The organism is Frateuria sp., assembly GCF_035943815.1.
In the GTDB taxonomy this organism is placed as follows: Bacteria; Pseudomonadota; Gammaproteobacteria; order Xanthomonadales; family Rhodanobacteraceae; genus Frateuria_A.
In genome coordinates, this window is the sequence record NZ_DASZBU010000014.1 from 1 (window position 1) to 55966 (window position 55966).

At 70.0% G+C, this 55966-nt stretch carries 52 protein-coding genes and 1 pseudogene (1 of these 53 cut by a window edge); 33 read left to right on the forward strand and 20 right to left on the reverse strand.

Features of this window, described 5'->3' with window-relative positions:
- Window positions 1-140, forward strand: a pseudogene (locus VGU65_RS09355) (IS481 family transposase); the annotation flags it as partial.
- Here VGU65_RS09355 and VGU65_RS09360 read toward each other — a convergent pair.
- The 4 genes from VGU65_RS09360 to VGU65_RS09375 all read right to left on the reverse strand — a co-directional run bounded on the left by VGU65_RS09360 (window position 137) and on the right by VGU65_RS09375 (window position 3661).
- Window positions 137-892 (reverse strand): glycosyltransferase family 2 protein, encoded by a 756-nt coding sequence (locus tag VGU65_RS09360; RefSeq protein ID WP_327475038.1) that lies wholly within the window; start codon window positions 890-892, stop codon window positions 137-139. The pseudogene VGU65_RS09355 and the gene VGU65_RS09360 overlap by 4 nt on opposite strands.
- A complete protein-coding gene (locus VGU65_RS09365; protein WP_327475040.1) occupies window positions 885-2156 on the reverse strand; it encodes an O-antigen ligase family protein in 1272 nt (423 codons plus the stop codon). The genes VGU65_RS09360 and VGU65_RS09365 overlap by 8 nt, the downstream gene beginning before the upstream one ends.
- A gap of 86 nt (window positions 2157-2242) precedes the next feature.
- Complete coding sequence (locus tag VGU65_RS09370; RefSeq protein ID WP_327475042.1) at window positions 2243-3367, reverse strand: glycosyltransferase; 1125 nt, start codon at window positions 3365-3367, stop codon at window positions 2243-2245.
- A gap of 87 nt (window positions 3368-3454) precedes the next feature.
- Window positions 3455-3661, reverse strand: a complete 207-nt coding sequence (locus VGU65_RS09375) for a zinc-finger domain-containing protein (protein ID WP_327475044.1) — start codon at window positions 3659-3661, stop codon at window positions 3455-3457.
- A 256-nt stretch (window positions 3662-3917) separates the two neighbouring features.
- On the opposite strand from VGU65_RS09375, the gene VGU65_RS09380 reads away from it, so the two are divergent.
- Window positions 3918-5183, forward strand: a complete 1266-nt coding sequence (locus VGU65_RS09380; protein WP_327475045.1) for a Yip1 family protein — start codon at window positions 3918-3920, stop codon at window positions 5181-5183.
- 71 nt (window positions 5184-5254) lie between these two features.
- Here VGU65_RS09380 and VGU65_RS09385 read toward each other — a convergent pair whose 3' ends face one another.
- Together VGU65_RS09385 and VGU65_RS09390 are read right to left on the reverse strand one after the other, a co-directional pair.
- Complete coding sequence (locus VGU65_RS09385) at window positions 5255-5833, reverse strand: YceI family protein (protein WP_327475047.1); 579 nt, start codon at window positions 5831-5833, stop codon at window positions 5255-5257.
- A 26-nt stretch (window positions 5834-5859) separates the two neighbouring features.
- Window positions 5860-6465: a malonic semialdehyde reductase gene (locus VGU65_RS09390; RefSeq protein WP_327475048.1), complete on the reverse strand. Its 606-nt coding sequence runs from the start codon at window positions 6463-6465 to the stop codon at window positions 5860-5862.
- 140 nt (window positions 6466-6605) lie between these two features.
- On the opposite strand from VGU65_RS09390, the gene VGU65_RS09395 reads away from it, so the two are divergent.
- Window positions 6606-7583: a mitochondrial fission ELM1 family protein gene (locus VGU65_RS09395; protein WP_327475050.1), complete on the forward strand. Its 978-nt coding sequence runs from the start codon at window positions 6606-6608 to the stop codon at window positions 7581-7583.
- Window positions 7584-7693: 110 nt separating this feature from the next.
- Complete coding sequence (locus tag VGU65_RS09400; RefSeq protein ID WP_327475052.1) at window positions 7694-7999, forward strand: GNAT family N-acetyltransferase; 306 nt, start codon at window positions 7694-7696, stop codon at window positions 7997-7999.
- Window position 8000: 1 nt separating this feature from the next.
- Here the strand turns inward: VGU65_RS09400 and glnE are convergent, their stop codons facing one another.
- Window positions 8001-10841 (reverse strand): bifunctional [glutamate--ammonia ligase]-adenylyl-L-tyrosine phosphorylase/[glutamate--ammonia-ligase] adenylyltransferase, encoded by a 2841-nt coding sequence (gene glnE / locus VGU65_RS09405; protein WP_327475054.1) that lies wholly within the window; start codon window positions 10839-10841, stop codon window positions 8001-8003.
- A 126-nt stretch (window positions 10842-10967) separates the two neighbouring features.
- Between glnE and VGU65_RS09410 the strand changes: the two genes are divergently transcribed.
- Both VGU65_RS09410 and VGU65_RS09420 read left to right on the forward strand, forming a co-directional pair.
- The gene (locus tag VGU65_RS09410; protein WP_327475056.1) at window positions 10968-12863 is read left to right on the forward strand and encodes an LTA synthase family protein; all 1896 of its coding nucleotides are present in this window, start codon (window positions 10968-10970) and stop codon (window positions 12861-12863) included.
- 612 nt (window positions 12864-13475) lie between these two features.
- Window positions 13476-13820, forward strand: coding sequence for a hypothetical protein (locus VGU65_RS09420; protein WP_327475058.1), 345 nt, complete (start codon window positions 13476-13478; stop codon window positions 13818-13820).
- Between the two features lie 60 nt (window positions 13821-13880).
- Here VGU65_RS09420 and VGU65_RS09425 read toward each other — a convergent pair whose 3' ends face one another.
- The 3 genes from VGU65_RS09425 to groES form a co-directional block, all read right to left on the reverse strand.
- A complete protein-coding gene (locus tag VGU65_RS09425; RefSeq protein ID WP_327475060.1) occupies window positions 13881-15725 on the reverse strand; it encodes an ABC transporter ATP-binding protein in 1845 nt (614 codons plus the stop codon).
- A gap of 350 nt (window positions 15726-16075) precedes the next feature.
- Window positions 16076-17719 (reverse strand): chaperonin GroEL, encoded by a 1644-nt coding sequence (gene groL / locus VGU65_RS09430; protein WP_327475062.1) that lies wholly within the window; start codon window positions 17717-17719, stop codon window positions 16076-16078.
- 121 nt (window positions 17720-17840) lie between these two features.
- The gene (groES, locus tag VGU65_RS09435; protein WP_049623107.1) at window positions 17841-18134 is read right to left on the reverse strand and encodes a co-chaperone GroES; all 294 of its coding nucleotides are present in this window, start codon (window positions 18132-18134) and stop codon (window positions 17841-17843) included.
- Window positions 18135-18364: 230 nt separating this feature from the next.
- Between groES and cutA the strand changes: the two genes are divergently transcribed.
- The 11 genes from cutA to purH all read left to right on the forward strand — a co-directional run bounded on the left by cutA (window position 18365) and on the right by purH (window position 29224).
- Window positions 18365-18703, forward strand: a complete 339-nt coding sequence (gene cutA / locus VGU65_RS09440) for a divalent-cation tolerance protein CutA (RefSeq protein ID WP_327475071.1) — start codon at window positions 18365-18367, stop codon at window positions 18701-18703.
- 58 nt (window positions 18704-18761) lie between these two features.
- A complete protein-coding gene (locus VGU65_RS09445) occupies window positions 18762-19658 on the forward strand; it encodes a DMT family transporter (RefSeq protein WP_327475073.1) in 897 nt (298 codons plus the stop codon).
- Between the two features lie 73 nt (window positions 19659-19731).
- A complete protein-coding gene (locus VGU65_RS09450) occupies window positions 19732-21918 on the forward strand; it encodes a protein-disulfide reductase DsbD family protein (RefSeq protein ID WP_327475075.1) in 2187 nt (728 codons plus the stop codon).
- 1 nt (window position 21919) lies between these two features.
- Window positions 21920-22447, forward strand: a complete 528-nt coding sequence (locus VGU65_RS09455; protein ID WP_327475077.1) for a TlpA family protein disulfide reductase — start codon at window positions 21920-21922, stop codon at window positions 22445-22447.
- A 270-nt stretch (window positions 22448-22717) separates the two neighbouring features.
- Window positions 22718-23155, forward strand: a complete 438-nt coding sequence (gene aroQ, locus VGU65_RS09460; protein WP_327475079.1) for a type II 3-dehydroquinate dehydratase — start codon at window positions 22718-22720, stop codon at window positions 23153-23155.
- Between the two features lie 51 nt (window positions 23156-23206).
- Complete coding sequence (gene accB, locus VGU65_RS09465; RefSeq protein WP_327475081.1) at window positions 23207-23677, forward strand: acetyl-CoA carboxylase biotin carboxyl carrier protein; 471 nt, start codon at window positions 23207-23209, stop codon at window positions 23675-23677.
- An 18-nt stretch (window positions 23678-23695) separates the two neighbouring features.
- Window positions 23696-25063 carry an acetyl-CoA carboxylase biotin carboxylase subunit gene (gene accC, locus VGU65_RS09470; RefSeq protein ID WP_327475083.1) on the forward strand — a complete coding sequence of 456 codons (1368 nt, stop codon included), beginning with the start codon at window positions 23696-23698 and terminating at the stop codon, window positions 25061-25063.
- Between the two features lie 75 nt (window positions 25064-25138).
- Entirely contained in the window at window positions 25139-26041 is a 903-nt protein-coding gene (gene prmA / locus VGU65_RS09475; RefSeq protein WP_327475085.1) for a 50S ribosomal protein L11 methyltransferase, read from the forward strand.
- A 210-nt stretch (window positions 26042-26251) separates the two neighbouring features.
- The gene (locus tag VGU65_RS09480) at window positions 26252-27040 is read left to right on the forward strand and encodes a zinc-ribbon and DUF3426 domain-containing protein (protein ID WP_327475087.1); all 789 of its coding nucleotides are present in this window, start codon (window positions 26252-26254) and stop codon (window positions 27038-27040) included.
- Between the two features lie 159 nt (window positions 27041-27199).
- Window positions 27200-27490 carry a helix-turn-helix domain-containing protein gene (locus VGU65_RS09485; RefSeq protein WP_327475089.1) on the forward strand — a complete coding sequence of 97 codons (291 nt, stop codon included), beginning with the start codon at window positions 27200-27202 and terminating at the stop codon, window positions 27488-27490.
- 126 nt (window positions 27491-27616) lie between these two features.
- Entirely contained in the window at window positions 27617-29224 is a 1608-nt protein-coding gene (purH, locus tag VGU65_RS09490; protein ID WP_327475091.1) for a bifunctional phosphoribosylaminoimidazolecarboxamide formyltransferase/IMP cyclohydrolase, read from the forward strand.
- Between the two features lie 87 nt (window positions 29225-29311).
- Here purH and VGU65_RS09495 read toward each other — a convergent pair whose 3' ends face one another.
- Window positions 29312-29557: a hypothetical protein gene (locus VGU65_RS09495; protein WP_327475093.1), complete on the reverse strand. Its 246-nt coding sequence runs from the start codon at window positions 29555-29557 to the stop codon at window positions 29312-29314.
- A gap of 116 nt (window positions 29558-29673) precedes the next feature.
- Between VGU65_RS09495 and VGU65_RS09500 the strand changes: the two genes are divergently transcribed.
- A complete protein-coding gene (locus tag VGU65_RS09500; protein ID WP_327475095.1) occupies window positions 29674-30384 on the forward strand; it encodes a glutathione S-transferase in 711 nt (236 codons plus the stop codon).
- Window positions 30385-30396: 12 nt separating this feature from the next.
- Here VGU65_RS09500 and VGU65_RS09505 read toward each other — a convergent pair whose 3' ends face one another.
- On the reverse strand, window positions 30397-30828 hold the full coding sequence (locus tag VGU65_RS09505; RefSeq protein ID WP_327475097.1) for an EamA family transporter: 432 nt from the start codon (window positions 30826-30828) through the stop codon (window positions 30397-30399).
- 9 nt (window positions 30829-30837) lie between these two features.
- Window positions 30838-31308 (reverse strand): DUF2782 domain-containing protein, encoded by a 471-nt coding sequence (locus VGU65_RS09510; protein WP_327475099.1) that lies wholly within the window; start codon window positions 31306-31308, stop codon window positions 30838-30840.
- Window positions 31309-31400: 92 nt separating this feature from the next.
- Between VGU65_RS09510 and polA the strand changes: the two genes are divergently transcribed.
- From polA to VGU65_RS09530, 4 genes are all read left to right on the forward strand, one after another.
- Window positions 31401-34127: a DNA polymerase I gene (gene polA, locus VGU65_RS09515; RefSeq protein ID WP_327475101.1), complete on the forward strand. Its 2727-nt coding sequence runs from the start codon at window positions 31401-31403 to the stop codon at window positions 34125-34127.
- A gap of 452 nt (window positions 34128-34579) precedes the next feature.
- On the forward strand, window positions 34580-34798 hold the full coding sequence (locus VGU65_RS09520) for a hypothetical protein (RefSeq protein ID WP_327475103.1): 219 nt from the start codon (window positions 34580-34582) through the stop codon (window positions 34796-34798).
- 57 nt (window positions 34799-34855) lie between these two features.
- A complete protein-coding gene (locus VGU65_RS09525) occupies window positions 34856-37153 on the forward strand; it encodes a UvrD-helicase domain-containing protein (RefSeq protein ID WP_327475105.1) in 2298 nt (765 codons plus the stop codon).
- Between the two features lie 32 nt (window positions 37154-37185).
- Window positions 37186-37716, forward strand: a complete 531-nt coding sequence (locus VGU65_RS09530) for a GNAT family N-acetyltransferase (RefSeq protein ID WP_327475107.1) — start codon at window positions 37186-37188, stop codon at window positions 37714-37716.
- Between the two features lie 244 nt (window positions 37717-37960).
- On the opposite strand, the gene VGU65_RS09535 is transcribed toward VGU65_RS09530, so the two are convergent.
- From VGU65_RS09535 to VGU65_RS09560, 6 genes are all read right to left on the reverse strand, one after another.
- The gene (locus VGU65_RS09535; protein ID WP_327475109.1) at window positions 37961-39391 is read right to left on the reverse strand and encodes a hypothetical protein; all 1431 of its coding nucleotides are present in this window, start codon (window positions 39389-39391) and stop codon (window positions 37961-37963) included.
- 123 nt (window positions 39392-39514) lie between these two features.
- Complete coding sequence (locus VGU65_RS09540) at window positions 39515-42184, reverse strand: serine/threonine-protein kinase (protein WP_327475111.1); 2670 nt, start codon at window positions 42182-42184, stop codon at window positions 39515-39517.
- Between the two features lie 77 nt (window positions 42185-42261).
- A complete protein-coding gene (locus VGU65_RS09545) occupies window positions 42262-42831 on the reverse strand; it encodes an ECF-type sigma factor (protein WP_327475113.1) in 570 nt (189 codons plus the stop codon).
- A 115-nt stretch (window positions 42832-42946) separates the two neighbouring features.
- Entirely contained in the window at window positions 42947-44203 is a 1257-nt protein-coding gene (locus VGU65_RS09550) for a heme biosynthesis HemY N-terminal domain-containing protein (RefSeq protein WP_327475115.1), read from the reverse strand.
- The gene (locus VGU65_RS09555) at window positions 44200-45306 is read right to left on the reverse strand and encodes a uroporphyrinogen-III C-methyltransferase (RefSeq protein ID WP_327475117.1); all 1107 of its coding nucleotides are present in this window, start codon (window positions 45304-45306) and stop codon (window positions 44200-44202) included. Before VGU65_RS09555 ends, VGU65_RS09550 begins: the two co-directional genes overlap by 4 nt.
- Before the next feature lie 109 nt (window positions 45307-45415).
- A complete protein-coding gene (locus VGU65_RS09560; RefSeq protein WP_327475119.1) occupies window positions 45416-46171 on the reverse strand; it encodes a uroporphyrinogen-III synthase in 756 nt (251 codons plus the stop codon).
- 76 nt (window positions 46172-46247) lie between these two features.
- Here VGU65_RS09560 and VGU65_RS09565 point away from each other — a divergent pair, with 76 nt between their 5' ends.
- From VGU65_RS09565 to VGU65_RS09575, 3 genes are all read left to right on the forward strand, one after another.
- Window positions 46248-46712, forward strand: coding sequence for a YiiD C-terminal domain-containing protein (locus VGU65_RS09565; RefSeq protein WP_327475121.1), 465 nt, complete (start codon window positions 46248-46250; stop codon window positions 46710-46712).
- 36 nt (window positions 46713-46748) lie between these two features.
- Window positions 46749-47162: a hypothetical protein gene (locus VGU65_RS09570; protein WP_327475123.1), complete on the forward strand. Its 414-nt coding sequence runs from the start codon at window positions 46749-46751 to the stop codon at window positions 47160-47162.
- Between the two features lie 121 nt (window positions 47163-47283).
- The gene (locus tag VGU65_RS09575) at window positions 47284-47727 is read left to right on the forward strand and encodes a rhodanese-like domain-containing protein (protein ID WP_327475125.1); all 444 of its coding nucleotides are present in this window, start codon (window positions 47284-47286) and stop codon (window positions 47725-47727) included.
- Window positions 47728-47740: 13 nt separating this feature from the next.
- Here the strand turns inward: VGU65_RS09575 and VGU65_RS09580 are convergent, their stop codons facing one another.
- On the reverse strand, window positions 47741-48796 hold the full coding sequence (locus VGU65_RS09580) for a 2Fe-2S iron-sulfur cluster-binding protein (protein ID WP_327475127.1): 1056 nt from the start codon (window positions 48794-48796) through the stop codon (window positions 47741-47743).
- A gap of 65 nt (window positions 48797-48861) precedes the next feature.
- On the opposite strand from VGU65_RS09580, the gene VGU65_RS09585 reads away from it, so the two are divergent.
- From VGU65_RS09585 to VGU65_RS09620, 8 genes are all read left to right on the forward strand, one after another.
- Window positions 48862-49299, forward strand: a complete 438-nt coding sequence (locus VGU65_RS09585; RefSeq protein ID WP_327475129.1) for a hotdog fold thioesterase — start codon at window positions 48862-48864, stop codon at window positions 49297-49299.
- Between the two features lie 4 nt (window positions 49300-49303).
- Window positions 49304-50248 (forward strand): serine/threonine protein kinase, encoded by a 945-nt coding sequence (locus VGU65_RS09590; RefSeq protein ID WP_327475130.1) that lies wholly within the window; start codon window positions 49304-49306, stop codon window positions 50246-50248.
- Between the two features lie 62 nt (window positions 50249-50310).
- Window positions 50311-50745 carry a hypothetical protein gene (locus VGU65_RS09595; RefSeq protein ID WP_327475131.1) on the forward strand — a complete coding sequence of 145 codons (435 nt, stop codon included), beginning with the start codon at window positions 50311-50313 and terminating at the stop codon, window positions 50743-50745.
- Between the two features lie 22 nt (window positions 50746-50767).
- Complete coding sequence (locus tag VGU65_RS09600) at window positions 50768-51940, forward strand: class I SAM-dependent rRNA methyltransferase (protein ID WP_327475134.1); 1173 nt, start codon at window positions 50768-50770, stop codon at window positions 51938-51940.
- Between the two features lie 143 nt (window positions 51941-52083).
- Window positions 52084-53157: a DNA topoisomerase IB gene (locus VGU65_RS09605; protein WP_327475136.1), complete on the forward strand. Its 1074-nt coding sequence runs from the start codon at window positions 52084-52086 to the stop codon at window positions 53155-53157.
- A gap of 44 nt (window positions 53158-53201) precedes the next feature.
- Complete coding sequence (locus tag VGU65_RS09610; RefSeq protein ID WP_327475137.1) at window positions 53202-54686, forward strand: DNA recombination protein RmuC; 1485 nt, start codon at window positions 53202-53204, stop codon at window positions 54684-54686.
- 159 nt (window positions 54687-54845) lie between these two features.
- Window positions 54846-55445 (forward strand): GTP cyclohydrolase I FolE, encoded by a 600-nt coding sequence (gene folE / locus VGU65_RS09615; protein WP_327475139.1) that lies wholly within the window; start codon window positions 54846-54848, stop codon window positions 55443-55445.
- 241 nt (window positions 55446-55686) lie between these two features.
- Window positions 55687-55966: the 5' portion of an EF-hand domain-containing protein gene (locus VGU65_RS09620; RefSeq protein ID WP_327475141.1), read on the forward strand. Its footprint extends 56 nt past the window's final position; only the first 280 of its 336 coding nucleotides appear in the window; its start codon is at window positions 55687-55689; its stop codon lies off the right edge, out of view.

The window sequence follows — 55966 nt, forward strand, 5'->3', positions numbered from 1 at the left end:
ACGAGCACTCTGCCCAGCGCGCCGCCCATTGGCTGACCTGGCTACACCAGTACAACTGGCATCGGCCACACGCCAGCCTGGATTACCGGGCCCCAATCACCCGCATCACCATGAACAACCTGGTGGGTTTACACAGCTAGCGGTTGCCGCGCGCGCGCACGCGCGCCTCGTGCAGCTTGGCGTATTTGAGGAACGCATAGAACGCGTGCACGCGCGCGGCGATGAACCCCGCCCAGCCGGCGCGCCAGTGCCCGCGCAACAGGTAGTAGCGCAGGAACGCGACGCTCGGGTAGGCCACCAAGCGCCAGCCAAGCCAGGCGTGCTGCCGCCGCACGTCCGCAGCCTGCAGCGAGGAGTAGCGGTTGGCCTTGTCCACGCGCCCGGCGATGTCGCGCTCGCCGTAATGGTCCAGCACGAGCGCCAGCACGCCTACGGGCCCGTCCACATGCACGGTCTCGTGCACGCTGTGCCCGCTCATGCGCGCGCGCTGGCGATCGAACAGCCGCACGTAGTGGTTGAGGCGCGCACGCGGCGATTGCCAGCGCCAGAACACCCACTCGCGCCGCCATAGCTGATAACCCGCGCAGGCGGGGTCCTGCAGTATCCGCCGCACGATGTTCGCCGCGTCCGGCGGCAGCGCTTCGTCCGAGTCCAGCAACAGCACCCAGCGGTGCGAGGCCAGGTCGATCGCCGCCTGCTTCTGCGCGCTGTAGCCGGCAAACGGCTGCACGTGGACGCGCGCGCCATGGTGCTGCGCGATCGCCACCGTGGCATCGGCCGAGCCGGAGTCGAGCACGACGAGCTCATCGGCCCAGCGTGCCGAGGCCAGGCACGCCTCGAGCGTGTCGGCGCTGTTGTAGGCGGTGACGACGACCGACAGCAGCTCAGCCATGCGCCTGTGCCATCGGCGGGTCGCGGTCTGCGTAGAGGGCCGCGCACCACAGGCCCAGCAGCCAGGCGAACAGCAGGCCCCACCAGGCCGAATAGAAGGCCAGATGCGTGTTGAGCGGGAACAGCATGACGCCGAGCGCCACGGTCGCCGGAAACGCCCGCGCGCGCGCCGCCGGCCCCGCCCGCCGCCACGCCCGCACGGCCAGCACGGTGCCGGCCAGCCAGAGCAGCAGCCCGGCTGAACCCGTCTCGGTCAGCACCTCGAGCACCAACTGGTGCGCATGGCAGGCGCCCTCGCCCACGCCACAGGCCTCGGCCACCAGGAAATGGTCGTTGGCCGGGGCATAGTCCGGGTAGGCGTAACGGAAGCCGCGCACGCCCACGCCATTCCAGGGATGGTCGGCGATCATCCGCAGGCTCGCGCGCCAGATCGCCGGCCGGCCGGTCAGCGCCTCGTCCAGGCCACTCGCGTTGCCACCCAGCACGGCCAGCGTCCGCTCCATCCGTTCGTGGAAGCGCACCGAGGTGCGCCACGCCAGCGCACCGGCCAGCCCCGCCAGCACCATGCCGAACATGCACCACAGCGCGAAGCGCCGCACCGTGCCTGCCTCGCGCCAGGCAAAGGCGAGAGCGGCCAGGCCGTAGCACAGCCAGCCGGCGCGCGAGCCGGCCAGCAGCACCGGCCCCAGCAGCACGAGAAAGACCAGCACCAGACCGGCACGCCCCCATCGCTCGCGCGCCGCCCACAGCGCGAATGGCGCAAGCACGGCCAGCGTGGGCCCGAGCTTGAGGTTGTCCGCACCGAAGATGCCGGAGATGCGCTCGGCCTGCGCAGGCCCGCCCAGGCTCCAGCCGGTGAGCGCCTGCAGCCAGGCATCGGCGACCCACACCGCCAGCACCACGGCGACGGCCCAGTAGAGCGCGCGCAGCCCGCTGTCGCGGCAAATCACCAGACAGGCATACAGGCCCAGCGGCAGGTAACGCAGCAGACCCGCCGTGGTGCCCCAGCTCTTGCCCGGCATCACCGCGTCGATCGACGACAGCAGCGCCGCACCGATGTAACAGGCGAGCAGCCCCAGCAGCAGCCAGGCGCCGGCGTGCCCGCGCAGCGCACCGGGCCGCCGCGCCAGCAACAGGGCCATGCCGACCAGGCACGCCGCCGTACCCAGCTCCGAGCTGCGCCCGAACGGCAGCAGCGCCACCACCAGCCAGAACGGCAGCAGCGGCGAACCCAGGAAACGGACGAGGGCGCGTGCGGGAGACATCACGGCATTGTAGGCGGAGCGGACACCTTCGTTCCCTGGACAGCCGACGCCCGGAATTGTCGGCTGCCGCTGCGCGGCGAGCGGGGTCAGCCGGCCACTTCGCCGTACAAGGCCAGCACGGCCTGCTGCATGTCCGACAGGCGGTAGCTCTGCAGCATGGGAATGGGCGGTGCCACGCGCAGCAGTTCGGCCGCACGCTCGACCAGCTTTTCGCGGTCGCCCAGCGGCACGCGGCCGGCCGGATACAGCTCGGCCAGCAACTCGCCGACACCGCCGTGGGCGTAGCCGAGCACCGGGCGGCACAGCGACAGGGCCTCGACCACGGTCCGGCCGAACGACTCGGGCTTGGTCGACAGCTGCAGCACCAGCGCGGACATCGCATAGATGTCGCGCACGTCGTTGCGTGGCGGGGTGAGTACCACCTGCGCATCGAGGCCACGCTCGCGGATCAGCCGCCGCAGCTCCTCCACGTAGGCCTCGCGACCGGGCTCGATCACGCCCAGCAGAAGCAAGCGCACCTCGATGTCGCGGCGCTTGAGCTCGGCGATCAGCTCGATCGCCTCGTGATGGCCCTTCAGGCGCGTGCCCCGTCCGGGCAGGGTCAGCAGGGGCGCGCCGGCCAGCTGCGGGAACTCGGCCAAGAAGGCCCGCTGCCAGGCGTCATCCGGACGGTGGCCGTAGGGAAACGCCTCCGGGTCGATGCCCCGCGGGATCACCCGCACCCGCGCCGGATCCAGCCACGGGTAATGGCTGAGCACGTAGTCGCGCATGGTCTGCGACACCGCGATCACCCGCTCGCCGCGCAGCAGGATCGAGCTGTAGATGCCCGGGGAGTTCAGGCCGTGCACGGTGGTGACGAAGCGCGGCCGCGGCGCCATCCCGCGCAGCGCCCACCACGCCAGCCAGGCCGGCAGGCGCGAACGGGCGTGCACGATGTCCGGCGCCAGTTCGCGCAGCTGGCGCCGCAACGCACCGATGCGCAGCAGCGAGCGCGGCGACTTGGTGCCGATGTCCAGGGCGACGTGCTCGCTGCCCTCCGCCTCCAGCTGGGCGACCAGGCGGCCGCCGGCGGAGATCACCACCGAGCGGTGCCCCGCGGCCACCAGCGCGCGGGCCACCTCCAGCACCGAACGCTCCGCCCCGCCGGAGTTCAGCGCCGGGATCAGCTGGACGACGACCAGACGCCGGGTGGGGGTGACGACGGCAGACATGAGGGGGTGTTGGGTGGCCTTCATCCAAAGGGACAAGCAGCGATCGTGCCGATGCGCCGGTGGATCGGCCGCCGCCGGGGGCCGCCTTCAGTCGCGCAGGACGTAATGCGCGCCGCAGTAGGGGCAGACCGACTCGCCGCCGTCCTCGACGATCGGCAGGTAGACCTTCGGATGGGAGTTCCACAGCGACATGGCCGGCATCGGACAGGACAAGGGCAGGTCCTTGCGCGTCACTTCGTAACGATTTTCGGCATTCGCCGGGATCGGCGCGGCCTCGGACAGGGGGCGCGACATGGCAGGCTCCAGGAAGGGCTCGGAAACCGGGCATGGTAGCAGGGCGCGCCGGTCGGCAACCGGCTCACGCCCCGGCGGGCGCTGCATTAGATCCCACTGGACTTCGCCCCGCCGTTGGCCTCAACTTGTGCGCGCTGGCGGCGTCCGAGGGGGGACGGCGCCTGGGGGGCGAGCAGGGGTGCCGTGCGGCCAGCCAAGGCCGCAGGCGGCCTGGCAGCGCCCGTCGCAGGATCAACCTGTCGCAAGGGGATAGACCATGGACTTCGGAAAGATCACCGCCCGCGTCAAGGGCATGCTCGCCACTCCCAAGACCGAATGGCCGCTCGCGGCCGCCGAGCCGGCCACCGTCGGCAGCCTGTACGCCGGCTACATCGCCTGGATCGCCGCGCTGCCGGCGATCGCCGGCTTCATCAAGGGCAGCCTGATCGGCTATGGCGCCTTTGGCATCAGCTATCGCACCCCGATCGGCGCAGGCATCGGCGCGATGGTGCTGCACTGGGTGCTGTCGCTGGCGGTCGCCTACGTCGTCGCGCTGATCATCAACGCGCTGGCCGGCACCTTCAACGGCCAGAAGGACATGGTGCAGGCGCTCAAGACGGTGGCCTACTCGTGGACCGCCGCCTGGGTCGCCGGCATCGCGGTGATCATTCCCTGGCTGGGCTGGCTGATCGGCCTGCTCGGCGCGATCTATGCGATCTACCTTTTGTACCTGGGCCTGCCCTTCACCATGAAATGCCCGCCCGAGAAATCCGGCGGCTACACCGCGCTCTCCGTGATCGTGGCGATCGTTCTCTCCTGGATCGTGAGCCTGGTCGTGGCCGGCGTGATCGGCACCGCCGTGCTCGGCGGCGCGGCAATGACCGGCGCGCACCTGGGCAGCACCAGCGGTGACAACGTCACCGTCGATCCCAACAGCGCACTGGGCAAGCTTGCCGCCATGGGCGAGCGCGCCGACCAGGCCAGCAAGGAGCTGGACGCCGCGCAGAAGTCCGGCGACAGCGCCGCGCAGCAGGCGGCGGCGGGCAAGATGATGGGCGCCGCGATGGGCAACGACGGCACCGTGCAGGCGCTGTCCACCGACCAGGTCAAGGCCTTCCTGCCCGACACGCTGCTGGGCCTCAAGCGCACCAGCAGCTCGGCCCAGCGGACCAACGCGATGGGCATGCAGGTGACCGAGGCGCATGCCGAATACGGCGACGGCAATGGCCGCAACCTCACCCTGGAAGTCACCGACATGGGCACCGCCAAGGGCCTGATGGCGATGGCCGGCGCGATGGCGCCCGAAGAGGAGCGCACCACCGACCACGGCTATGAGAAGACCTACACCGCCGGTGGCCGGCTCACGCACGAATCCTGGGACGAGCAGAACAAGGACGGCGAGTACAGCGTGGTGGTCGGCCAGCGTTTCACGGTCAAGGCCAACGGCAACGCCAACAGCATCGGCGAGCTCAAGCAGGCGGTGGCGAGCGTCGACCTGGGCAAGCTCGAAAGCCTGAAGAACGAGGGCGCCGCGGCGCACTGACGCCCGGGCGCCGTGCAAAGAAAAAGCCCGCGCAAAGTGCGGGCTTTTTTTCTTTTCCAGGCAGCGGCCGGTTATTTGGCGGCCGAGCCCTCGGTGGTGATGTGCAGGCTGATCTCGTCGCTCACGTTGGGCACGTAAGCCGACACGCCGAAATCCGAGCGCTTGAGGGTGCCGGTGGCGTCGAAGCCGATCGACTGCTTGCCGCTCATCGGGTGCTTGCCGACCTTGTTGAGCGTCGCATCGAGCACCACCGGGCGGGTCACGCCGTGCACAGTGAGATCGCCGGTGACGCGGAAATGTCCGTTGCCGATCGGCTCGACACGGGTGCTCTTGTAGGTCGCCAGCGGGTACTTGGCCGAGTCGAGGAAATCGGGCTTGGCCAGGTGTTCGTTCAGCGCGGGCACGTGCGTGTCCAACCCCGACATCGGCAGAGTCACCTCCACTTTCGCCTGTTCCGGGTGCTGCGGGTCGAACGTCAACGTGCCCTGCCCCAGGCCGAGTTCGGCGGTGGGATGGGAGAAGCCGAAGTGGCTCCAGCTGAACAGCACCATGGTGTGGTGCGGGTCGAGCGTGTAGGTGACCGGTGCCGCCTGGGCGATGGCGGCGGCGCCGAGCAGGCCGGCGAAGAGGAGGGCTTTGAACGTGCGCATGGGTGGGGCTCCTGTGGAGGGCGTTTTCAGACGACGCGGCAGGCTTCGTCGAACGTGAAGCGTTCTTCGCGCGGCCGCAGCACGGCGGGGTTGCCGTAGCCGATGTTGATGAGGAAGTTGGAACGCACCTGCGTGCCGGCGAAGAACGCCTCGTCGACCATGGCGTTGCGGAAGCCAGACATCGGGCCGCAATCCAGGCCCAGCGCGCGCGCCGCCATGATCAGGTAGGCGCCCTGCAGGCTGGAGTTGCGGAAGGCCGTCGAGTCGATCGCCGCGGGCTTGCCGGCGAACCAGCTGGTCGCATCGGGCGATTCCTTGTACAGGCGCGGCAGATGCTCGTAGAAGGCATGGTCGGCCGCGACGATCACCGTCACCGGCGCGGCCATGGTCTGGGCGAGGTTGCCGCGATCCAGCGCCGGCTCCAGCTTCGCCTTGCCCTCGGGCGAGCGCACGAACACGAAGCGTGCCGGCGAGGCGTTGGCGCTGGTGGGCGCCAGCTTGGCCAGGTCGTAGATCGCGTGCAGCTGCGCATCGCTGACCGGCTTGTCCAGCCAGGCGTCGGCCGAGCGGCGGTAGGTGCGCGCGGTGCGGAACAACTGGTCGAGGGCGGCCTCGGAAAGCACTTCGCTCATGGGTATCCTTTGGGCGGTCTGGGGCGCGCCATCCGGCGCGGTCGATCCGCAAGTGTAAGCCCAAGGCGGTGGTTGGTCCGGGTGTCGAAAAAGGAACCGAGCGTGCACGATCCGTCAACAATCGACCGCCCCGCTACCGCATGAACGCGCCACGCCACGAATGCTGGGTGATCACCGACGCAGCCGCCGGCAACCAGCGCCAGGCGCTGGCGCTGGCCGAACGCCTGGACCTGCCGATACGCCCGCTGGTGCTGGAGGCCCGCGCGCCGTGGTCGTGGCTCGCCCCGCGGGTGATCCTGGGCGGCAGGCTCGCCCTGCCGCCGGGCGAGCGCGCGGGATTCGCGCCGCCGTGGCCGCGGGTGGCGATCGGCTGTGGCCGGACCGCGGCGCTGTTCACGCGGATGCTGCGCACGCTTTCACACGGGCGCTGCCATACGGTGCAGATCCTCGACCCGCGCATGGACCCGCGCCACTGGGACACGCTCATCGCGCCGCGCCACGACGGCGTCGCCGGTCCCAACGTGCTGACGCCACTGGGCTCGCTCAACCCGGTGGACGAGGAGTGGCTGGCGGACGCCCGTGAGGCCTGGCCGCACCTGGCCGAGCTGCCGGCGCCACGCATCGGCGTGCTGCTCGGCGGCCCGCGGCACGGCATCGCGATGGACGCGGCCTGGACGCAGGCGTTCATCAGCGGCCTGCGCGCGCTGCACCAGCGCCGCGGAGGCAGCCTGCTGGTGCTGGCCTCGCGGCGCACGCCGCCCCGCCTGGGCGGCGCGCTGCGCGAAGCTTTCTGTGACGTGCCGGGCCTGCACTGGACGGGCGCCGAGGGTCCCAATCCTTACCCTGGCGTGCTCGCCTGGGCCGACCGCCTGGTGGTCACCCCCGACTCGGTGAACATGCTGTCCGAAGCCTGCGCCGTCGGCTGCGCGGTGCACACCTTCGCGCCCCCTCCACTGCCGGACAAGCTCGCCCGTTTCCACCGCGCGCTGCGCGAAGCGGCCTTGCTGCACGACCTCGACGGCGACGCTCCCGATCGCCAGCCGCCGCTGCGCGAAACGGCCGCGATCGCCGCGGCAACGCGCCGGCGGCTGGGCCTCTCCGGCGAAGGCCAACCGTGAGCCTGGCATCGGTCACGGTCCGCAACTGAATCGGGCGACATCGCGGCCGCCCATGCGCTGCTCGGGCGGAACGGCTGGGCGCAACGCATCGGCAGCGGGAACGCTTCGCCTTGCCGCTCGAGCTCTCGCAACGCATCGCCGTGGCAGTGCTGGACGGGGAGGTGGTCGGCTTTGCCTGTGCCCTGACCGACGGGCTCTCCAACGGCTACCTGTCCATGGCCCTGATGGCGCCAGAGCAGCGCGGCCGCGGCGTCGACAGCGCAACGGTGCGGCACGTGACGGGCGACGATCCGGCGATCACCTGGTGCTGCGCGCGGGCCGCGAAGGTGCAGGCGGGTTCTTCGAGCGGCTGGACTTCCATACCCCCACGCTTGCGATGGAACACTTGCGCCGCTGAAGCGCAACGGCCGGCATAGATCAGAACCCGAAACCCAGCGCGCCGGTGACCGCATGCACCTGCCCGCACCAGGCCTCCAGCGTCGCGTCACGGGCCGCGAGGCGCGGGCGCAGGTCCAAGGTGCAGGCCAAGGCACGCTCGATCAGGTCGGCATGCACCCGCGCGAGCGTGTCCGCCTGCGCCTCATCGAGCAGGCCGGCACGCCGGCAGGCCTCGATCAGCGCCGCATTGGCGGTCTGCTCCAGCAACTGCGGGTAGGCCGCGGCATGGGCGAGCACCAGCCCCTGCAGCGCGAATTCGATGTCCAGCAGGCCGCCCTGCCCCTGCTTGAGATCGAACCACGCCGCGTCGGAGCGATCGCGCTCGGCGCGCCAGCGCTGGCGCATCTGGCTGACGTCGGCAAGCACCGCCGCGCGCTCGCGTGGCACCGCCAGCACCTCGCGGCGCACCCGGCCCAGCGCATGGCCGAGCACGGCATCGCCGGCCACCGGGCGGGCACGCAGCAGCGCCTGGTGTTCCCAGGTCCAGGCACGGCTGCGCTGGTAGGCGTCGAAGGCTTCCAGGCTGCTCACCAGCAGACCCTTGGAGCCGTCCGGCCGCAGCCGCGTGTCGACCTCGTACAGCCGCCCGGCACGCGTGAGCACGGTCAGCCAGTTCATCACCCGCTGGGCCAGGCGCTGGTACCAGCGCGCGCCGTCCAGCGGCCGCGCGCCATCGCTGCTGGCCTGGGTGCGCGCGCCGTCGAACACGAACACCAGATCCAGGTCGGAGGCGAAACCCAGCTCCTCGCCGCCCAGGCTGCCGTAGCCGTACACGGCGAAGCCCGATCCTTCGCCCGGCAGGCGGCCATGCTGCGCGACCAGTTCACGCTCGGCCAGCGCGGTGACCGCCTCGACCACCGCGGCCGCCAGCGCGGCGAGCCGGCGCGCGGTGGCCACCGCGTCGGCACGCCCGTCGTTGAAGGCCAGTCCCAGGCGGAAGGCGATGCTGTCCTTCAACTCGTTGATGCGCTCCAGTTCGGCCTCGGCCTCGCGTTCGTCCAGCGTGGCCAGCACCCGGCTGATCTCGGCGCTGATGTCGGCACGCTTCAACGGCAGCTGGTCGATGCGCGGGTCGAGCACGTCGTCCAGCAGCAAGGGCTGGGCGATCACCCGCTCGGCCAGGAAGGCGCTATCGGCGAACAGCGAGGCCAGCCGCGCACGCGCTGCCGGCTGCTCCTCCAGCAGCGCGAGGTAGGCCGAGCGCCGCGCCACCGCCTGCACCAGCCGGCACAGCCGCAGCAGGCACGGCAGCGGCGCGGCGCTGGCGCGTGCGGCGCCGATCAGGTGCGGCATCAGGTGATCGAGCCGCTCGCGCGAGCGTGGCGACATGGCGCGCACGGCGGACGCCTGCGGCAGCTTGGCCAGCGCCTCGGCTGCCTCGCCTCCGGGCACGAAGCCGGCGGCCTCCAGCGCCGCCGCCTCCGGCAGGCCTGCGCAGGCCTGTTGCCACAGCGTGGCATCGGCGACCCCCACGCTGGCCGCGCGGCCACCGGCAGGCATCAGCACGGTGGCGAACTCCTCGCTGACGAGGGCGCGGTGGTGCGCCAGCTCCGCCTCCAGCGCCTGCCAGTGCTCGTGCCCCAGCCCATGTGCGATGCGCTCGCGGCTGAGCGGGTCGCCGGGAATATCGTGGGTCTGCGCGTCCCGCAGCATCTGCACGCGGTTCTCCACCCTTCGCAGGCAGCGGTAGGCCTCGCGCAGCGCCTTGGCGCGCGCGGCGCCGATGTGGCCGCGCGCCTCGCAGGCGGACAGCGCCGGCAGCAGTCCACGCACGCGCAGGGAGGGCTCGCGGCCGCCGCGGATCAGCTGGGTGAGCTGCACGATGAACTCGATCTCGCGGATGCCTCCAGGGCCGAGTTTTAGGTTGTCGGCCAAGTCCTTGCGCGCGACTTCGGCGTCGATCAGCGCCTTCATCTCGCGCAGCCCGGCGAAGGCGGTGTAGTCGAGGTACTTGCGGTAGACGAACGGGCGCAGGAGCTCCTGCAGCTGCTTGCCGGCCGCACGGTCGCCCGCCACCGGGCGGGCCTTGATCCAGGCGTAGCGTTCCCAGTCGCGGCCCTCGCTCTGGTAGTACTGCTCCATCGCGGCGAAGGAGAGCGCCAGCCGCCCCGCGTTGCCGAACGGGCGCAGGCGCAGGTCCACGCGCGCGCAGATGCCATCGTCGGTGGGTTCGTTGAGCAGGCGCACCAGGTGGCGACCCAGCCGCACGAAGTATTCGCTGTTGTCCAGCGTGCGTACGCCGTCGCTCTGGCCGCCTTGCGGGTAGGCCAGCACCAGGTCGATGTCGGAGGAGAAGTTGAGCTCGCCGCCGCCGAGCTTGCCGAAGCCGACCACCACCAGCCGCTGCAGCGCACCCTCGGCACTGCGAGCGTGGCCGAAGCGCGCGGCGAGCGAACGCTCGGACCAGTCCAGCGCGGTGCAGAGCAGCGCCTCGTACAGCGCACTGGTGGCCGAAAGCGTTTCGGCCAAGTCGTCCAGCCCGTTGACGTCACGGAACACCAGCCGCAACGCCTCGGCGTGGCGGAAGCGGCGCAGCGCGGCCAGTGTGGCGAGCTCGTCCTGCGGCAAGGCCAGGGCGCCGATGCGGGTGCCCGCGTCACCGCCGGCCCGCAGACGCTCCAGCCCAGCCGGCGCAAGCAGCTGCGGCTGGCGCCGCCAGACCTCGAAGGCGAAATCGCTGGTCGCCAGCGTGGCGCGGATGCGCTCGGCCACCCCGGCGTCGTCGTGCAGCGCGACCCCGGTGGCTCGACAGCGGGCGGCCAGCTCGGCGTAGCGGTCATCGATCAGCGCGCGCAGCGCGGGGCTCTCGGGTGCAGGCATCGGGCCATTGTGCCGCAGCCCGTGCCCGCATGAACCGCCAGCAACCGCTCTGGCCGGACGAACGAGTAGTTCATTTCCGCCCGATTACAGTCATTCTTCCCCATGTGATACCGGCGAGACATCCGCATGTCCCACCCTTCCCACCCAACGACCGCGCGCTGGCGACCGCTTGCCGGGCGTGTGACGGCCGTGGTGCTGATGAGCCTGGCCTTCGTGCTCCTGACCGGCCTGGTCGACGGCGGCGTGGGCGTGGTGCCACCGCGGATGCTCGACCAGGCGCGCTTCCCCCTCGCCAACGCCTGGCCGGGGCTGCTGGCCGCGTGGCTGCTGCTGGCGTTGACGCGGCGGCTGCTGTTTTCCTTCGGCCTGGTGTTCCTGTTGCAGGGGCTGGTCTACGGGGTCAACGCACTGAAGATCGCCAACCTGGGCAACCCGCTGATGCCGGCGGACTTCCTGATGGTCGACCAGTTGCGCAAGGGCGGCGCGCACGTGCTGCTGGGCTACCTGCCGCACAGCCCCTGGCCCTACCTGGGGATGCTGGCCGGCATCGCGTTGGTGGTGGCGATGTGGCGGCTGGAGCCGCCGCTGTTCGCGCGGCGCACACGCGGCGGGCGATTGTTCTCGGGCGTCGCAACCGGCGTGCTGTTGGTGAGCCTGCTCGGCGGCGTGGCGGCCTGGGGCAAGCTCTACAACGGGCGCGTGCTGTGGCTCGAGCCCTGGTCGGCCAGCTCGACCGCCACTCATTCGGGGCTGGTCAGCTCGCTCCTGATGTTCCACCTGCAATATGGGCACGGCAAGAAAGTGGCCGACCCGGCGGCGGCCAAGGCGCTGATCGCGCAGAACAGCCAGGCGCTGCACGACCACCTGCAGCCGGTGTCGCCGCCCAGCGGCGAGCTGCCGGACATCGTGGTGGTGCAGAGCGAATCGTTCTTCGACCCGCGCATCATGCGCGGCTACGAGGAAAGCGACTTCACGCCCAACCTGGTGCGCCTGGAAAAGCACGGCCTGAGCGGCCCGCTGCACGTGCCCACCTTCGGTGGAGGCACCATCCGCACCGAGTTCGAGGTGCTCACCGGGCTGTCGCTGCGCTACTTCGATGAACTGCAGTTCCCCTACCTTACGCTGCACCAGAAGGTGGTGCCCAGCCTGGTCCGCACGCTGCGTGCGCACGGCTACACGACCACCGCGCTGCACGGCAACGATCCCTCGTTCTGGAACCGCACCAGCGCGTTCAAGGCGATCGGCTTCGACCGCTTCATCTCGCAGTCCTCGTTCCCCAAGAACGCCCCAAATGACGGCAAGTACATGGCCGACAGCGCGATGACCGACGAAATCTTGGCGCAGCTCAAGGATGCCGGCCCGCCGCAGTTCCTGTTCGCGATCAGCATCGAGGCGCACGGCCCCTACGACGTGCCGCCGGCCAACACCGCCGAGCGCGACGCCATCCCCGTGCCTGACGGCATCAGCGGCAAGGACAAGCTGGAGTTGCAGACCTACCTCTATCACGCGCGCCATGCCGACGCCGAGCTGGGCCGGCTGGCCAAGCTGCTGGCGCAGCGCGGCCGGCCGACCCTGCTGCTGTTCTACGGCGACCATCTGCCGGCGCTGAGCAACAGCTACGCGATCACCGGCTTCGCCGACAATGGCGACATGTTGCGCGAGCCGGGCGTGTGGCTGCTCATCGACCCGCGCAACCCCGGCGCGCCCCAGCGCGAGAGCCTCGCTTCCTGGATGCTGCCGGGCCGGTTGCTGGAGAGCGCCGGCATCCACCGGGACTCCTATTTCGCACTGACCCAGGTGCTGGCGCCGCAACTGGCGGACCTCACCTACGCGCCCGGCGCGCCGCCGCCGGACGAAACCGCGGAGCAGCAGGTGATCGACCAGGACATGGCCAGCGTCGCCCTGCTGCGCATGAAGGGCAAGCTGGACGCGTTGATGCCTGCGCAGCCGGTGCCCTCGTCCGTCGCGGCGGCGCACGAGCCGCTGCCGGCACCGGACGCTGCCTACGGCGCGCACCGCTGACTGCCCGGCGGCACGGCGGCGCCACGCAGACGCGGCCGTCGGCGCCGGCGCCGGCGGTGCGAAGCCAATGAGCATGAGCATAGGCATGGCGGCTTCCCCAGGCTGTTCGAGAGCGCGCCGCTGCCGCCTGCGCTGGACCTTTCCGGCAAGCCGTGGTGGCGCTCGGCGGCGACACCGGCATGGACCGCAACCGTACGGCGCTGCGTCTGGGCGCGGCTTCGGTCACCTGCGTCTATCGCCGCGGCGAGGCGAGCATGCCCGGCTCCGTGCGCGTGGTCGCTACAGCCCAGAGGAAGGCGTGTGCCTGTTCCGTCCTAGCTCCCGCACGGTGCGAGGCGCATTGGGCCGCGGCCCGACGGCCGGCTGAGGGCCGGCGGCAAGCGCTTACTACGAAGGGCGGCGCTTGAGACCGCCTGAGCCGTGGGCCCGGCGGCGAGGGCGGCCACCATTTCCGCCCAGCGGCGTTTTTTTCACCGCGCGTGGACGTCGCCGCGTTCATTGATCTGTCCCCGCGCTTAAGGCCGCAGGCGACGCTTCACAGACCGCTCGGGTTTGCGCGCCTAGCGTCGGCACGGTTGTAACCGCCCGCACAATCAGCCCACGGAGCGACCTATGCACAAGATCCTGCCAGCCCTCATCGCCGGTGCCAGCGTGTTCGCCATCCCCACCTTCGCGCAGGTCATTCCCGGCCAGTCCACCACCGGCGCACAGGGTTCCACGCAGGCGAGCGTCTCGGGTACCGGCATGCCCTCGAACACGGCCGTCGGTGCAAACGCGAGCACCGGCACCGATGCCTCGGGCAATTCGACGCTCGGCTTGGGCGGTCTGCTCAGGCAAACCCAGGGCGACTCCTCGGCCACGTCTGTAGACGAAGGCGCCGGCCCCACCGGCTCGCTCGACACCAGGACCGATGCGAAGGCCCGCCTGAAGAAAGCCCGCGCCGCGCACGGGCACTGAGCTTGGGCCAGGGTGACCGGGCGCCTTTCCCCCGGCACGGGAAGGGCGCCCCGGAGCCGCTCAGGCCAAGACATCCTCCGCCGCCACGAAGCCGCCGGTCTGGCGCTCCCATAGCCGGGCGTACAGGCCGCCGTGCGCGATCAGCTGCGCGTGCGTGCCGCTCTCCACGATGTGGCCTTTGTCCAGCACCACCAGCCGGTCCATGCGCGCGATGGTGGAGAGCCGGTGCGCGATGGCGATCACCGTCTTGCCCTGCATCAGCAGGTCCAGGCTTTCCTGGATGGCCGCTTCGGCTTCGGAATCGAGCGCACTGGTGGCCTCGTCCAGCACCAGGATCGGCGCGTCCTTGAGCAGCACGCGGGCGATGGCGATGCGCTGGCGCTGGCCACCGGAGAGCTTGACGCCGCGCTCGCCCACGTAGGCATCGCAGCCGCGCCGGCCCTCGCCATCGGAGAGCGTGGGGATGAATTCGTCCGCGCGCGCCTTGCGCACGGCGTCCGCGATCTGCGCGTCGGTCGCGGCGGGACGGCCATAGAGCAGGTTGTCGCGGATCGAGCGATGCAACAGTGAAGTGTCCTGGGTGACCACGCCGATCTGCGAGCGCAGGCTTTCCTGGATGACTGCGGCGATGTCCTGGCCATCGATGAGGATGCGCCCGCCTTCCAGGTCGTAAAGCCTGAGCAGCACGTTCACCAGCGTGGACTTGCCCGCCCCGGACGGACCGACCAGGCCGATCTTCTCGCCTGCGCGCACGGTGAGGTCCAGCCCGGCGATCACGCCGCCGGCCTTCCCGTAGTGGAAGTGGATGTCCTGGAAGCGCACCTCGCCGCGCGTGACGGCGAGCGGGCTGGCGCCGGGCGCATCCTGCACCGCGCGCGGCTGCGCGATGGTTTCCATGCCGTCCTGCACCGTGCCGATGTTCTCGAAGATGCCGTTGACCACCCACATGATCCAGCCGGACATGTTGTTGATGCGGATCACCAGGCCGGTGGAGAGCGCGATCGCGCCCACGGTCACATGGCCGCGGCTCCACAGCCACAGCGCCAGCCCCGAGGTGCCGACGATCAGGAAGCCGTTGAGCGTGGTGATGGTGGCGTCCATGGCGGTGGTCTGGCGGGTCATCGCGCGCGTCTTGTCGACCTGCTCGTGCAACGCGTCGGCCACGTAGGTTTCCTCGCGCCGGGTGTGCGCGAAGAGCTTCAGCGTGAGGATGTTGCTGTAGCCGTCGACGATGCGCCCCATCAGCTTCGAGCGCGACTCCGAGGCCTTCCACGAGCGCTGCCGCGTGCGCGGGATGAAGAACGCCAGAGTGGCGATGTAGAGCAGCAGCCACAGCACCAGCGGCGCGGCCAGCCAGGCATCGGCCTTGGCGAACATCACGATGGCGCTGCCCGTGTAGATCGCCACGTACCAGATCGCATCGACGATCTGCACCGCCGATTCCCGCAGCGAGCTGCCGGTCTGCATGATGCGGTTGGCAATGCGTCCGGCGAAATCGTTCTGGAAGAACGAAAGGCTCTGGCGAATCACATAACGATGGTTCTGCCAGCGGATGCGCGCCGTCACGTTCGGCACGATCGCCTGGTTGACCAGCAGGTCGTGCAGCGAGTTGAACAGCGGCCGGGCGATCAACGCCACGAACGCCATCCAGGCCAACTCGCGGCCGTGCTGGCGGAAGAACGCCGCACCCTCGGCGACCTTGGCCATGTCCACCAGTCGGCCGATGAAGGCGAACAGCGACACCTCGATGACCGAGACGAAGAAGCCGACCACCAGCACCGCCACGAACATCGGCCACACCTGGCGCAGATAGAACAGATAGAAGCGCCCGGGCGTGCCCGGCGGCATCACGTCGGCCGGTTCCTTGAACGGATCGATCAGCGATTCGAACCAGCGAAAGAGCATGGGGAAAGCGCCACCTTTGGGGAATGACCATTGTGGACCAGCCACCGGCGCGACCGCAGTGAACGCCAGCAGCCCCGACGAGCGCGCGCCAGGCGCGACCTCGCGCCGGGGAACCGTTACACGGCCTACGCGGCCGCCCGGCCACCTCCCTTGCCCCGCTCCCCGAGCGCCGGCAGGCGAGCCAAGTCGCGAGGAGCCACCATTTGGCCAACCCGAAAGGCTGACGAAGCCCCAGGCGCAGGGAGGAACCCCCCTGGTCGCGCACAGGTGCGCTCCTACGGGCCGTCGAGGCGAAAAAGAAAACCCCGCACCAGGCGGGGTTTTCTCGGTACTGCGGAGGAAAGCCGGACTTAGAAGTCCATGCCGCCCATGCCACCCATGCCGCCCGGGGCGCCACCGTGGCTGTGCTCTTCCTTCTTCGGGAGCTCCGCCACGATCGCCTCGGTGGTGATCGCCAGGCCCGCGACCGAGGAGGCGTGCTGCAGCGCGGTGCGGGTGACCTTGGTCGGGTCCAGGATGCCCATCTGCACCATGTCGCCGAACTCGCCGGTGGCGGCGTTGTAGCCGAAGTTGCCCTGGCCGTCCTTGACCTTGTTGAGGATCACCGAGGGCTCTTCGCCGGCATTGGCGACGATCGCGCGCAGCGGCGCTTCCAGCGCGCGGCGGGTGATGGCGATGCCGAGGTTCTGGTCCTCGTTATCGCCCTTCAGGCCTTCGACGGCCTTGAGCGCACGGATCAGGGCGACGCCGCCGCCCGGCACCACGCCTTCCTCGACCGCCGCACGGGTGGCGTGCAGGGCGTCTTCGACGCGGGCCTTCTTCTCCTTCATCTCGACCTCGGTGGCGGCGCCGACCTTGATGACGGCCACGCCGCCGGCCAGCTTGGCCACGCGCTCCTGCAGCTTCTCGCGGTCGTAGTCGGAGGAGGTCTCCTCGATCTGCGCCTTGATCTGGCTGATGCGCGACTGGATGCGCTCCGCCTCGCCCGCACCATCGATGATCGTGGTGTTTTCCTTGGTGATCACCACGCGCTTGGCGCGGCCCAGGTCGTTGATGGTCGCCTTCTCGAGCTGCAGGCCGACTTCCTCGGAGATCACCTGGCCGTTGGTCAGGATCGCGATGTCCTCGAGGATGGCCTTGCGGCGGTCACCGAAGCCCGGCGCCTTGACGGCGGCGACCTTGACGATGCCGCGGATGGTGTTGACCACCAGCGTGGCCAGCGCCTCGCCCTCGACTTCCTCGGCGACGATCAGCAGCGGCTTGCCGGCCTTGGCGACGGCCTCCAGCACGGGCAGCAGCTCGCGCACGTTGGAGATCTTCTTGTCGTGGATCAGGATGAACGGGTCGTCCAGTTCAACCTGCTGCGACTGCTGGTTGTTGATGAAGTACGGCGAGAGGTAGCCGCGGTCGAACTGCATGCCCTCGACGACGTCGAGCTCGTTTTCCAGGCCCGAACCTTCCTCGACGGTGATCACGCCTTCCTTGCCGACCTTCTTCATCGCGGTGGCGATGATGTCGCCGATGTTGGCGTCGCTGTTCGCCGAGATCGTGCCGACCTGCGCGATCGCCTTGTCGTCGGCGGTCGGGTTGGACAGCTTCTTGAGCTCGCCCACGGCCGCGATCACGGCCTTGTCGATGCCGCGCTTCAGGTCCATCGGGTTCATGCCGGCGGCAACGGCCTTGAGGCCTTCCTGGATGAACGCCTGCGCCAGCACGGTGGCGGTGGTGGTGCCGTCACCGGCGACGTCGGAGGTCTTGGAGGCGGCTTCCTTGACGATCTGCGCGCCGAGGTTCTCGTACTTGTCCGAGAGCTCGATCTCCTTGGCGACGGACACGCCGTCCTTGGTGATCGTCGGGGCGCCGAAGCTCTTCTCGAGCACGACGTTGCGGCCCTTGGGGCCCAAGGTGACCTTGACCGCATTGGCCAGGGTGTTCACGCCCTTCAGGATGCGCGAGCGGGCGTCTTCGCCGAAGCGGACTTCTTTGGCTGCCATAAATTTTTTCCTTGAAAAAATTTGAAATTAGGTACGGAGAATTCCGCGAAAGGGGTGCAACAAGGAGCCGAAGGCGACTGGCGTGCGCGCTTTGCTTCCGCGCTCACCAATCACAGCCAACTCAGCCCTCGATCACCGCCACGATGTCGTCTTCCTTCAGGAAGACCAGCTCTTCGCCGTCGATCTTGATTTCCTGGCCGGCGTACTTGCCGAACAGCACCACGTCGCCTTCCTTCAGGCTCATCGGACGGACGTTGCCGTCTTCCAGGATGCGGCCGGTACCGGCGGCGATGACCTTGCCGCGGGTCGGCTTCTCGGTTGCGCTGTCGGGGATGACGATGCCGCCGGCGGAGACGCGCTCCTCTTCCAGGCGCTTGACGATGACGCGATCGTGCAGCGGACGCAGTTTGCTCATGGACGGAACTCCACAGTTCAGGGTTGAAAGAGGTGAGGATCACCGGAACGCTGTTAGCACTCGGTGATGGTGAGTGCCAATTCTACCGGCGCGACCGGCCTCTGCAAGAGGTCGGAACGCGAATGGCTTTGCAGGTGGGGGGCGCTCGGCGTGTTTCAAGGCTTGGCTTTGGCGCCGGAGGCATCCGGCACTCTTCGATTGGCGCCGCCCGAGGGCTACCATGCCGCGCCATGTCCGACCCCGTCCTGCTCTGCTACTGCACCTGTCCCGATGACGACAGCACCCGACGCATCGCCGAGGCATTGGTGAGCGAACGCCTGGCCGCCTGCGTGAACCGGTTGCCGGGCATCGCTTCGACCTATCGCTGGCAGGACCAGGTCGTCACCGACGCCGAACACCTGCTGCTGATCAAGACCACCGCCACCCGCTTCGAGTCCCTGCGCGTGCGCCTGCTGGCGCTGCACCCATACGAGCTGCCCGAACTCATTGCCGTGCCCATCGAGCATGCCCACGAGCCCTACCTGGCCTGGGTCCGCGAAGCCACCGGCGAGGCGCCGCAAGACTGCTGACAGACCTTGTCAGTGGCACTGCCTCAAACTCGCATCTCCCACTCCCGCCAGCCCCACCATGAAGAAGATCGAATACGCCGTCCTGCTCTCGCTGGGCGCCCTGTGGGGCGGCTCGTTCCTGTTCATGCGCATGGGTGCCGGCGCCTTCGGCGCGCTGCCGCTGGCCGGCCTGCGCGCGATCGGCGCGGCGCTGTGTTTCCTGCCGCTGCTGGCCTCGCGCAAGCGCCTGGCCGAATGGCGCACGCACTGGCGGCCGATCGCCGTGGTCGGGCTTGCCAACTCGGCGTTGCCGTTCCTGCTGTTCACATTCGCCACCCGCAGCCTGCCGGCGGGCCTGGCCTCGATCATCGATGGCATGACGCCGATGTTTGCCGCGCTGATCGGCTGGCTGTGGCTGGGCCAGCGGCTGGATGCCTGGCGCGGCGCCGGGCTGGCGGCCGGCTTCGCGGGCATTCTCTGGCTAGCCGAGGGCAGCCTGGCGCTCGGGCCGGGCGCAGGCTTCGCGCTGCTTGCCTGCGTAGCCGCCACCGTGCTGTACGGCTATGCAGTGCATTACACGCACCTGCGCCTGGCGGGCGTCACGCCGCTGGTGGTGACGGTCGGCAGCCATATGGTCGCCGCCGTGGTGCTGCTGCCGACGACGCTGCTGGCCTGGCCGACCCAGGCGCCGCCGCTGCAGGCATGGCTGGCGGCCGCAGGCCTTGCCGTACTGTGCACCGCGCTGGCCTACGTCCTGTTCTTCTGGGTGCTGGCGCGGGTCGGCGCGGTGCGGATCATGGTGATCCCCTACCTGATTCCCGCCTTCGGCGTACTGTGGGGTGCGCTGCTGCTGCACGAACCGGTCACCGTCCGCATGCTGGGCGGCTGCGCGGTGATCCTGCTGGGTACGGCGCTGACCACCGGGCTGGCCCGTCCCCGCCGAGCCATGCCGGCGCTGGAAGCCGGAGAGACATAAGGCCGCAACGAACGGAGCCTCGCCCGGCGTGGTCCATAATGGCTCCCCCCACCGTTGTGCCGCTGGAGTCGCGATGCGCCCGATCACCGGCCGCCTGGCCGCCCGCCTGCCGTTGCTGGTGCTGCTGTTGTGCCTGGCCGCGCTGGCGCAGCCGCTGAGTGCGCAGGAAGACGACGGCCTGCTGCCGGTCACCCAGGCCTACCGGCTCTCCGCCGACACATCCGTTCCCGGCACGCTCAAGCTGCACTGGGAGATCGCGCCGGACTACTACCTCTACCGCGGCCGCATGAAGTTCAAGCCGGCTGACGGCGTGACGCTCGGCGCACCGGCCTTCCCCGACGGCGAGAAGCACCACGACGAATACCTGGGCGACGTGGAGATCTACCACCACGCGATCGATGCCAGCGTGCCCTACACGGTGGCGCCGGGCACCAGGCGACTGCGCGTCGGCGTGCAGTTCCAGGGCTGCCACGAAGTCGATCCGAAGATCTGCTATCCGCCGCATTCCGAGCAACTGGACCTGCCGCTGCCGGCGGCGCGCGCCGCGGCCGGTGGGGGGTCGCTCGGTGCCGCGTTGCAGAGCCTTGGCGCAACCCACGGTTCCACCGGCAGCGATGCGCCGCTCGCCGCCGAGCAGGCATTCAAGCTCGAAGCGCTAGCGCAGGACCCGCAGCACCTATTGCTGCGCTGGACCATGCCGCCCGGCTACTACCTCTACCGCGACCAGACGAAGCTGCGCCTGCGCGACGGCCGGGGCCTGACGCTGACGCCGCAATGGCCGGCCGGCACGCGCAAGGACGATCCTCACTTCGGCGGCGTCACCGTCTATTTCGGCGAGCTGGACCTGCCGGTGGTCGTCGGCGGCGACCTTGCCGGCCGCTCGCACCTGGCCCTGGACGCCAGTTTCCAGGGCTGCCAGGACGGCGGCCTGTGCTATCCGATGACTACCCGCGCGCTGGAGATCGACCTGGGCCCCGCGGCGCCGGCGATCGGCGCGCCCACCGCCACGGCGCCCGAAGCTCCGCCGGCCTCCGCCGAGCAGGGCACGCTGCAGACCAGCCTGTGGCTCGCCCTGCTGCTCGCCCTCGGCGGCGGCCTGGTGCTGAACCTGATGCCCTGCGTGCTGCCGGTGTTGTCGATCAAGGCGGTCGGCCTGCTCGAAAGCGGCGAGAGTCCGGCGCGCGCGCGGACGCACGCGATCGCCTACACCGCCGGGGTGCTGCTCAGCTTCATGGTGCTGGGGCTGTCCATCCTCGCGCTGCGTTCGGCCGGCCACGCGCTCGGCTGGGGCACCCAGCTGCAGCAGCCGCTGCTGGTCGGCGTGCTGGCGCTGGTGATGCTGGCGGTGGGCCTGTCGATGTCAGGGCTGGTGCAGTTCGGTGCCTCGCTGGGCAACACCGGCGCGGGACTGGCCACGCGCGGCGGCATCGCCGGCGACTTCTTCACCGGCGTGCTGGCGGTGGTGGTGGCCAGCCCCTGCACGGCGCCCTTCATGGGCAGCGCGCTGGCCTACGCCTTCGCCGCGCCGGCGATGCACGCGCTGCTGGTGTTCGTGGCGCTGGGCATTGGCCTCGCGCTGCCGTTCCTGCTGGTCGGCTTTGTGCCCTCGCTGGCACGGCGGCTGCCACGGCCGGGCCGCTGGATGGAGACGCTCAAGCAGCTGCTGGCCTTCCCTATGTATCTCACCGCGACGTGGCTGGCCTGGGTGCTGGCCAACCAGCGCGGCGCCGATGCGGTGGGACTGCTGCTGGTCGCCGCGGTGTTCCTGGCATTGACCCTGTGGTGGTTCGAGCGCAGCCGCAGCCGCGGCGGCCTGGTGCGGGCGCCGCTGCTGCTGGCCTTGCTGGCCACCCTGGCGCCGTTGTACGCGCTGTCGCAATTGCCCTCGCCAGTCCGTCCGGCGCAGGCCGACAGCGGGGTGGTCGCCTACAGCCCGGAGAAACTGGCCGGGCTGCGCGCCGCCGGCACGCCGGTGTTCGTCGACATGACCGCCGACTGGTGCGTCACCTGCAAGGCCAACGAGCACACCGTGCTGGACACGGCCGCCTTCCGCGCCTTGCTCCAGCGCACCGGCGCGGTCTACATGAAAGGCGACTGGACCGACGTCAACCCGACCATCACCACTTTCCTGGAGCACTACCACTCCCCGGGCGTGCCGCTGTACGTGGTGTTCCCGCGCGGCGGCGGCGAGGGGCGCAAGCTGCCGACGGTGCTCACCGCCGGCCTGGTCGAAAAGGCTCTGACCGAGGCGGCGCGCTGACATGATGAGCCGGGCGAGCTGGCTGATCCTGCTGCTGGCGGTGCTCGCCGCCGCGGGCGGCGGCTGGCTGCAGCACGCCTCGCGCACGCGGCACGGGCCGTACCTGGCCGGCCAGCCCGCGCCGGCGATGCAGCTGGCCGACCTGCAGGGGCGCACACACGCCTTGTCCGACTATGCCGGCCGTCGCGTGCTGGTCAACTTCTGGGCCAGCTGGTGCGGGCCGTGCCTGGAGGAGATGCCGGCGCTCGCCGCGGCGCAGGCCCGGTTCGGCGGCAACCGCCCGGTCGTGGTCGGCATCGCCATGGATACGCCGGACAACGTGCGCGCATATCTCCATCAGCATCCGGTCGCCTACCCGATCCTGCTCGGCCGACTGGACAGCCCCGACAGCGCGCAGCAGCTGGGCGATGGCGAGGGCGTGCTGCCCTACAGCGTGCTGCTGGGCGCGGACGGCAAGGTGCTGGAAAGCCACGCCGGCGTGCTGGATGCGGCCACGCTGGAACGCTGGCTCGGCAAGGGCTCCCCGTAGCGGCGCACGGGTGCGCAAGCGCGGATCCTCCCTGCCTGACAGGCAGCGGCAGGCAGACACCCGGCCCGGCGCCTCGTCCACCGGCCTCTCCCAGCTGGGACCTAAAAGCGTCCAGGGCCGCGATATCCGCAAGCCACATACGCCTACGCACGGTTTGTTCGTCGGTTCTCCGTCAAACATCGCCGATCTGCGCCGAAGTGGACAACATCGACCGGCGCGCGCAAACTTCGCTCCTTCGCCGGACCCGTCCGGCTGGCTGCAAGGTGTCGCGTGGCGAAGCTGCTGGTCCTGCACGGACCCAACCTCAACCTGCTGGGCTCGCGCGAGCCGGAGATCTACGGGCGCGACACGCTCGCGGACGTCGATGCGCGACTGGCCCATAAGGCGCAGGCGGCCGGGCACGCGCTCGCCAGCTTCCAGTCCAATGCCGAGCACGCCCTGGTCGAGCGCGTACAGCAGGCACGCGCCGAGGGCGTCGACTGGATCCTGATCAACCCGGCGGCCTTCACGCACACCAGCATCGCCCTGCGCGACGCACTGGCGGCGGTGGCGATCCCATTCATCGAGGTGCACCTCTCCAACGTGCACGCGCGCGAGCCGTTCCGGCGGCATTCCTATCTTTCCGATCTCGCGGTGGGCGTGATCTGCGGCTTCGGCGCCGACAGCTACGCGCTGGCGCTGGATGCGGCGTTGCGCCGGCTGAACTGACTCCCCTTGAACCCGTGCCGCCGCGGCGGCCCCTGAAACAAAGGCACTCCCATGGATCTGCGCAAGATCAAGAAACTGATCGACCTGCTCGAGGAATCCAACCTCGCCGAACTGGAAATCAAGGAAGGCGAGGAAGTGGTCCGCCTTTCGCGCGTGCCCACCGGCGGCATGACGGTAGCCGCCGCGCCGGTCGCGCTGCAAGCCGCGCCGGCCGCCCCGGCGCCCGCCCCCGCAGCCGCACCCGTAGCCAGCGAAGCCGCCGCACCCGCCGCCAGCGGCCTGCCCGAAGGCCATGTGGTCAAAGCGCCGATGGTCGGCACCTTCTACGCCTCGGCCACGCCGGGCGCGGCCGCCTTCGTCAAGGTCGGCCAGCAGGTCAAGGCCGGCGAGACGCTGGGCATCATCGAGGCGATGAAGATGTTCAACCAGATCGAGGCCGACGTCGCCGGCACCGTGCAGGCGATCCTGGTCGAGAACGGGCAGCCGGTCGAGTTCGACCAGCCAATGTTCGTTATTGCCTGATCCGGCGGGACTTATCCGATGCTAGAAAAAGTCGTCATTGCCAACCGCGGCGAGATCGCGCTGCGCGTGCTGCGCGCGTGCCACAGCCTCGGCATCAAGACGGTCGCGGTGCATTCCACCGCCGACCGCAACCTCAAGCACGTGGGCCTGGCCGACGAGGCGATCTGCATCGGCCCGGCGCCCTCGGCCGACAGCTACCTCAACATCCCACGCATCATCGCGGCGGCAGAGATCTCCGACGCACAGGCGATCCACCCCGGCTACGGCTTCCTCTCCGAACGCGCGGACTTCGCCGAGCAGGTGGAGCAGTCCGGCTTCATCTTCATCGGCCCGACCCCCGACGTGATCCGCCTGATGGGCGACAAGGTCGAGGCGATCAAGGCGATGAAGGCGGCGGGCGTGCCCTGCGTGCCCGGCTCCGGCGGCCCGCTGGGCGAAGACGTGGAAGCGAACCTCAGGATCGCCCGGGAGATCGGCTACCCGGTGATCATCAAGGCCGCCGGCGGCGGCGGCGGCCGTGGCATGCGCGTGGTGCGCACTGAGGCGCACCTGGCCAACGCCATCACCATGACCAAGCAGGAGGCCAAGGCGGCCTTCGGCAATGACATGGTGTACATGGAGAAATTCCTGGAGAACCCGCGTCACGTGGAGATCCAGGTGCTGGCCGACGGCCAGGGCAACGCCATCCATCTGGGCGAGCGCGACTGCTCGATGCAGCGCCGCCACCAGAAAGTGGTCGAAGAAGCGCCCGCGCCGGGCATCACGCCGGAGCTGCGCGCGCAGATCGGCAAGGTCTGCGTGGACGCCTGCATCCGCATCGGCTACCGCGGCGCCGGCACCTTCGAGTTCCTCTACGAGAACGGCCGCTTCTACTTCATCGAGATGAACACCCGCATCCAGGTGGAGCACCCGGTGACCGAGTTCATCACCGGCGTGGACCTGGTCCGCGAGCAGCTCCTGATCGCCGGCGGCGAGAAGCTCTCGATCCGCCAGGAAGACATCCAGATCCGTGGCCACGCGATCGAGTGCCGCATCAACGCCGAGGACCCGGACACCTTCATGCCCAGCCCGGGGACGGTGAAGCGCTTCGAGGCACCGGGCGGCCCCGGCGTGCGCGTGGACACGCATCTGTACGACGGCTACCGCATCCCGCCCAACTACGACTCGATGATCGGCAAGCTGATCGTGTACGGTCCTGACCGCGAGACCGCGATCGCGCGCATGCGCCTGGCGCTCGCCGAGACGGTGATCGAGGGCGTCAAGTGCAACATCCCGCTGCAGCAGCGCATCATGGCCGACGCCGGCTTCCAGCACGGCGGCCAGAACATCCATTACCTGGAAAAGCGCATGGCCGAGCAGAAGGAACAGAAGGGCGGCGGGGAGTAACGCCGCGACGCCCGGCCAAACGGGCGTCATTCCCGCGCCACGGTAGGTTTGAAGCCTTTCCGCACGAAGCCACCCATGCCCTTCCTCGAACTCGCCCTCACCCTCCGCGCCGAGCAGCAGCCGCGCGTGGAGGAAGCCCTCGACGACCTCGGCGCCCTGTCGATCACCCTGCGCGACGCCGACGCCGAGACGCCCGATGAGCAGGCGATCTTCGAGCCGGGCGTGGGTGAGCTGCCGCTGTGGCCGACGATCACCCTGGACGCGCTGTTCGACGCCGGAACCGACCGGCGCGGCCTGGCCGAAGCGCTGGGCGAACTGCTGCCCTGGCTGGAACCCTCGCAGCTGAGCTTCCGCGAGGTGGCCGACGAGGACTGGGAACGCGCCTGGATGGACCAGTTCAAGCCGATGCCGTTCGGCCGGCGGCTGTGGATCTATCCGTGGAACATCGAGCCGCCCGCAGGCGAAGACATCGTGGTGGTTCGGCTGGATCCCGGCCTGGCCTTCGGCAGCGGCACCCATCCGACCACCGCGCTGTGCCTGGAGTGGCTCGACGGCCTCGAACTCGCCGGCCGGCAGGTGACCGACTACGGCTGCGGCTCGGGCATCCTGGCCATCGCGGCGCTCAAGCTCGGCGCAGCGGGCGCGACCGGCGTGGACAACGACCCGCAGGCACTGACCGCCTCGCGCGACAACGCCGAACGCAACGGCGTGGCCGACCGGCTCGCCGTGTTCCTGCCCGGGGACGAACCAGCCGCGCCGGCGGACGTGTTCGTCGCCAACATCCTGGCCGGCCCGCTGGGCGAACTCGCGCCGACTTTCGCCGCCGCCTGCAAGCCGGGTGCGCCGTTCGCCATCTCGGGCATCCTCGACGGCCAGCAGGACGAGTTGCTCGCCCGCTATGCCGAATGGTTCGACGGCCTGCGCGTGGACGCACGCGAGGACTGGGTGCGCATCAGCGGTCGCCGTCGCGACGCTTGATCCCTTTCCCCGCGAGGGCGAGGGCTGCCCGTAAGGCAAAAGAGGCAACCTTGGGCGAACCATCCGCCGCTGGCGAGTTGGCTGGCCAGGCGCCAAGCGCGCCCCGAAAGCCTCGGCGCCTTCCCCCGCTTCGGGCCTAAGGATCGGCAGCATCGCCCAACGTGCGCTTGCACTCCGACAATCGCAGGCTTTCCCTTTACTCTTGCGCGCATGTACGCCCAGTGCCCCGATTGCCTGACCGTGTTCTCGCTCGATGCGGAAGCGCTGGCGCAGGCGCGCGGCGGGGTGATCTGCGGCAACTGCGAGATGCTGTTCGACGCACTGGACACCCTCGCCGGCCAGTTGCCGCCTGAACCGTTCCGCCTGCTGCCGGCGCACGTCCGTTCCGAGCAGGCACCCAAGCTCGACTTGGCCGTCTACCGGCCGCACGCCAACGCGGCGGCCGCTGCGGCGCCGGCCCTCGCCGCGGCGCCGGCCGAGCCGGCATTCACCCCGCATTTCGTGCACGACCGCCGCGCGCCGCGCCGGCGCGCGCGGCGCTGGCCATGGATCCTCACCTGCCTGCTGCTGGCCCTGCTGCTGGCGGCGCAGGTGGCCTGGGCCAAGCGCGCCGAGCTGGTCGCCGACCCAGCCATCGGCGCCTGGCTGCGCCAGGCCTGCGCCGGCCTCGGCTGCCAGCTGCCGCTGGTGCGCGACGTGCGCCAGTTGCGCGTGGTCGCCCGCGACGTGCAGGCACACCCGAGCGTGCCCGGCGCGCTGATGGTCAGCGCCACCATCCGCAACGATGCCCCTTTCGCGCAGCCCTTCCCGGTGGTGACGCTCACCCTCTCCGATGCCGACGGGCACCGCCTGGCGATGCGCCGCCTGCACCCGTCCGAGTACCTCGACGACGCCGCGGCGATCCGTGCCGGCCTGGCGCCTGGCGCGAGCACCGCGCTGCTGATCGAGGTGGCCGATCCGGGCGCCCGCGCGGTGGCCTTCGAATTCGGTTTCGAGTGAAACCAACCGGCTGCACGCAAGCACTTAAATTTATCCCCCCGCGCCGGTACACTCCGCCTTTGCGCACGCTCCGACGCATGCCAAGCGCGCCGCCGCCAGCGGCAGATCCGACATAACCATTGCAGCGGCCCAAGCAGCCGCCGCCTCGCTCGTGAGGGAATGCCCGTGAACGCCGTCCGATTGCCTGTCACCGAGGCCGTCCGGGAGACTCCGCCGTCGCAGAGCGCACTGGGCGAATGCGTAAGCCGCACCGTGCGTCGCTACCTGGCCGACATCGGCGATACCGCTTGCGACGAAGGCCTGCACGCGCTGGTGATCAACGAAGTCGAAGGCCCGCTGCTGCGCGAGGTGCTGGCCTTCCACGACGGCAACCAGAGCCGCGCCGCCGCCGTCCTCGGCATCAACCGGGCCACGCTGCGCAAGAAGCTGGCCGCGCACGGCCTGCTGTAAGGCTTTCACGCCGTGCAAAGCAGCTCAGCCTTGCGCTCGAGTCAAGCTTGGCCGTCTAGCCGTCCAAACAAATAGCCACACCCAGTCGGGCTATAATTGCAGGCTTCCCCCCTTCTGGAAGCCGCCATGTCCGCCGCCGTCACGCCCGTCCGCCGTGCCCTGCTCAGCGTCTCCGACAAGACCGGGCTGATCGACCTGGGGCGCCGGCTCACCGCCCGCGGCGTGCAACTGCTTTCCACTGGCGGCTCGGCCCGTGCCTTGCGCGAAGCCGGCATCGCGGTCACCGACGTCAGCGAGCTCACCGGCTTTCCCGAGATCATGGACGGCCGCGTCAAGACGCTGCACCCGAAGGTGCACGGCGGCCTGCTCGGCCGACGCGGCACGGACGACGCCGTCATGGCCCAGCTCGGCATCCAGCCGATCGATTTGCTGGTGCTCAACCTCTACCCGTTCGAGCAGACCGTGGCCCGGCCCGACTGCACGCTGGAACAGGCCATCGAGAACATCGACATCGGCGGCCCGGCGATGCTGCGCTCGGCCGCGAAGAACTGGGCCGACGTGGCGGTGCTGACCTCACCCGACCAGTACCAGGACGCGCTCGTCGAGATCGAGCGCGACGGCGGCCTCTCGCGCGCCACCCGCTTCAGGCTCGCGGTGGCCGCATTCAATCGCGTCTCCGACTACGACGGCGCGATCAGCGACTATCTCTCGAGCCTGAAGCTGAACGAGGCGCACGACGCCATCGCCGGCCACGAGATCTTCGGCGGCCAGGCCAACGGCCGCTTCGTCAAGCTGATGGACCTGCGCTACGGCGAGAACCCGCATCAGCAGGCCGCGTTCTACCGCGACCTGCATCCGTCCCCGGGCACGCTGGCGACCTTCCGCCAACTGCAGGGCAAGGAACTTTCGTTCAACAACATCGCCGACGCCGACGCGGCATGGGAGTGTGCGCGCAGCTTCGTCAAGCCGGCCTGCGTGATCGTCAAGCACGCCAACCCGTGCGGCGTGGCGGTGAGCCTGGAGGGCATCGGCAAAGCCTACGATCTGGCTTTCCAGACCGACCCGACTTCGGCTTTCGGGGGCATCATCGCATTCAACCGCGAGGTCGACGGTGCCACCGCGCGCGCCATCGTCGAGCGGCAGTTCGTCGAAGTGGTGCTGGCGCCCGGTTATGCGGAGGACGCGTTCAAGGCCTTCGCGAAGAAGGGCAACGTGCGCGTGCTGGAAATCCCGCCGCCTGCAGACGGCGACCTGCGCGCCCCGCACCCCGGCATGAACGTCAAGCGCGTGGGCTCCGGGCTGCTGATCCAGACCGCCGACACCGGCATGATCGGCGCCGCTGACCTCAAGGTGGTGACCAAGCGCGCGCCCACGCCCGAGCAGATCGACGACCTGATCTTCGCCTGGAAGGTGGCCAAGTTCGTCAAGTCCAACGCCATCGTCTACGCGAAGCATCGCCAGACCATCGGCATCGGTGCCGGCCAGATGAGCCGCGTGTACAGCGCGAAGATCGCTGGCATCAAGGCGGCGGACGAGAAGCTAGAAGTGCGCGGCTCGGTGATGGCGAGCGACGCGTTCTTCCCGTTCCGCGACGGCATAGACGCCGCCGCCGAGGCCGGCATCGCCGCGGTGATCCAGCCGGGCGGCTCGATGCGCGACGCCGAGGTCATCGCGGCCGCCGACGAGCACGACATGGCCATGGTGTTCACCGGCATGCGCCACTTCCGCCACTGAGCCAAACCGGAACAGGATTCGGGCGAAGCGCGACCCCCGAATCCTCTTCCGCCGCTATGGCGTCACCCTCGTCCGGCGGATGAGACGCTACATGAAGCGCTGCAGCAGCCGGCGCCACTCCTGCTCCGGCGGATCGTTGCAGAACGGCAACCCCGCGCGCGCATACCAATAGCCGGCGTTGTCCAGGTCGCCCTCGAGCCTGTGCACGTGCGCGTGGATCGCCGCCGCGCCGGCGTCGTCCATCAGCTGCACCAGGTGATGCGCGCGCTCGGGCTCGCCGCGGCCCAGCCACCACAGTGCCTGCAGGTGGCCGGACAGGTCGGCGGGTGGCATGCCGCTTTCGAGCGACGCCTGGAACTGGGCCGGATCCATAGGCTGGCGATTGTGCGCCCTCACGGCGCCTTGTGGTGTGGATTGCGAGGCTTTGGCGGTACGCGGAGTCCCAAGCCATGACCTACGAGCTCTACTACTGGACCGGCATCCAGGGCCGTGGCGAGTTCGTGCGCCTGGCGCTAGAGGATGCCGGCGCCGACTACGTGGACGTGGCGCGCGAACGCGGCGATGCGGTCATGGAACCCTTCCTGGCCGGCGAGCACGACGAGCCTCTGCCCTTCGCTCCACCCTTCCTCAAGGCCGGCCACCTGCTGATCGCACAGACCGCCGCCATCCTCGACTACCTGGGCCAGCGCCTGCCGCTGGTGCCCGAGGGCGAGGCGCGGCGCATCTATGCCAACCAGTTGCAGTTGACCATTGCCGACCTCGTGGCCGAGATCCACGACAGCCATCACCCGATCGCCGCCGGCCTCTACTACCGCGACCAGAAATCCGAAGCCGTGCGACGCGCCGCCGACCTGCGCCAGCACCGGCTACCGAAGTACCTGGGATACTTCGAGCGCGTGCTCGGGCGCGGCGACGGCCGCCATGCGCTGCGCAGCCATTCCTACGTGGACCTGTCGCTGTTCCAGCTGCTCGCCGGCCTGGACTACGCCTTTCCGCGCGCCATGGCGCGCCTGCGCCCCGGGCTGCCGCGGCTGGGCGCGCTCGCGGCGGAAGTGGCCGCCCGCCCGCGCGTCGCCGCCTACCTTGCCTCGCCGCGGCGACTGCCGTTCAACGAGAACGGCATCTTCCGCCATTATCCGGAACTGGACGATTCGGCCTGACCGCAACGGCGCTCAGAACAGCGCGATGACGATCGCGCCGACCACGATCAACGCGCCGCCCACCAGCAACGGCAGGCTCGGTCGCTCGCCCAGGAACACCAGCCCCAGCATGATCGCCATCGCCACGCTGAGCTTGTCGATCGGCGCGACCTTGCTCACCGGCCCCAGCTGCAGCGCCCGGTAGTAGCACAGCCACGAAAGCCCGGTGGCGATCCCGGAGAGCACCAGGAACAGCCAGCTGTGCCAGGGCAGGCCTGCGGGCCGTGCCCATTCGCCGCGCAGGCTCAGGATGCCGGCAGTGACGGCGAGGATCACCACCGTGCGGACGAACGTGGCCAGATTGGAATTGATCCCCGCCACGCCGAGCTTGCCGAAGAGCGCCGTCAGTGCGGCGAAGAAGGCCGAACCCAGCGCGAACAGCAACCAGCTCTGGCGCAGGCCCATGGCGGCGCCTCAGTCGCCGTTGCCGCCCGCGGAGGCCGCCGGCGCCGGCTTGCTCTTGCCCCACTCGAGCACCTTGTACATCACCGGCCGCGCCGGCTTCTGGCCATGCTCGTCGACCAGCCGGCCGCTGGGGTCGACCATGTAGGTCTGCGCGATGCCGTTGGGCGGCGTTACCACCACCATGTAGAGCTGTCCGTTGCGGCGGTATTCCTGCACGGTGTTCTCGCCCTGCTGGTGCACGCTCACTTCCGGCAGCGGCTGGCCGGACCTGATCGGCGCGGGCATGACCGGCAGCAGCGACGTGCTGTCATGCGCCGGGGTGGCGGCGGGCGATGCCTGGGGAGAAGCGGGCACGCTCGCATGCACGCCCGGATCGTTCATGCCCGGGGGCGGCGGCGCGTTGACCGGCGGCCGGGTCTGCGCGAAAGCGGGGGCGGTGGCCAGCGCGGCGGCGAGGACGATTGCGGCAGAAAGCTTCATGGGGGGCTCCGTCGGTGTGCCGCGAGCATAGCAGCGGCCCTGGTGCGGCCCGGTGAACCGCGACTCGATGGCACGCGTGCGAGAATCGTTCCATGCCCAAGCTCATCCTGATCGATGGTTCGTCCTACCTCTACCGCGCGTTCCATGCGCTGCCGCCGCTGACCAACGCGCGCGGGGAGCCCACCGGCGCGCTGTTCGGCGTGGTCAACATGCTGCGCGCCACGCTCAAGGCGCAGCCCGAATACCTGGCCTTCGTCTGCGACGCGCCCGGGCGCACCTTCCGCGACGAGATCTACGCCGAGTACAAGGCCAACCGTCCGCCGATGCCCGACGACCTGCGCGCCCAGGTCGAGCCGATGATGGCCATCGTCGGGGCGCTGGGCTTCCCGATCCTGTGCATCCCCGGCGTGGAGGCCGACGACGTGATCGGCACCCTGGCCCAGGCGGCCGCGGCGCAAGGCATCGACGTGACCATCTCCACCGGCGACAAGGACCTGGCCCAGCTGGTGGGGCCACACGTGACGCTGGTCAACACGATGACCAACGTGACGCTGGACATCGCCGGCGTCACCGAGAAGTTCGGCGTGCCGCCCGGGCGCATCGTCGATTTCCTCAGCCTCACCGGCGACAGCATCGACAACGTGCCGGGCGTGACCAAGTGTGGCCCCAAGACGGCGGCCAAGTGGCTGGCCGAGTACGGCTCTCTCGAGGGCGTGATTGCCAACGCGGACCAGGTCGGCGGCAAGATCGGCGAGTACCTGCGCGAGGCGCTGCCGAGCCTGCCGCTGTCGCGCGAACTGGTGACCATCCGCACCGATGTCCAACTCGAACACGGTCCGTCTGACCTCACCCTGCGCGAACGCGACACCGCCACGCTGCGCGAGCTGTTCACCCGCTACGAGTTCAAGGCCGCATTGAAGGACCTCGATGCCGAGGCCGGCGGCCCGGTGGCGGCGCCCGAGGTCGCGCCCGCGCCCCCCGTCCAGGCGACACCGAGCGCGATGGACGCACGCCCGGGCGAATACGAGCTGGTCACCACGCCGGAGCAATTCGAGCGCTGGCTCGGCAAGCTGCGCGAGGCGCCGCTGATCGCCTTCGACACCGAGACCAGCAGCATCGACGCGATGCGCGCCGAGCTGATCGGCCTGTCGTTCGCGGTCGAGCCGGGCAAGGCCTGCTACATCCCGGTGGCGCACGACTACCCGGGCGCGCCCTGGCAGCTGGACCGCGACCAGGTGCTGCACGCACTCAAGCCCCTGTTCGAGGATCCCGCGCGCCCCAAGCTCGGCCAGCACTCCAAGTACGACATCAACGTGCTGTCGCACTACGGCATCGGCGTGCAGGGGCTCAAGCACGATTCCATGCTCGCCTCCTACGTGTGGAACGCCACCGCCACGCGCCACGACATGGACTCGCTCGCCGCCCGCTACCTGGGCTACCAGACCATCAAGTACGAGGAGGTCGCCGGCAAGGGCGCCAAGCAGATCCCGTTCTCGCAGGTGGACCTCGACACCGCCTGCCGCTATGCCGCCGAGGACGCCGACATCACCCTGCGCCTGCACCAGGCGCTGCAGCCGATGCTGGAAAACGTGCCGGCGCTCAAGCGCGTGTACGAGGAAATCGAGATGCCGCTCGTGCCTATCCTGGGCGGCATGGAGCGCAAGGGCGTGCTGATCGACATCGACGAGCTGCGCAGGCAGAGCCAGGAGCTGGGCAAGCGCATGCTCGAGCTGCAGCAGCAGGCCTATGCGCATGCCGGGCGCGATTTCAGCCTGGACTCGCCCAAGCAGCTGCAGGCGATCCTGTTCGACCAGCTGGGGCTGGCAGCCAAGCTGAAGACGCCCAAGGGCCAGCCCTCTACCAACGAGGAAGCGCTGGAGGCGATCGCCGACGATCACGCGCTGCCGCGGCTGATCCTGGACTATCGCGGCCTGGCCAAGCTGCGCTCGACGTATACCGATAAATTGGCCTCGATGGTCAACCCGCGCACCGGCCGCGTGCACACCTGCTACCACCAGGCGGCGGTCGCGACCGGGCGCATCTCCTCCTCCGACCCCAACCTGCAGAACATCCCCGTGCGCACCGACGAGGGCCGGCGCATCCGCGCCGCCTTCATCGCCCCGCCGGGCTGGGTGGTGATGGCGGCGGACTACTCGCAGATCGAGCTGCGCATCATGGCGCACCTGTCCGGCGACGAGGCGCTGCTGCGCGCCTTCAGGAGCGGCGGCGACGTGCACCGCGCCACCGCCGCCGAGGTTTTCGGCGTGGCGCCGGAAGACATCACGCTCAACCAGCGCCGCGCCGCCAAGGCGATCAACTTCGGCCTGATGTACGGCATGAGCGCCTTCGGCCTGGCCCGGCAACTGGGGATCGATCGCGGGGAAGCGAGCGACTACATGGCACGCTACTTCTCACGCTTCGCCGGCGTGCGTGCCTTCATGGACGCTACCCGCGAGCAGGCGCATCGCGACGGCTACGTGGAGACCATCTTCGGCCGCCGGCTGTACCTGGAGAACCTCAAGGCGCGCAACCAGGCCCTGCGTGCCGGCGCCGAGCGCGCCGCGGTCAACGCGCCCATGCAGGGCAGCGCGGCGGACATCATCAAGCGGGCCATGATCGCGATGGGCCTGTATCTGTGCGAGCGCACCGACGCGCACATGCTGATGCAGGTGCACGACGAACTGGTGTTCGAGGTGCAGGAGGACGCCGTGGATGCCATGCGCCGGGCGGTGACCGAGCGCATGTCCGGTGCCGCCGAGCTCGCCGTGCCGCTGGTAGTGGACGTGGGTGTGGGCGCGAACTGGGAGCAGGCACACTAGCGTGAGCCGCTTCGAGCCTTCTCGTTACTCATTCGCGGTCGCAGCGGGTGGGGAGGTCGGGCTCGCGAAAATTTTCGTTAGGCGGCTTTTCCTGGGGCCCCCAAGCGCACGCTTCCCTGCAAGCCCCACCTCCTAACCCCGGCCCTCTCCCCATCCTCGATGAGGATGAGGAGCCCGGTTCGCTGCGGATGAACGGATCCTGACCTGTTCCGGATATCTCGCACGCCGTCCTTGAAACTTTCCTGCTCCATCCGCATCCAATGTTCCGGATGCACGCAACGGCATCCACGACCCGTCCACCTCCCTGAGCGGGTCACCAAGGATGCGAACCTCTCCCCTGGGCTTCGCATCCATCCCCGGCCCCGAAGGTTCCCCCTAGCCTTCGGGGCTTTTTTTGTCTGTCACGGCCGCGCCCGCTATGCTCGGGCAACCCAACGAGTTGGAGACAGCGCATGCGTGCAGGACTCGTCATCGTCGGCATCATCCTGCTGGTCGCAGGCATCTGGGTGACCCTGGGCAACGGTAGTTACAGGCAGACCGAGACCGTGGCGCAGCTCGGTCCGGCCAAGATCGAGGCTACCCACGAGAAGGCCGTGCCGCAGTGGCTGGGCATCGCCGGCATCGTGGTGGGCGGTCTGCTGGCCATCGGCGGCTTCGTGAAGAAAGGTTGAGTTTCGACGCGCCGCGTTTCGCGCGGCGCGGTCGACATGCACCGGTACAATCGGTGGATGGATGTTTCGTACCTGATCGATTCGTTGAACGACGCGCAACGCGAAGCTGTCTGTGCCCCGCCCGGCCACTACCTCGTCCTGGCCGGCGCCGGTTCCGGCAAGACCCGCGTACTGACCCACCGCATCGGCTGGCTGACCCAGGTCGAGCGCGTGCCGCCGTGGGCGATCCTGGCGGTCACCTTCACCAACAAGGCCGCCGGCGAAATGCGCGCGCGGCTGGAATCGCTGATTCCCGGCGGCACCACCGGTCTCACCGTGGGAACCTTCCACGGCATCGCCCACCGGCTGCTGCGCAGGCACTGGCGCGAAGCGGGCCTGCCGGAAGGTTTCCAGATCCTCGATGCCGATGACCAGCAGCGGCTGGTCAAGCGCGTGGTGGCCGGCCTCGGCCTGGACGAGGCGCGCTTCCCGCCGCGCCAGGCGACCTGGCAGATCAACGGCTGGAAGGACGAGGGCAAGCGCCCTGACGCCATCGAGCACGGCAACCATCCCGTCACCCGCACGCTGGTGCAGATCTACACCGCCTACGAGGAAGCCTGCCGCCGCGCCGGTCTGGTCGACTTCGCCGAACTGCTGCTGCGCGCGCACGAGCTGTGGCTCAAGAACCCGGCCGTGCTGGAGCATTACCAGAACCGCTGGCGGCACCTGCTGATCGACGAGTTCCAGGACACCAACACGCTGCAGTACGCATGGATCCGCGTGCTGGCCGGGAACGTGGGCAAGGTCTTCGCCGTGGGAGACGACGACCAGTCGATCTATGGCTGGCGCGGCGCCAGGGTGGAGAACATGCAGCAGTTCCTGCGCGATTTCCCCGGCGCCCGCACGATCAAGCTGGAGCAGAACTACCGCTCCACAGCCACCATCCTGAAGGCCGCCAACAGCGTGATCGCGCGCAACGGCGGACGCCTGGGCAAGCAGTTGTGGACCGCCGGCGAAGCCGGCGAGCGCATCTCCCTGTACGCCGCCTACAACGAACAGGACGAGGCGCGCTTCGTCATCGAGCGCATCCGCGAGTACGTCGCCGAGCATGGCAGCGCGAAGGATTGCGCGATCCTCTACCGCTCCAATGCGCAGTCGCGCAACTTCGAGGAACAACTGAGCCAGCGCAGCATTCCGTACCGGGTGTACGGCGGCTTGCGCTTCTTCGAGCGCGCCGAGATCAAGGACGCGCTGGCTTACCTGCGCCTGAGCGCCAACCGCCATGACGACGCCGCCTTCGAGCGCGCCGTGAACACGCCGCCACGCGGCATCGGCGACCGCACGCTGGACGTGCTGCGCCGACGCGCGCGGTCCGAAGGTGGTTCGATGTGGGAAGCCGCGCTGGGCGAGCTCACCGACGGGCGCGAGCTGGCTGGCCGCGCGAAGAACGCGGTGAAAGCCTTCCTGGCCTTGATCGACCAGATGGCCCGCGACTTCCAGCCGGCCGCAACCGGATCCCTCTCCCCCGGCCCCGCCGGGGGAGAGGCTTGGGGAGAAGGGGAGGCCTTTCCGCCCGCCGCACCCTCCCCCCCAGCCCCTCTCCCGCCGGGAGAGGGGCGCGAAAGCCTCACCCTCGCCGAACAGGTCGACCACGCCATCACCCATACCGGCCTGCGCGATCACTACGAGAAGGACAGCCGCGGCAATGGCGAGGCGCGCGTGGAGAACCTCGACGAACTGGTGAACGTCGCCAGCCGCTTCGCCATGACGCCGGACGATGTCGAAGCGGGCCTCACCGAACTGTCCGCCTTCCTATCGCATGCCGCGCTCGAGGCCGGCGAAGGCCAGGGCGAGGCCTGGGACGACTGCGTCCAGCTGATGACGCTGCACTCGGCCAAGGGCCTGGAGTTCCCGCTGGTGTTCCTGGTCGGCATGGAAGAGGGCCTGTTTCCCAGCCAGCGCTCCACCGAGGACGAGAGCCGGCTGGAGGAGGAACGCCGCCTGGCCTACGTGGGCATCACCCGCGCACGCGAGCGGCTGATCGTCACCCACGCCGAATCGCGCCGCATGCACGGTACCGAGATGCTCGCCCGCCCCTCGCGCTTCCTCGCCGAGATGCCGGCCGAGCTGATCGACGAGGTGCGCCCGCGCGTGCAGGTCAGCCGCCCGCTCTACGGCGGCCGCCACACGGCTGACGCTTCCCTGCAGGAAGACCTGCCGATCAAGCTCGGCCAGCGCGTGAGCCACCCGAGCTTAGGCGAAGGTGTGGTGATCAGCGCCGAGGGCAGTGGCGCGCACACGCGCCTGCACGTGAACTTCGAAGGTGCCGGCAGCAAATGGCTGGTGGCGGCGTACGCCAACCTCACGCCGCTGTAGAGGAGCGGTGTGCCCGACCACTTGGATACCCAGTGACCACGATACGCAAGGCTCGCCCGGCCGACGCCCTGCCTCTTTCCCAGCTCGCCGAGGCGAGCTTTCGCGACACCTTCGGCCCCGTGAACACGGCCGCCGACATGGACCTGCATTGCCGCAGCAGCTATGGCGAGGCGATCCAGGCGCGGGAGATTGCCGATCCGGCGAGGCTGACCCTGCTCGGTGAGTGGGACGGGCAGCTGGCCGGTTTCGCGCAGCTTCGCTGGTCGGATGCGCCCGGCGGCGTGGTGGCGCGGGTGCCGGGGGAAATCCAGCGGTTGTACGTCGGCCGCGACTGGCACGGCCGGGGCGTGGCGCAGGAGCTCATGCGCGCGTGCATGGAAGCGATGCGGGCGCGGGGTTCGGACATGGTCTGGCTAGGCGTCTGGGAACACAACCCGCGGGCGATCGCGTTCTATCGCAAGTTCGGCTTTGTACCGGTGGGCGATCACGTGTTCGCGCTCGGCAGCGATCCGCAGCGCGACCTGATCCTGGCGCGGCCCGTGGCGGGTGCGCTGACGGGCTAGGGCGGGAGGCGAGGCGGGCAACGGTCCCGGGCCCTTGCACGCGACGGTTGCCGACTCGCACGCGACCCGGAACACCTGCCTGCGACCCGAGGCGCTCGCTCGCGCCGGACCGCTCCGCTGCGCGCGTGTCGCACGCAGCCTTGCACGGGAGCCCGTTACTCCGGCGCGACCTGCGGAACCTTGCGCGCACGGCTTTTGCATCGCCCTCGCGCCTTCCCCGGGGCAACGGGGGCAAGGGCTGGAATCAGAGGGCGGAAAGGAAGGCCACCAGGTCGCTCTTCTGCTGGGCGCTCATGTGGACATGGAAGCGGGTGTCGTAGAAGTCGACGACCTCGCCCAGAGTGGCGGCCGAGCCGTTGTGGAAGTATGGCGCGCGCGCCGCCAGGCCGCGCAGGATCGGGCCCTTGAACTTGCCGATGTCGGCCCACTTGCCGGTGAGCATGGCCAGGCCCGGATCGGTAGTCTGCACGCTCTGGCCGGTGGCAGTGTTGGTGAGCGTGTACAGCGGCATGTCCGGGGTGCGCCGGCTGGCGTCGGAGATGCCGATGTTCACCGGCAGCGCGACCGAGTGGTTGCCGATGTTGGGCGCGTCGTGGCAACTGCTGCAGCTGCCATGGATCACCGGCAGGCCGGTGACGTCGTTGAGCCCGGCCACGCCGCGGATGTCGATCGGCATCGAATCGAACAGCCTCTCGCCGCGGGCGATGGCGGCACGCGCACGGCTGCGCGGATCGCGGAGAAAGAGCGTATCGGGGTTGTACCAGCCATCGAACAGGCGCATGGATCTGGCGTCGAAGGCATCGCCGCTGGGGTCGTTGCCCAGGGTGTCGTTGATGCCGATCCAGAAGCGCTGCTGCACGAGGATGTTAGGGCCGCCCATCGCGTCGTCGGCGTTGAGCCGGCCGGCGGCGTTGTCGGCGGCCTGCGCGGTGACCATATGCAGTTCGAACTCGACGATGCGGTCGATGACGGCCTGGTCGGGCGCGCTCGCCGCCTGCTCGTGGCCGAGAATGGCGTGGCGTGCCTGCGAGCCGAGGCTGGTACGCAGGTTCTGCAGGTCGATGCCTTCGTCCATCGGCGGCTTGAACGGCGTGAAGGTCTCGCGGCCGTCCCACATCACCGCGGTGAGCCAGATCAGGTTGGTCGCCGGCAGCGGCCGGCGGAACAGCGACAGTTCGTGCGCGCTGGCATAGCGGTAGGGGTCGTCCACGCGGGTCAGGCGGAACTGGGCGTTGGCCGGCAGCGGCAGTCCCACGCGGATCAGGCCGCGGTCGAGCAGCATCGCGTAGGCGCTGCGGCGGGCGTAGACGGTGGACACGTCGGCCAGGGGCGAGACCGCGCCGTCGACCGGGGAGAACACCGGATCCATGCCGGCGGTGCGGGCAAAGCGCTGGCGCAGTTCCTGCGGCGTCATCGTCCAACCCTGCGCCTGGCGGTGGCAGGAGTTGCACGAGCGGCCATTGCTGCCCAGTCCCTGGAAGAACGGATTGCCCGTGTCGATGCGACCGGTGGGCGTGGAGGTCTGCAGCCAGCCGGAAATGTCGGCGGTGGTCAGCCCGTCGCTGTGCGAGGGTCCGGCCTGGGCGTGGACGGCGCCGGTCCCGAGCAACAGGCCGGCGAGGAGGATGGAAAGCCGCCGGCGGGCGGCGGTCCTGAAGAAGCGATGGTCGGACATGCGATGGTCCCCGTGTCGGTGGTGCCTGCAAGACGGGGAACACCGGGCGGCGACGAAGTGCGACATGGCGGCTCGCGCGCTGGAGCGCACTCGCCACTGCACCCACGCACCCGCACGCAAAACCTACGGCCGCCCGCGCTCGTCCGCGCGCCATTGCGCCAGCCGGACACCCACCGGCCAGCTACGGATCCGGCCAAGTGCGGCATCGAGCGCCGGGCCATCGCTTGCCGTCGCCGCGTGCGCGGCGGCACCCGCGTCAGCCAGCGTGAGCTCCGCCTCCAGCCGCCACGGATCGCTGGGCGATGCCTGCGCCCGGTCCAACGCGCCCAGCAATTGCCGTGCGGTGCGCGCAGCTTCGTCACCATGGCCCAAGCTGCCGGCCAGACGCGTTGCCTCGATCAGGTAGAGCGGCCAGGACAGCGGGTCGTCGGCATGCACGCGCGCGTTCGATGCAGCGGCGGCGGCGTAGGCCGCCTCGGCGCCGGCACGATCGCCTGCGGCGGCCAGCGCGCGGCCGCGCTCGAGCCCTGCCAGTATCTGGGTGACGTCGGTGCCGGTGTGGCAGGCGGCGCCGTCGTCGAACGCGCGCGCGGCGGCCGCGGCGGCCTCCTGCGGCTGGTGCAGCAACAGCTGGGCGCGCGCCTGCTGCAGCTCACTCCAGGCGATCGCACAGCGCGAGGCCTTGCGCGCGTGCTGCACGACCAGCAAGGCCTGCGCCTGGGCCAGCGCGTCGCCAGCGTTCTCCCGCGCCAGCAGCACGTCGATGCGCTGCGTGCGTGGCTCCAGCGGCTTGCGGTGCAGGCTGTCGCCGAGCGAATCGACCAGCGCCTGCGCCTGCAGCGCATCGGCTTCGGCCGCATCGAGCCGGCCGCGGTAGAGCGCGATCTTCGATTGCAGCTCGACCGTGTTGGCCAGGCTCATCGGCGTGCCATCGCGGCGCTTGCGTGCCAGCGCCTCGTCGGCGAGGCCGCTCGCCTCGGCGACGCGGTCGGCGTCGAGCAGCACGCTGGCCAGGTCGTGGGTGGCGAAGCCGAGCTGGTCGCAGCGCAGGCCCGCCGCGCAGTCGTCGCGATAGGACTTGATCATCTCGCGCCCATAGGACACGGCGCGATCCATGTCGCCGCGGCCGTCCTCGACCACCATCGCGATCTTCAGCAATTGGCCGCGCGGCGCATCGGCCGGCAGGCGCCGCGCGGGGATCGCCAGCAGCGGCGCGAGCCGCTGTGCCGCCTCGTCGTAACTACCCCGGCGGATCAGCGTGCGCACCAAGCCGATGCCGGCCTGCACCCGCACGGAGGAAGTCTGCGGCAGCGTTGCGGCGTTGGCGGCGGCCTCGCGCAGCAGGGTTTCGGAGCGTTCGGGGTCGCCCATGTCGCGCAGGACGTTACCCAGCGTGTAGAGCAGCTCGGCATGCAGGTCCGGCTGGTCGCGCAGCTCCCGCGGCAGGCTCGCGGCGGCGGTGTAGACCAGGGTCGGTATGTCGGGGCGATGGCTGGCCGGCACGTCGGGCGCGGTCTTCTGCAGCAGGGCGACCACGAAGTCACGGATTGCCTCGGCGCGCTGCGCCTCGTGGCGCGCTACCCGCGCCTGCCACAGGGCGATCGACAGCGAGGCGAGGATCGCCACCATGAACGCCGCGGTGATGGCCACGCCGCCACGGTGCCGCGCCACGAACTTGCCCGTGCGGTACCAGCGCGAGGGCGGATGCGCCTGTACCGGCAGGCTGTCGAGATGGCGCTCGATGTCCTCGGCCAGCGCGCCGGCCGAGGCGTAGCGGCGGTCCGGCTCGCTCGCGGCGGCCTTCAGCACGATGTTGTCCAGGTCGCCGCGCAGCTTGCGCCGGATCGGCGCCACCGCGGCCAGCGAGGGCGCCACACCATAGGCGGTCGCAAGGGATCGAGCGTCGATGCGCGAGGGCAGCGTGGCGCCTCCGCCGGCCGCGCGGTGGCGGCCGCTGAGCAGCTCGTCCAGCAGGATGCCCAGCGCATAGACGTCGGTGGCGGTGGTGACCGGCTGCTGGGCGAACTGCTCCGGTGCGGCGTAGGCGGGCGTCAGCGCGCGGTGCTGGGTGCGGGTGGCGCCGGAGGGATCCTCGTCCAGCAGCTTGGCGATGCCGAAGTCGAGCAGCTTGACCTCGCCCTCGGCGGTGACCAGCACGTTGGACGGCTTGATGTCGCGGTGCACGATCAGCGCGCGGTGCGCCGTCTCCACCGCGCGGCAGACGCTGAGGAACAGCACCAGCCGCTGACGCAGGCCCAGGCGCCGCTCGCGCGCGTAGCGGGTCAGCGGCAGGCCGTCGACCAGCTCCAGCGCGATGTATGCCAGGCCTCCGTCGGTGATGCCGCCTTCGATCAGCCGCGCGATGCCCGGATGGCGCAGGCGCGCCAGCGCCTCGCGCTCGCGGCGGAACTGGCGCTGCGCATCGGCGGTGTACAGGCCGCGCGCCAGCAGCTTGAGCGCGACCTCCTGGCGCACGCCCTCGGCTTCGCGGAAGGCACGGAATACGGTGGCCGAGCCGCCCTCGCCAAGCACCTCCACCAACTCGAACGACCCGATGCGGCTGCCCCCGGGCAGCGCCTGCGCGACGCTGGTCTCGCCGATCGCGCTGGCCGCGTGCGCGGCATCGCCGGTGACCAGCAGTTCGCCTTCGGTGGCGTCGGCGGCGAGCATGCGTTCGACCTGCGCGCGGCGCAGCGGATCGGCGCAGCGCTCGGCCAGCAGCCGCGCACGCACATCGGCGGGCAGCGGCAGCGCCGCTTCGAACAGCTCGCGCAAGGACGGTGTGGACGCCATGGCGGACTCCTCAGGACACTCCTGTCCTCGATGAACACCGGACGCACGCCGATTGCGACCTCGACCGCAGTCGGGCGCTAGGCCATGCGCGCCTTGATGAACGCGCGCGCAAAGCGCCAGTCGCGGTCGATGGTGCGCCGGCACAGCCCGAGCGTTTCACCGACCTGCTCCAGGCTGAGCCCGGCGAAAAAGCGCAGCTCCACCACCCGGGCGGCGCGCGCATCGGCCTGCGCCAGTTCGTCCAGCGCGACATCCAGCGCCAGCGCCTGCTCGGCCGTATCGAGCGCCAGCTTGAGCGACTCGTCGTCCAGCGTGACCCGCTGCCATTGTCCGCCGGCGCACAACCGCAGGCGGTCGCGAGCGCGGTTGATCAGCAGGTGGCGCATGGCGCGCGCGGCATAACTGAAGAACTGCGCCGGGTGCTCGAACTGCAGCCCGTCGCGCTGGCCCATGCGCAGGTAGAGCTCGTGCACCAGCTCGGTAGTGTCGAGGGTGGCGTGGCGGCGCCCGGCCAGTTGTCGGGCGGCCATGGCCTTCAGGCGCGCGTAGACCGTGACGAACAGCGCCTCGGAGGATTGCTCGAGCGGGATCTGCCGGCTGTCGGCCATGGCACGCACACCATCGATGCAGGCCTGCAACGGGGGCATGGTACGCCTGCGCCGGCCGGCCGGCGCAGGATGGGCAAGGCCGGGTTCCCACACGCCGTGGCCTGCGCGAGGCCGGCCTTCCCGGGAAGCGGCCTGGGCGGCCCGGACGGCTGCGCTACTCGCGCAGCCTCGGTACGCCGTGCTGGTCGCGCTCTTCCACCGCCAGCGAGCGCGTGTCCGGATGCGACAGCCGGCTCTCGCGCGGCAACTCGACAGCGGCCTCGCTGCGGGTGAGTGCCAGCGCGTTGCGGTAGCAGCGCTGGGCGAGCGGGATGTCACCCTGGCCGACACAGGTATCGCCCAAGGCTTCCCATGCGCCGGGGCCCGGAGCGATGGCGAGCGAGCGTTCGAGATAGCCGCGCGCCTTGCCCCAGAGTTGCTGGCGCACGCACATGCGGCCGAGCGCGAGCAGCAGGCCCGGGTCGTTGGGGTGGGCGTCGAGCCAGGCTTCGGCGCGGCGCAGGCGAGCGTCGAGGTCGTCGCCACCGAGCGCACCCCAGGTCTGCGCCAGCTGCGAAGACCATTCGCGGCGCAGCGCGGATTCCAGTTCGTCCATCGCCGGCAGCACCAGCCCGAAGGCGGCCGCGCGGCGGGCATAGGCGTCGACCACGGCGCTCGCGCGGCGCTGGCCCTTGCCCAACTGCGACCACAGGGCGTTGAGCGCCTGGCCGTCCGGCGCGGCATCGATCGCGGCGACGAGCACCTGCGCTTCCAGCGCGGCGAAGCGCTGCGTGCCCAGCGCGCCGCTTTTCTGCAGCGGCTCCAGTGCGCTCATGGCGCGGCGCGGGTCGCCGTTGGCGAGCGCGGCCAGCGCCAGTTCGTGCCAGCCGCCGGGCGTCAGGCGGCCGCTGTCGGCCTCCGGCGCAAGCAGTGCGAGCGCTTCAGCCGGCTTGCCGTCTCGGCGCAGCACGCGGGCACGCACCACGCGGGCCGCCTGTGGCGCGGCCTGGCCGGCGCGATTGAGTGCCTCCAGCGCGCGCGCCGGTTCTCCGCGGCGGGACGCCGCTTCGGCCGAAGCCAGCAGGGCCGGGCCACGCAACGCGTCCAGGCGCGCGGCGCGTTCCAGGTCGCGCTCCGCATCGCCGTGGCGGCCTTCCATCAGCGCGACCAGGCCGCTGGCCAGCCGCTGGCGGCTGATGCGCCGGTGCCGCCGCGTCATTGCGCCGAAGGGCCAGCGCAGCAGGCGCCACAGGCCGGTGAAGACGACCCAGGCCAGCAGCACGATCACCAGCGCGACCACCACGGTGGTCTCCACGCGCCAGCCGCGCAGGCGCACCAGCACGTAGCCGGGGTCGTCGGCGACCCAGTGCCAGCCGAACGCGGCGAGCGCCGCGACGATGATCAGCAACAACAGCCAGCGCCACAGCTTCACGGCCGGCGCCCCGTGCTGGCGGCGCGCGCGGGTACGGCGTCGACCGCCTTGAGGGCATGCACCGCGCGCAGGTTGCGCAGTTCGGCCAGCGCGGCGCCCAGCTGGACCGGGGCGGTCGGCTTGAGCGACTGCGCCAGCGCGGCCAGCTGTGCCTGCACGTGCGCGACCGCCGCGTCGGCGGTGTCGAACTGTGCGGCCAGGGCTGCCTGCGCGCGCGCGATCGCCGCATGCGCCGCCTCGACATCGGCCCCCAGCAACGCGGCCTGGGCCTGCGCCAGGTCCAGCGCGGTCAGCTCGCGGGCGAAGCGCGCGTCGGCGACCGCCAGCGGCGCCCCGCTGTCGCGCTGCACGCTGACCACGCTCGCCAGCGCGTGGCGGATGCGCTCCCAGGCTCCGGGACTGGCGCTGGCGGCCGGCATGTCCTGCGGCTTGAGCGGCAGCGTCTGCAGCGCGCCGCGCAACTGCTGCAGGGTATCGACAGCGTTGGTGCGCGGCTGGCTCTGCTCCAGCGCCTCGCGTTCGGCGGCGATGCTCTGGCGCACGCCGGAGAAGGCACCGTCGTTGACCGCCGCCAGCGCCTGATCGGCCAGCCCGTAGGCAGCCGCGGCGCCCTGCGCGTCATGGAACAGCGCGTAGCGTTGCTGACCCATGCGCAGCAGCGTTTCGGTCTCGTCCAGCAGCATGGCGTCGTGGCCGGAGAGGCTCTTTTCCGAAAGCTTGGCGACCGCGTCCTCGAGATTGCGCAGGCGCTCGGACTGGCCGAGCAATTCCTCGCGCAGGCCGCGATTGACCTGCTCGGCATCGCCCAGGCGCTGGCGCAGCAGGGTGCGTTCGTCGCCCATGCCGGCAAGCGTGCTTTCCAGGTGACCGACGCGCTCGTCCAGGCCGTTGAGCGTGCGGCTGTCGCTGGCCGTGCCCTGCGCCTGCTGCCACTGGCGCCAGGCCACGTAGCCGGCCAGCACCAGCGCGAGCATGGCCAGCAGCAGGGCCAGCGCAAGCGCGCCGCCGCGTCGCGGCGCGGGCGCAGGCACGGGGCGGCGGGCGGGCGCGGCGGCCGGAGTCGGCGCGGCGGGACGATCGGCGTCGAGGTCGTCTTGGCTCATGCGCGCCATGCTAGCAGCCCGCATGCGGGGCTTCGCATGGCGGGCGTGAAGCCGGGGCCTCGGCTGCGACGCCCCCGCTCGCGCGGGCATCGGTCGCCCGCGTCGCGGCTCAGCGTGCTGCGGCGAGCAGATCGGCAGGCATCGCCGAAGCCGCGCGGCGGACGCGGCCGAAACCGGCTTCGCGGGCGGCGACTTCCAGGCGTTCGCTGCTGGCGACCGCGACAGTCCTGCACAGGCGCGCCCAGGCTGGCGCCGGCAAGCCCTCGCGCAGGTTCGCCAGCGCCTGCGCGCTGGAGAGCAGTACGCGGGCGCTGATCGGCAGATGGGACACCGCTTCGACATGGCGGCGGTCCAGCCGTGGCGCGGCGCGCCGGTACACCTGCACTTCGCGCAACCGCGCGCCGCCCTCCACCAGCCGCTGCTGCAGCAGGCCGCGCCCGCCCGCCGCGCCGACCAATGCGACGCCACGGCCGCGCAGGTCGCGCAGCGCGGGCAGGTCGAGCAGGCCTTCGCTGTCCTGCCGCCGGGTGGGCGCCTGCACGGCGAGGCCATGCCGGCGCAGCGCGGCGGCCGTGCCCTGCCCGACCGCCAACACCGCCGCACGCGTGCGCAGCGGCGCCAGCGCCGCCGCGAAGCGCACCGCGGCCGGGCTGGTGAACAGCAGCAACGGGTCGGAACGCAGCGCTTCGCGCAATTGCGTGCCTGCAAGCGCTTGGTCTTCGGCCGCGCGCAGCGCCAGCCCGGGCAGCAACAGTGGCACGCCGCCGCGCGCGCGCACCTGGCGCGCGAACGCCGAGACCGTGCCGGCAGGCCGGGTGATCACGATCGTCCGGCCCTTCAGTTCCTCGGTGCGGGCATGCGCCACCGCTTAGGCTCCCTGCGGAAAGAGGCTTCCAGTGTAGCCCGCTACAATGACGGCCTTTCCTTCGACGCCCTGACTCGTGACCGACCCGCAACAGCTCGTCGACGACCTGCTCGACTTCATCCGCACCAAGATTCCGCTCGCCCGCGCGATGGACCTGCGCCTGCACCATTACTCCCGCGACATGCTCGCCCTGGCCGCGCCGCTCGCGCCCAACGTCAACGACAAGGGCTGCGCCTTCGGCGGCAGTCTGGCCAGCCTGATGACGCTGGCCGGCTGGGCGCTGGTGGAACTCCGACTGCAGGAACGTGGCGAGGACTGCGACGTGTTCGTCGGTGGGTCGACCGTGCGCTACCTCGAGCCGGTGTGGAGCGACTTCCAGGCGCAGGCGCAGCCGGCTCAGGATGCCGACTGGAACACGTTCTTCGGTACGCTCGATACGCTCGGCAAGGCACGCATCGAGGTGTTTTGCATGGTGCCGGGCAACGAGCGCCGGGCGGCCGCCACGCTGCAGGCGCGCTTCGTCGCCAAGCGGCGCGCTTGAGGCACAATGAAGCTTCGCCATCCGGGGACCGTGTCCATGCGCCGCTATTTGCTTCCGCTGCTCGCGCTCGCAGCCATGCTGTGCGCCGGCTGCGCCACGGACCAGCGCAACCAGGCACTGATCACCACGCTCAATGCTTACGCAGGCACCCTGCGCTGGGGTGACTTCCAGAGCGCGCTGCAGTTCATCGACCCCAAGGTGCGCGCGACGCACACGCCCACGTCGCTGGACCTGGCGCGCTACCAGCAGGTGCGCGTGACCGGCTACGACGAAGGCGCCGGCCCGGTGCCCGACGGCGAGAACCAGGTGCGCCAGGTGGTGCAGATCGGCCTGGTCAACCTCAACACGCAGGCCGAGCGCACGGTGATCGACCGCCAGACCTGGCGCTACGATCCGGAAAAGAAGCGCTGGTGGCTGACCACCGGCCTGCCGGACATCACGCAGGACTAAGCCTCAAGTTCCCCAACTCCGTCATCGTCGATGACGGGTAACGGCTCCGATGGTCCTTTGCGCCCGCCGCGGCGCTCCCGGATAATCGCCGGTTTGCGCACACTGCCGGGCCCAGCGACCGATGAACGATTTCCTGCACAAGCTGCCGACCTTCGTCGGCAACCACCTGGCGCTGTCGGCGCTGTTCGTGATCATCCTGCTCGCGCTGGTGGCGCTGGAGTTCGGCCGCCTGCTGCGCAAGTACAAGGAGCTGACGCCCGCCGGACTCACCCTGCTGATCAACCGCGAGAGCCCGCTGCTGGTGGACCTGTCCGCCCGCGCCGACTTCGAGAAGATGCACGTGCCCGGCGCGCGTCACGTGCTGCCCAGCCAGTTCGATCCCGAACACAAGGACCTGGCCAAGGCCAAGGACCTGCCGGTGGTGGTCATGGACAAGGACGGCCGCGGCTCGGACAGGGCCGCGCAGCGCCTGGTCAAGGCCGGCTTCACCAAGGTCTATACCCTGGGCGGCGGCGTGCTGGCCTGGCAGCAGGCGCAGTTGCCGCTGGCCAAGGGAAACAAGTAACGGCAGCAGGCAGTTAGCCTTCGATGCCGGCACGGCCGGCGAGGATCTGCGCCAGCACGTCGGGCGCGTAGTCGAACGAATCGAAGTACAGCCGCTCTTCGGGCAGGCCGGCCTCGGTGAACAGGCGCCGGCCGGCATCGACCATCGCCGGCGGGCCGCTCATGTAGACCTCGTGGCCGGACAGGTCCGGCACGTCCTCCAGCACCGCCTCGTGCACCAGGCCGGCGCGCAGGCCGGCGGCCGCGGCCTGTTCCGGATCGGACAGCACCGGATGGAAGGTGAGGTTCGGCGCCTCGCGCGCCCAGCGCTCGGCCAGCGCGCGCAGGTACAGGTCGCCTGCGCTGCGCGCGCCCCAGTACAGCGCGATCGGCCGTCGCGTGCCCAGTGCGAGAAAGTGCTCGACGATCGCCTTGACAGGGGCGAAGCCGGTACCGCCGGCCATGAACACCATCGGCCGCTCCGAATCCTCGCGCGGCACGAAGGTACCCAGCGGTGCCTCGATGTGCAGGCGGTCGCCGATCTTCAGCCCCTCGTACACCCACGAGGTGAAGCCGCCGCCGGCCACGTGGCGCACGTGCAGTTCGATCAGGCCGTCCGCGCGCGGACCGCTGGCGATCGAGAACGGCCGGCGCTTGCCCCCCTCCAGCAGGACGTCCAGGTACTGGCCGGGCAGCCACTTGAGCGGCGCCTCGCCCGGCGCGGGCCGCAGCATCAGGCCGGTGGCGTCCGCCGCCAGGGGGTGCTTGCCGACCACTTCGACGACGAGCCGGCGGCAGGCAATGTCCTCGACCGACGCTACCTCGCGCGCGGCGATCACCAGGTCGCTGGCCGGCACTGCCTGGCACATCAGGATCGCGTGCCCGGCCGCTGCCCGGGCGCCCAGCGCTACCGGCGGGTTGCGCGGATAGTCGCAGCGGCCGGAGATAAGCGTGGCCTTGCAGCTGCCGCACACCCCCGCGCGGCAGGAATACGGCAGCGCGATGCCGGCGCGCTGGGCCGCCTCGAGCACGGTTTCGCCCGGCGCCGCCTCGAAGCGGCGGCCGGATCTGGAGAGGGAGATGGTGAACACCCGCGCATTGTCGCCGCGAGGGCCGTGGACGGACAATGCATGCTTTCCCACGAACGGCTCACCCCATGGCGATCTGGAAGCAGGCACCCGACCTCGAGCGCATCAACGGCTGGAGCCGGAACACGCTGATGCAGGCGCTGGACATCCGCATGACCGCCATCGGCGAGGACTGGCTCGCCGGCACCATGCCGGTGGATGCGCGCACACAGCAGCCGTTCGGCCTGCTGCACGGCGGCGCCTCGGTGGCGCTGGCCGAGACGCTGGGCAGCACCGCCGCGCTGCTGACGCTCGATCCGGAGCAGGAGGTGGCGGTAGGCCTGGACATCAACGCCAACCACGTGCGCGGCGTGCGCGCGGGTGTCGTCACCGGCACGGCCAGGGCGCTGCACCTGGGGCGCTCCACGCAGGTGTGGGAGATCCGCATCGAGAACGAGGAAGGCACGCTGGTGTGCATCTCGCGGCTCACCATGGCGGTGGTGCCAACCAGAGCGGTGGTGCGTTGAGCGCATGAGCGCGACACCCTACGCCAACCTCACCCCCGACCTCGTGCTCGACGCGGTCGGCGCCTGCGGCCTGTGGCCGGACGGCCGGTTGCTCGCGCTCAACAGCTACGAGAACCGGGTCTGGCAGGTCGGCATCGAGGACGCCGCGCCGGTGGTTGCCAAGTTCTACCGGCCCGGCCGCTGGAGCGACGCGGCGATCGCCGAGGAGCACGCCTTCGCGAGCGAGCTGGCCGCGGCCGAGCTTCCGGTGGTCGCGCCGCTCGCCTTCGAGGGGCGCACCCTGCTCGCGCATGCCGGCTACCGCTATGCGGTCTACCCGCGCCACGGCGGGCGGGCGCCCACGCTCGAATCGGCCGAACAGCTGCAGTGGCTCGGCCGCCTGATCGCGCGCCTGCACGCGGTCGGCTCGCGCCAGGCCTTCCGCCACCGCGAGCGCGTCGATCGCGCCACGCTGATCGAACGCCCCGCGCAGGCCGTGCTGGCCTCGCCCCTGCTGCCGGCCAACCTGGCCGATCGTTACCGCGAAGCCGTGCGCCGGCTCGACGCCGCGGTCGCGGCGCGCCTGGACGCCGTCGGTCCGGTACGCGGACTGCGCCTGCACGGCGACTGCCACCCGGGCAACCTGTTGTGGACCGACGCCGGCCCGCATTTCGTCGACCTGGACGACGCGCGCACCGGTCCGGCCGTGCAGGACCTGTGGATGCTCGCCCACGACCCGGCCGCGATGGATGCCTTGCTGGAAGGCTACGGCTCGATGCGCGACTTCGACCCGGCCGAACTCGCCCTGGTGCCCGCCCTGCGTGCGATGCGCCAGGTCCACCACGCGGGCTGGATCGCGCAGCGCTGGGCGGATCCGGCCTTTCCTTCCGCGTTTCCGTTCGCCGCCGAGCCGCGCTGGTGGGAGCAGCACGTGGCCGACCTGCACGAACTTGCCGACGCGCTGGACTGAGCGCAGACGGCGCGCCGCAAAACCGGCACACTCCGCGCCTGCCCAACGCCCGGAACCTTCGAATGCGCAGCTTCCTCTTCCGCCTGATCGGCATCCTAGAAATCGCCGGCGGCCTGTACGGCGCCGCGGGCGCCCTGCATCGCCTGCTGCGCATGGGTTCGACCTACGACACCCTGCACGCGGCGCTCGCGCTGGTCGCCTTCGGCTTCGTGCTGGTCGCGGGCGTGCTGCTGGTCGAGGGCAGCGAACGCGGCGTGGCGTTCTCCCGCGTCGCCCAGCTGCTGCAGCTGCCGCTGATCGCCACGCCGGTCTTCAGCTATGGCCTGCATGCCGGCGCTTTCCTCAACGTCTACACCACGATGCACCTGGCGCGGCCGTGGCTGGAATGGAACTTCGGCACGCAGGGGTTCGCGCTGGCGATCGCCGGGCCCTCGACGGCGCGCTTGGGCGCCAACCTGCTCGCGGTGCTGTCGTGGCTGGTGCTCCGGCTGCGCTGACGCCAGCGGCTATCATGGGCGGATGACCACGCCCGCCGAACTGCCCATCGTCCGCCTCAAGTCCGACCGCGCACCCGGCCATCCGTGGGTATGGTCCGCCCAGGTATACAAGCCGGAAGGCCGGTTGCCGCCGGGCAGCGTGGTGGAGGTGATGGACAGCAAGGACCGCTTCGTCGGCCGCGGTTTCTGGAACGGCCATGCGCGCATTGCGCTGCGCCTGCTCAGCCGCGACCCGGCCGAATCGATCGACGCGGCCTGGATCGCAGCGCGCATCGGCGAAGCGGTGGCGCTGCGCCGCCAACTGCTGCAACTGGACGAGGCCAGCGACGCCTGGCGCGTGGTGCACAGCGAGGGCGACGGCCTCTCCGGTCTGGTGGTCGACCGCTACGCCGACATCCTGGTGGTCGAGTATTTCGCCGCCGGCATGTGGAAGTTCCGCGAGGCGATCCACGCCGCGCTGCTGGAGCACTTCCCGGGCGCGCGGCTGTACTGGTTCGCCGAGAGCCATGTGCAGAAGCAGGAATCCTTCGACTGCCGCAGCCCCGAGCCGCCCGCGCCGGTTGAGGTGCACGAGCACGGCCTGGCCTTTCACGCCGCGCCTGGCTATGGCCACAAGACCGGCTTTTTCGCCGACCAGCGCGAGAACCGCCGCCGCTTCGCTGCGCTCGCCAAAGGTCGGCGCGTGCTCGACCTGTGCTGCAACGCCGGCGGCTTCGCCGTGCACGCGATGGCCGCCGGCGCGCGCGAAGCCACCGGCGTGGACATGGACCCGGGCATCCTTCAGATCGCCCGCGCCAACGCGGCGGCCAACCAGCTGGCGGTGGATTTCCAGCAGGCCGACATCTTCGAGTGGCTGCGCGCGGCGATCGGACGCGGCGAACGCTACGACGCGGTGGTGCTGGATCCGGCCAAGCTCACCCGCGACCGCAACCGCGTCACCGATGCACTGAAGAAATACTTCGCCATGAACCGTCTGGCGCTGGAGGTGATCCCGCCCGGCGGCCTGCTGTTGACCTGCTCCTGCACCGGCCTGGTCGAAGAGGCAGCGTTCCTGGAGATGCTGCGCCGCGTGGCGCTCAACGCCGGCCGCGCGATCCAGGTGCTGGACGTGCGCGGCGCCGGCGCCGACCACCCGTTCCAGGCCGAGGTGCCGGAAGGGCGCTACCTCAAGGCGGTGTTCTGCCGGGTAGAGTAGGCGCCGCTGGCGAGCCTCGCCACGCGAAGGATTCCGGGCCGGCAGCGTTCAACCATCGTGCGGGATGCCCCCGTTGGGGAGACGGCCTGGCGCAAGGCCCGTGCACACGGCCTTGATCGATGCAGCCGCCACACTTCGGGTCGATGAACACCTGCCCCAGTGGAGTCGATCCGGCGCTGCGCGCCGAGGTGCGTGCGGCCGGCCTGGTCTACGTCAGCGACACGCAGCCGGGCATCCGCCGGCTGCGCCGGGGCAAGGGCTTCGGCTATTGCGACGCCGACGGCCGGCCGGTGACCGACCGCGCCGAGCTGGCGCGCATCCGCGCACTGGCCATCCCGCCGGCCTACGAGGGGGTATGGATCTGCGCCCATCCCGACGGCCACCTGCAGGCCACCGGACGCGATGCGCGCGGCCGCAAGCAGTACCGCTACCACCCGGACTGGCACGCGCTGCGCGACCACGGCAAGTTCGATCGCATCCTGGCCTTCGGTGCCGCCCTGCCCAAATTGCGGCGGCGTGCCCGCCAGGATCTGGCGCTCACCGGCCTGCCTCGCGAGAAGGTGCTGGCCTTGCTGGTACGCCTGCTGGACGAAACTCTGATCCGCGTCGGCAACGAGGCCTATGCGCGGGACAACGACAGCTACGGCCTGACCACGCTGCGCTCGCGCCATCTGCGTGTGGTGCGAGGCCGGCTGCGCTTCTGCTTCCGCGGCAAGAGCGGCCAGGAGCAGGAGGTCGAGCTGGACGACAAGCGCCTGGCGCGCATCGTGCGCCGCGTGCAGCAACTGCCGGGCCAACGGCTGTTCCAGTACCTGGACGATACCGGCGAACGCCAACCGATCGACTCGGGCATGGTCAACGACTACCTGCGCGAAGCCTGCGGCGAGGCCTTCAGCGCCAAGGACTTCCGCACCTGGGGCGGCACCGCCCATGCCGCCGGCGTGCTGGCGCGCACGCCGCTGCCCGAATCGGGCGGCGAACGCGCGCGCCGCCACGTGCTGGTCGAAGCGGTCAAGCAGGTGGCCGAGGTGCTGGGCAACACGCCGGCGGTCTGCCGCAAGTCCTACATCCATCCCGAGATATTCGAGGGCTGGCAGGACGGCAGCCTGCATCGCGCGATCAGCCCGGCCTGCGCCGGGCAACCCCGGCAGCTCGAACGGGCCACGCTGCGCTTCCTGCGGCAACGACTCCAACCGAAGCGTCGTCGCGGCGGCTGAGACGGCTGCGCGTAAACTGGACGGGTCATCGAGAGAATTTCCCTATGTCCACCCAAGCCATGCTTGCCTTTCTTGTGGTCGTCGTCTTCCTGCTGCAGCTGGCGTTGTTGCTGCGCGGCCGCAACCCATCGCGTGGGCTCGATCCGGAGATACCCGCTCGCCTTGCCCGCGCCGAAGCCCAAGCAGAACGGATCGGCCCACTCGAGCAGCAATTGAACATGGCGCGCGAGGAGTCTTCCACCAAGCGCGCGGAACTGGCGGCCGCGCTCAGCCGGTGCGTAGCAACGGAACAGGCCCTGGCGACCGCAAACGAACAACTTGCTTCCATCAGTCGCGCAACCGAGGCCTTGGTTGGCGAGCGTAACGCTCTGGCGGAGGCTAACGCCCGCCTCGAACAAGAAGTGAGATCGACGCGACAGCGGGAGGCGGAAACGGACAAGCTTCTCGCAGACGCGAAGGAAGCCATGGCAAAGGAGTTCCGTCTTGCCGCCAGCACGCTCCTGGAAGAAAAAGGCGCCAAGCTCAACGAGCAGCAGAAGAGCATGCTGTCCGACCTGCTTGCGCCTTTCAGCAAGACTTTGGATGACTTCAAAGGCAAGGTTGAGGCCACCCGCGAGGCCGATCTGACGGCCCGTGAAAGCCTGATCGCACAGATCCGCCACCTCACTGAGCTGAACCAGGACATTGGCGCAAAGGCGCAGTCCCTTACCAATGCGCTGCTGGGCGAAAGCAAGACCCGCGGCATTTGGGGCGAGGCCGTGCTTCAGCGCATCCTCGAGCTGGCTGGTCTGCGCGAAGGTGTCGGCTTCCGCACCCAGGCCAGCCACCACGACGAAGACAGCGAGAAGCGGCTGGTTCCTGACGTGGTGCTCGACTTGCCGCAGGAGCGTGCGATCGTGATCGACGCGAAAGTTTCGCTGGTCGCCTATGAGCGGTATGTGTCCGCCAGCGACGAGGAAGCAAAGGCACTGGCGATCAGCGAGCATGCCACCTCGGTGCGGCGCCACATCAACGATCTTTCGAAGAAGAACTACCCTGCGCTTTACCAGCTGAAGAGCGTGGACTTCACGTTGCTGTTCGTGCCGATCGAAAGCGCGCTCATGGCTGCCAGCGAAGCGGACCCCGACCTGGCGCAGTACGCGCTCGAGCGAGGCGTGGCGCTGGTTTCGCCCAATACACTGTTCACCGTGCTGCGCACGGTCGAATACATCTGGCGCGTGGAGAAAACCACCCGCAACATGGAAGAGATCGTCAAGCGCGGCGGACTGATGTACAACGCCGCCGCGCAGTTCGCTGAACACGTTACTTCGATCAGCGACGCGCTGGGCAAGGCTACCCATGCCGTGCAATCGGCCGAGAAAGCGCTCAAGGATCCAAGCCGGGGACTGGTCCGCCAAGCCGAGCGCCTGCGTGAACTGGGCATCAAGCCCAAGCGGGCCATGCCCAAGAGACTTTCGCCGGATGTCGAGGAGGCGGATGCCGCATCCATGGAGCAGATCGGCAGCGACCTGGTCGAAGACGACGCATAGCGGTCGAGACTCCGAGCCCAAGCGGCCTTGCCCTCGGCAACGTCGCCGGGCGAATGCTTTACACACCCGCCAGGTCGGCTGGCTTGACACGCTCGCTACACTGGAAAACCACGACACATAAGTGGCAAGCCACAAATCTCCCGGCCCAAGGCATCCGCGATGAGCGAACCGAGTACCCCCAACGACGTCACCCAGGCCCAGGCCGAGGAAGCCGTGCGCACGCTGCTGCGCTGGGCCGGCGACGACCCCTCCCGCGAGGGACTGCTGGACACGCCGCGGCGCGTGGTCAAGGCCTACCGCGACTGGTTTTCCGGCTACGCCGACGATCCGTCCGAATTCCTAAAGCGCACCTTCAAGGAAGTCGAGGGCTACGACGAGATGGTGGTGCTGCGCGACATCGAGTTCGAAAGCCACTGCGAGCACCATATGGCGCCGATCATCGGCCGCGCCCACGTGGGCTACCTGCCGACCAACCGCGTGGTCGGCATCAGCAAGCTCGCCCGCGTGGTGGAGGGCTACGCGCGCCGTTTCCAGGTGCAGGAGAAGCTCACCGCGCAGATCGCGCACTGCATCCAGGAACACCTCAAGCCGGTCGGCGTGGCGGTGGTGGTCGACGCCAGCCACGAGTGCATGACCACGCGCGGCGTGCACAAGCGCGGCGTGTCGATGGTCACCAGCCAGATGCTGGGCGCGTTCCGCGACGACGCGCGTACGCGCGCGGAGTTCCTGCAGTTCATCGGCATCCACGGCGCACGCTGAGGTTTTCCCACCGTCGGCCGACAACGCAGGACGTCTTGCGACCATCGGTTTCGTGTCGATCGGCGTCGCGTTGCGCGAGACCGATCGACACGACGCCGATGCGCTGATCCGCCGGGCCGACCGCACCCTCTACGAAGCCAAGTAGGCCGGGCGCAATCGCATCGCCGCTCCGCTTTGCACGGCCTGAGCGCGCTGCCGCAGGCGCTTGCCATCGCCGACGGACGGCTGCTCCAATGCGCCGATGCGACGCCTGCTCCCACTTTTCGCCCTGCTCTGTGCGCACGCCCGGGCGCAGGACTACCCGGCCTCCGCCGCCGACTACCTGGCACGCTTTGACCGCAATGGCGACGGGCGCATCAGCGAACAGGAATACGTGGACTATCTCAGCGCCGGCTTCGCCGCGATGGACGCCAACGGCGATGGCGTGCTCGAGGCGGACGAGCTGCCGCCCGGCCCGCGCCGCACGCCGCGCACGCTGGCCGACTTCCAGGCCGACCTGCGCGCGCAGTTCCACCGGCTGG

What these genes read in the sequence shown, in the direction of transcription:
- VGU65_RS09360 (WP_327475038.1), bottom strand. Translation starts at nt 892, where the DNA reads ATGGCTGAGCTGCTGTCGGTCGTCGTCACCGCCTACAACAGCGCCGAC.
- VGU65_RS09365 (WP_327475040.1), bottom strand. Translation starts at nt 2,156, where the DNA reads ATGTCTCCCGCACGCGCCCTCGTCCGTTTCCTGGGTTCGCCGCTGCTG.
- VGU65_RS09370 (WP_327475042.1), bottom strand. Translation starts at nt 3,367, where the DNA reads ATGTCTGCCGTCGTCACCCCCACCCGGCGTCTGGTCGTCGTCCAGCTG.
- VGU65_RS09375 (WP_327475044.1), bottom strand. Translation starts at nt 3,661, where the DNA reads ATGTCGCGCCCCCTGTCCGAGGCCGCGCCGATCCCGGCGAATGCCGAA.
- VGU65_RS09380 (WP_327475045.1), top strand. Translation starts at nt 3,918, where the DNA reads ATGGACTTCGGAAAGATCACCGCCCGCGTCAAGGGCATGCTCGCCACT.
- VGU65_RS09385 (WP_327475047.1), bottom strand. Translation starts at nt 5,833, where the DNA reads ATGCGCACGTTCAAAGCCCTCCTCTTCGCCGGCCTGCTCGGCGCCGCC.
- VGU65_RS09390 (WP_327475048.1), bottom strand. Translation starts at nt 6,465, where the DNA reads ATGAGCGAAGTGCTTTCCGAGGCCGCCCTCGACCAGTTGTTCCGCACC.
- VGU65_RS09395 (WP_327475050.1), top strand. Translation starts at nt 6,606, where the DNA reads ATGAACGCGCCACGCCACGAATGCTGGGTGATCACCGACGCAGCCGCC.
- glnE (WP_327475054.1), bottom strand. Translation starts at nt 10,841, where the DNA reads ATGCCTGCACCCGAGAGCCCCGCGCTGCGCGCGCTGATCGATGACCGC.
- VGU65_RS09410 (WP_327475056.1), top strand. Translation starts at nt 10,968, where the DNA reads ATGTCCCACCCTTCCCACCCAACGACCGCGCGCTGGCGACCGCTTGCC.
- VGU65_RS09420 (WP_327475058.1), top strand. Translation starts at nt 13,476, where the DNA reads ATGCACAAGATCCTGCCAGCCCTCATCGCCGGTGCCAGCGTGTTCGCC.
- VGU65_RS09425 (WP_327475060.1), bottom strand. Translation starts at nt 15,725, where the DNA reads ATGCTCTTTCGCTGGTTCGAATCGCTGATCGATCCGTTCAAGGAACCG.
- groL (WP_327475062.1), bottom strand. Translation starts at nt 17,719, where the DNA reads ATGGCAGCCAAAGAAGTCCGCTTCGGCGAAGACGCCCGCTCGCGCATC.
- groES (WP_049623107.1), bottom strand. Translation starts at nt 18,134, where the DNA reads ATGAGCAAACTGCGTCCGCTGCACGATCGCGTCATCGTCAAGCGCCTG.
- cutA (WP_327475071.1), top strand. Translation starts at nt 18,365, where the DNA reads ATGTCCGACCCCGTCCTGCTCTGCTACTGCACCTGTCCCGATGACGAC.
- VGU65_RS09445 (WP_327475073.1), top strand. Translation starts at nt 18,762, where the DNA reads ATGAAGAAGATCGAATACGCCGTCCTGCTCTCGCTGGGCGCCCTGTGG.
- VGU65_RS09450 (WP_327475075.1), top strand. Translation starts at nt 19,732, where the DNA reads ATGCGCCCGATCACCGGCCGCCTGGCCGCCCGCCTGCCGTTGCTGGTG.
- VGU65_RS09455 (WP_327475077.1), top strand. Translation starts at nt 21,920, where the DNA reads ATGATGAGCCGGGCGAGCTGGCTGATCCTGCTGCTGGCGGTGCTCGCC.
- accB (WP_327475081.1), top strand. Translation starts at nt 23,207, where the DNA reads ATGGATCTGCGCAAGATCAAGAAACTGATCGACCTGCTCGAGGAATCC.
- accC (WP_327475083.1), top strand. Translation starts at nt 23,696, where the DNA reads ATGCTAGAAAAAGTCGTCATTGCCAACCGCGGCGAGATCGCGCTGCGC.
- prmA (WP_327475085.1), top strand. Translation starts at nt 25,139, where the DNA reads ATGCCCTTCCTCGAACTCGCCCTCACCCTCCGCGCCGAGCAGCAGCCG.
- VGU65_RS09480 (WP_327475087.1), top strand. Translation starts at nt 26,252, where the DNA reads ATGTACGCCCAGTGCCCCGATTGCCTGACCGTGTTCTCGCTCGATGCG.
- VGU65_RS09485 (WP_327475089.1), top strand. Translation starts at nt 27,200, where the DNA reads ATGCCCGTGAACGCCGTCCGATTGCCTGTCACCGAGGCCGTCCGGGAG.
- purH (WP_327475091.1), top strand. Translation starts at nt 27,617, where the DNA reads ATGTCCGCCGCCGTCACGCCCGTCCGCCGTGCCCTGCTCAGCGTCTCC.
- VGU65_RS09495 (WP_327475093.1), bottom strand. Translation starts at nt 29,557, where the DNA reads ATGCCACCCGCCGACCTGTCCGGCCACCTGCAGGCACTGTGGTGGCTG.
- VGU65_RS09500 (WP_327475095.1), top strand. Translation starts at nt 29,674, where the DNA reads ATGACCTACGAGCTCTACTACTGGACCGGCATCCAGGGCCGTGGCGAG.
- VGU65_RS09505 (WP_327475097.1), bottom strand. Translation starts at nt 30,828, where the DNA reads ATGGGCCTGCGCCAGAGCTGGTTGCTGTTCGCGCTGGGTTCGGCCTTC.
- VGU65_RS09510 (WP_327475099.1), bottom strand. Translation starts at nt 31,308, where the DNA reads ATGAAGCTTTCTGCCGCAATCGTCCTCGCCGCCGCGCTGGCCACCGCC.
- polA (WP_327475101.1), top strand. Translation starts at nt 31,401, where the DNA reads ATGCCCAAGCTCATCCTGATCGATGGTTCGTCCTACCTCTACCGCGCG.
- VGU65_RS09520 (WP_327475103.1), top strand. Translation starts at nt 34,580, where the DNA reads ATGCGTGCAGGACTCGTCATCGTCGGCATCATCCTGCTGGTCGCAGGC.
- VGU65_RS09525 (WP_327475105.1), top strand. Translation starts at nt 34,856, where the DNA reads ATGGATGTTTCGTACCTGATCGATTCGTTGAACGACGCGCAACGCGAA.
- VGU65_RS09535 (WP_327475109.1), bottom strand. Translation starts at nt 39,391, where the DNA reads ATGTCCGACCATCGCTTCTTCAGGACCGCCGCCCGCCGGCGGCTTTCC.
- VGU65_RS09540 (WP_327475111.1), bottom strand. Translation starts at nt 42,184, where the DNA reads ATGGCGTCCACACCGTCCTTGCGCGAGCTGTTCGAAGCGGCGCTGCCG.
- VGU65_RS09545 (WP_327475113.1), bottom strand. Translation starts at nt 42,831, where the DNA reads ATGCCCCCGTTGCAGGCCTGCATCGATGGTGTGCGTGCCATGGCCGAC.
- VGU65_RS09555 (WP_327475117.1), bottom strand. Translation starts at nt 45,306, where the DNA reads ATGAGCCAAGACGACCTCGACGCCGATCGTCCCGCCGCGCCGACTCCG.
- VGU65_RS09570 (WP_327475123.1), top strand. Translation starts at nt 46,749, where the DNA reads ATGCGCCGCTATTTGCTTCCGCTGCTCGCGCTCGCAGCCATGCTGTGC.
- VGU65_RS09575 (WP_327475125.1), top strand. Translation starts at nt 47,284, where the DNA reads ATGAACGATTTCCTGCACAAGCTGCCGACCTTCGTCGGCAACCACCTG.
- VGU65_RS09585 (WP_327475129.1), top strand. Translation starts at nt 48,862, where the DNA reads ATGGCGATCTGGAAGCAGGCACCCGACCTCGAGCGCATCAACGGCTGG.
- VGU65_RS09590 (WP_327475130.1), top strand. Translation starts at nt 49,304, where the DNA reads ATGAGCGCGACACCCTACGCCAACCTCACCCCCGACCTCGTGCTCGAC.
- VGU65_RS09595 (WP_327475131.1), top strand. Translation starts at nt 50,311, where the DNA reads ATGCGCAGCTTCCTCTTCCGCCTGATCGGCATCCTAGAAATCGCCGGC.
- VGU65_RS09600 (WP_327475134.1), top strand. Translation starts at nt 50,768, where the DNA reads ATGACCACGCCCGCCGAACTGCCCATCGTCCGCCTCAAGTCCGACCGC.
- VGU65_RS09605 (WP_327475136.1), top strand. Translation starts at nt 52,084, where the DNA reads ATGAACACCTGCCCCAGTGGAGTCGATCCGGCGCTGCGCGCCGAGGTG.
- VGU65_RS09610 (WP_327475137.1), top strand. Translation starts at nt 53,202, where the DNA reads ATGTCCACCCAAGCCATGCTTGCCTTTCTTGTGGTCGTCGTCTTCCTG.
- folE (WP_327475139.1), top strand. Translation starts at nt 54,846, where the DNA reads ATGAGCGAACCGAGTACCCCCAACGACGTCACCCAGGCCCAGGCCGAG.